At 73.4% G+C, this 56,621-nt stretch carries 49 protein-coding genes and 2 tRNA genes (1 of these 51 only partly in view); 18 read left to right on the forward strand and 33 right to left on the reverse strand.

Annotated features, from left to right (window positions below; genetic code table 11):
• Positions 1-99 precede the first annotated feature (99 nt).
• The 8 genes from ABT093_RS00245 to ABT093_RS00280 form a co-directional block, all read right to left on the reverse strand.
• Positions 100-173: transfer RNA gene (locus ABT093_RS00245), tRNA-Ala, on the reverse strand.
• 112 nt (positions 174-285) lie between these two features.
• The gene (gene sepX / locus ABT093_RS00250; protein WP_350557995.1) at positions 286-1,332 is read right to left on the reverse strand and encodes a divisome protein SepX/GlpR; all 1,047 of its coding nucleotides are present in this window, start codon (positions 1,330-1,332) and stop codon (positions 286-288) included.
• Positions 1,333-1,482: 150 nt separating this feature from the next.
• Positions 1,483-2,109 (reverse strand): GNAT family N-acetyltransferase, encoded by a 627-nt coding sequence (locus ABT093_RS00255; RefSeq protein WP_350559165.1) that lies wholly within the window; start codon positions 2,107-2,109, stop codon positions 1,483-1,485.
• Positions 2,106-2,609, reverse strand: a complete 504-nt coding sequence (locus tag ABT093_RS00260; RefSeq protein ID WP_350557998.1) for a MogA/MoaB family molybdenum cofactor biosynthesis protein — start codon at positions 2,607-2,609, stop codon at positions 2,106-2,108. Before ABT093_RS00260 ends, ABT093_RS00255 begins: the two co-directional genes overlap by 4 nt.
• Complete coding sequence (gene moaC / locus ABT093_RS00265) at positions 2,606-3,046, reverse strand: cyclic pyranopterin monophosphate synthase MoaC (RefSeq protein ID WP_350559168.1); 441 nt, start codon at positions 3,044-3,046, stop codon at positions 2,606-2,608. Before moaC ends, ABT093_RS00260 begins: the two co-directional genes overlap by 4 nt.
• Before the next feature lie 187 nt (positions 3,047-3,233).
• Positions 3,234-4,589 (reverse strand): molybdotransferase-like divisome protein Glp, encoded by a 1,356-nt coding sequence (gene glp / locus ABT093_RS00270; protein WP_350558001.1) that lies wholly within the window; start codon positions 4,587-4,589, stop codon positions 3,234-3,236.
• 26 nt (positions 4,590-4,615) lie between these two features.
• Entirely contained in the window at positions 4,616-5,536 is a 921-nt protein-coding gene (gene galU / locus ABT093_RS00275; RefSeq protein ID WP_350558004.1) for a UTP--glucose-1-phosphate uridylyltransferase GalU, read from the reverse strand.
• A gap of 12 nt (positions 5,537-5,548) precedes the next feature.
• The gene (locus ABT093_RS00280) at positions 5,549-6,520 is read right to left on the reverse strand and encodes a GGDEF domain-containing protein (protein WP_350558007.1); all 972 of its coding nucleotides are present in this window, start codon (positions 6,518-6,520) and stop codon (positions 5,549-5,551) included.
• A gap of 119 nt (positions 6,521-6,639) precedes the next feature.
• Here ABT093_RS00280 and ABT093_RS00285 point away from each other — a divergent pair, with 119 nt between their 5' ends.
• A complete protein-coding gene (locus ABT093_RS00285; RefSeq protein WP_350559171.1) occupies positions 6,640-7,215 on the forward strand; it encodes a 5-formyltetrahydrofolate cyclo-ligase in 576 nt (191 codons plus the stop codon).
• 75 nt (positions 7,216-7,290) lie between these two features.
• Here the strand turns inward: ABT093_RS00285 and ABT093_RS00290 are convergent, their stop codons facing one another.
• Positions 7,291-10,035, reverse strand: a complete 2,745-nt coding sequence (locus ABT093_RS00290; protein ID WP_350558011.1) for a penicillin acylase family protein — start codon at positions 10,033-10,035, stop codon at positions 7,291-7,293.
• A 286-nt stretch (positions 10,036-10,321) separates the two neighbouring features.
• Between ABT093_RS00290 and ABT093_RS00295 the strand changes: the two genes are divergently transcribed.
• The 5 genes from ABT093_RS00295 to mscL all read left to right on the forward strand — a co-directional run bounded on the left by ABT093_RS00295 (position 10,322) and on the right by mscL (position 14,956).
• The gene (locus tag ABT093_RS00295; RefSeq protein WP_350558014.1) at positions 10,322-11,812 is read left to right on the forward strand and encodes a potassium/proton antiporter; all 1,491 of its coding nucleotides are present in this window, start codon (positions 10,322-10,324) and stop codon (positions 11,810-11,812) included.
• 460 nt (positions 11,813-12,272) lie between these two features.
• Complete coding sequence (locus tag ABT093_RS00300) at positions 12,273-13,532, forward strand: MFS transporter (RefSeq protein ID WP_350559174.1); 1,260 nt, start codon at positions 12,273-12,275, stop codon at positions 13,530-13,532.
• Positions 13,533-13,671: 139 nt separating this feature from the next.
• On the forward strand, positions 13,672-13,974 hold the full coding sequence (locus ABT093_RS00305) for an FmdB family zinc ribbon protein (RefSeq protein ID WP_350558017.1): 303 nt from the start codon (positions 13,672-13,674) through the stop codon (positions 13,972-13,974).
• A 191-nt stretch (positions 13,975-14,165) separates the two neighbouring features.
• The gene (locus ABT093_RS00310; protein ID WP_350558020.1) at positions 14,166-14,507 is read left to right on the forward strand and encodes a hypothetical protein; all 342 of its coding nucleotides are present in this window, start codon (positions 14,166-14,168) and stop codon (positions 14,505-14,507) included.
• A gap of 29 nt (positions 14,508-14,536) precedes the next feature.
• Positions 14,537-14,956 (forward strand): large conductance mechanosensitive channel protein MscL, encoded by a 420-nt coding sequence (gene mscL, locus ABT093_RS00315; RefSeq protein ID WP_350558023.1) that lies wholly within the window; start codon positions 14,537-14,539, stop codon positions 14,954-14,956.
• 20 nt (positions 14,957-14,976) lie between these two features.
• On the opposite strand, the gene ABT093_RS00320 is transcribed toward mscL, so the two are convergent.
• Positions 14,977-15,213 (reverse strand): hypothetical protein, encoded by a 237-nt coding sequence (locus ABT093_RS00320; protein ID WP_350558026.1) that lies wholly within the window; start codon positions 15,211-15,213, stop codon positions 14,977-14,979.
• 151 nt (positions 15,214-15,364) lie between these two features.
• Positions 15,365-16,336, reverse strand: coding sequence for a sigma-70 family RNA polymerase sigma factor (locus tag ABT093_RS00325; protein WP_350558029.1), 972 nt, complete (start codon positions 16,334-16,336; stop codon positions 15,365-15,367).
• A 392-nt stretch (positions 16,337-16,728) separates the two neighbouring features.
• Here ABT093_RS00325 and ABT093_RS00330 point away from each other — a divergent pair, with 392 nt between their 5' ends.
• Positions 16,729-17,541 (forward strand): phosphatase PAP2 family protein, encoded by an 813-nt coding sequence (locus ABT093_RS00330; RefSeq protein WP_350558032.1) that lies wholly within the window; start codon positions 16,729-16,731, stop codon positions 17,539-17,541.
• Positions 17,542-17,639: 98 nt separating this feature from the next.
• On the opposite strand, the gene ABT093_RS00335 is transcribed toward ABT093_RS00330, so the two are convergent.
• Positions 17,640-17,712 (reverse strand) — tRNA-Arg (locus tag ABT093_RS00335).
• Positions 17,713-17,912: 200 nt separating this feature from the next.
• Here ABT093_RS00335 and ABT093_RS00340 point away from each other — a divergent pair.
• Positions 17,913-19,478: a glycosyltransferase family 39 protein gene (locus ABT093_RS00340; RefSeq protein WP_350558035.1), complete on the forward strand. Its 1,566-nt coding sequence runs from the start codon at positions 17,913-17,915 to the stop codon at positions 19,476-19,478.
• Between the two features lie 89 nt (positions 19,479-19,567).
• A complete protein-coding gene (locus tag ABT093_RS00345) occupies positions 19,568-20,536 on the forward strand; it encodes a YhjD/YihY/BrkB family envelope integrity protein (RefSeq protein ID WP_350558038.1) in 969 nt (322 codons plus the stop codon).
• Between the two features lie 35 nt (positions 20,537-20,571).
• On the opposite strand, the gene ABT093_RS00350 is transcribed toward ABT093_RS00345, so the two are convergent.
• Positions 20,572-22,908 (reverse strand): hypothetical protein, encoded by a 2,337-nt coding sequence (locus ABT093_RS00350; protein ID WP_350558041.1) that lies wholly within the window; start codon positions 22,906-22,908, stop codon positions 20,572-20,574.
• Positions 22,909-23,208: 300 nt separating this feature from the next.
• On the opposite strand from ABT093_RS00350, the gene ABT093_RS00355 reads away from it, so the two are divergent.
• From ABT093_RS00355 to ABT093_RS00365, 3 genes are all read left to right on the forward strand, one after another.
• A complete protein-coding gene (locus ABT093_RS00355; RefSeq protein WP_350558044.1) occupies positions 23,209-23,973 on the forward strand; it encodes a GOLPH3/VPS74 family protein in 765 nt (254 codons plus the stop codon).
• 571 nt (positions 23,974-24,544) lie between these two features.
• On the forward strand, positions 24,545-25,408 hold the full coding sequence (locus ABT093_RS00360) for a helix-turn-helix domain-containing protein (protein WP_350558047.1): 864 nt from the start codon (positions 24,545-24,547) through the stop codon (positions 25,406-25,408).
• On the forward strand, positions 25,405-25,614 hold the full coding sequence (locus ABT093_RS00365) for a DUF397 domain-containing protein (protein ID WP_350558050.1): 210 nt from the start codon (positions 25,405-25,407) through the stop codon (positions 25,612-25,614). The genes ABT093_RS00360 and ABT093_RS00365 overlap by 4 nt, the downstream gene beginning before the upstream one ends.
• 120 nt (positions 25,615-25,734) lie before the next feature.
• Here ABT093_RS00365 and ABT093_RS00370 read toward each other — a convergent pair whose 3' ends face one another.
• A complete protein-coding gene (locus ABT093_RS00370; protein ID WP_350558053.1) occupies positions 25,735-26,850 on the reverse strand; it encodes an ADP-ribosylglycohydrolase family protein in 1,116 nt (371 codons plus the stop codon).
• Between the two features lie 165 nt (positions 26,851-27,015).
• On the reverse strand, positions 27,016-29,604 hold the full coding sequence (locus tag ABT093_RS00375) for a bifunctional FO biosynthesis protein CofGH (protein ID WP_350558056.1): 2,589 nt from the start codon (positions 29,602-29,604) through the stop codon (positions 27,016-27,018).
• Between the two features lie 187 nt (positions 29,605-29,791).
• Here ABT093_RS00375 and ABT093_RS00380 point away from each other — a divergent pair, with 187 nt between their 5' ends.
• The 3 genes from ABT093_RS00380 to ABT093_RS00390 are packed head-to-tail and all read left to right on the forward strand — an operon-like array spanning position 29,792 to position 32,977.
• A complete protein-coding gene (locus ABT093_RS00380) occupies positions 29,792-31,066 on the forward strand; it encodes a LolA family protein (protein WP_350558059.1) in 1,275 nt (424 codons plus the stop codon).
• Positions 31,067-31,122: 56 nt separating this feature from the next.
• Positions 31,123-32,106 (forward strand): ABC transporter ATP-binding protein, encoded by a 984-nt coding sequence (locus ABT093_RS00385; protein ID WP_350558062.1) that lies wholly within the window; start codon positions 31,123-31,125, stop codon positions 32,104-32,106.
• Positions 32,093-32,977, forward strand: a complete 885-nt coding sequence (locus tag ABT093_RS00390; protein ID WP_350558065.1) for an ABC transporter permease — start codon at positions 32,093-32,095, stop codon at positions 32,975-32,977. The genes ABT093_RS00385 and ABT093_RS00390 overlap by 14 nt, the downstream gene beginning before the upstream one ends.
• On the opposite strand, the gene rarD is transcribed toward ABT093_RS00390, so the two are convergent.
• Positions 32,967-33,965 (reverse strand): EamA family transporter RarD, encoded by a 999-nt coding sequence (gene rarD, locus ABT093_RS00395; RefSeq protein WP_350558068.1) that lies wholly within the window; start codon positions 33,963-33,965, stop codon positions 32,967-32,969. The two genes, ABT093_RS00390 and rarD, sit on opposite strands and share 11 nt — an antisense overlap.
• Positions 33,966-34,126: 161 nt before the next feature.
• A complete protein-coding gene (locus ABT093_RS00400; protein ID WP_350558071.1) occupies positions 34,127-34,978 on the reverse strand; it encodes an SDR family oxidoreductase in 852 nt (283 codons plus the stop codon).
• A gap of 106 nt (positions 34,979-35,084) precedes the next feature.
• On the opposite strand from ABT093_RS00400, the gene ABT093_RS00405 reads away from it, so the two are divergent.
• The gene (locus ABT093_RS00405; protein ID WP_502884088.1) at positions 35,085-35,507 is read left to right on the forward strand and encodes a winged helix-turn-helix transcriptional regulator; all 423 of its coding nucleotides are present in this window, start codon (positions 35,085-35,087) and stop codon (positions 35,505-35,507) included.
• Positions 35,508-35,539: 32 nt separating this feature from the next.
• Here ABT093_RS00405 and ABT093_RS00410 read toward each other — a convergent pair whose 3' ends face one another.
• Positions 35,540-36,337 (reverse strand): TetR/AcrR family transcriptional regulator, encoded by a 798-nt coding sequence (locus tag ABT093_RS00410; RefSeq protein WP_350558074.1) that lies wholly within the window; start codon positions 36,335-36,337, stop codon positions 35,540-35,542.
• Positions 36,338-36,433: 96 nt separating this feature from the next.
• On the opposite strand from ABT093_RS00410, the gene ABT093_RS00415 reads away from it, so the two are divergent.
• A complete protein-coding gene (locus ABT093_RS00415; RefSeq protein ID WP_350558077.1) occupies positions 36,434-36,634 on the forward strand; it encodes a DUF6011 domain-containing protein in 201 nt (66 codons plus the stop codon).
• 116 nt (positions 36,635-36,750) lie between these two features.
• Positions 36,751-37,137 carry a VOC family protein gene (locus ABT093_RS00420; RefSeq protein ID WP_350558080.1) on the forward strand — a complete coding sequence of 129 codons (387 nt, stop codon included), beginning with the start codon at positions 36,751-36,753 and terminating at the stop codon, positions 37,135-37,137.
• A 69-nt stretch (positions 37,138-37,206) separates the two neighbouring features.
• On the opposite strand, the gene ABT093_RS00425 is transcribed toward ABT093_RS00420, so the two are convergent.
• The 15 genes from ABT093_RS00425 to ABT093_RS00495 all read right to left on the reverse strand — a co-directional run.
• On the reverse strand, positions 37,207-38,259 hold the full coding sequence (locus tag ABT093_RS00425; protein WP_350558083.1) for a 2-oxoacid:ferredoxin oxidoreductase subunit beta: 1,053 nt from the start codon (positions 38,257-38,259) through the stop codon (positions 37,207-37,209).
• Positions 38,256-40,235 carry a 2-oxoacid:acceptor oxidoreductase subunit alpha gene (locus tag ABT093_RS00430; protein ID WP_350558086.1) on the reverse strand — a complete coding sequence of 660 codons (1,980 nt, stop codon included), beginning with the start codon at positions 40,233-40,235 and terminating at the stop codon, positions 38,256-38,258. The genes ABT093_RS00425 and ABT093_RS00430 overlap by 4 nt, the downstream gene beginning before the upstream one ends.
• 234 nt (positions 40,236-40,469) lie before the next feature.
• Positions 40,470-41,132 carry a response regulator transcription factor gene (locus ABT093_RS00435; protein WP_350558089.1) on the reverse strand — a complete coding sequence of 221 codons (663 nt, stop codon included), beginning with the start codon at positions 41,130-41,132 and terminating at the stop codon, positions 40,470-40,472.
• Between the two features lie 128 nt (positions 41,133-41,260).
• On the reverse strand, positions 41,261-42,271 hold the full coding sequence (locus ABT093_RS00440) for a polyprenyl synthetase family protein (protein WP_350558092.1): 1,011 nt from the start codon (positions 42,269-42,271) through the stop codon (positions 41,261-41,263).
• A 257-nt stretch (positions 42,272-42,528) separates the two neighbouring features.
• On the reverse strand, positions 42,529-44,163 hold the full coding sequence (gene nuoN, locus ABT093_RS00445; protein WP_350558095.1) for an NADH-quinone oxidoreductase subunit NuoN: 1,635 nt from the start codon (positions 44,161-44,163) through the stop codon (positions 42,529-42,531).
• Positions 44,160-45,824 (reverse strand): NADH-quinone oxidoreductase subunit M, encoded by a 1,665-nt coding sequence (locus tag ABT093_RS00450; protein ID WP_350558098.1) that lies wholly within the window; start codon positions 45,822-45,824, stop codon positions 44,160-44,162. The genes nuoN and ABT093_RS00450 overlap by 4 nt, the downstream gene beginning before the upstream one ends.
• Before the next feature lie 37 nt (positions 45,825-45,861).
• Entirely contained in the window at positions 45,862-47,757 is a 1,896-nt protein-coding gene (gene nuoL / locus ABT093_RS00455) for an NADH-quinone oxidoreductase subunit L (RefSeq protein WP_350558101.1), read from the reverse strand.
• 13 nt (positions 47,758-47,770) lie between these two features.
• Entirely contained in the window at positions 47,771-48,070 is a 300-nt protein-coding gene (gene nuoK / locus ABT093_RS00460) for an NADH-quinone oxidoreductase subunit NuoK (protein ID WP_253793010.1), read from the reverse strand.
• On the reverse strand, positions 48,067-48,993 hold the full coding sequence (locus ABT093_RS00465) for an NADH-quinone oxidoreductase subunit J (RefSeq protein WP_350558105.1): 927 nt from the start codon (positions 48,991-48,993) through the stop codon (positions 48,067-48,069). The genes nuoK and ABT093_RS00465 overlap by 4 nt, the downstream gene beginning before the upstream one ends.
• On the reverse strand, positions 48,990-49,601 hold the full coding sequence (gene nuoI, locus ABT093_RS00470; RefSeq protein WP_350558108.1) for an NADH-quinone oxidoreductase subunit NuoI: 612 nt from the start codon (positions 49,599-49,601) through the stop codon (positions 48,990-48,992). Before nuoI ends, ABT093_RS00465 begins: the two co-directional genes overlap by 4 nt.
• A 6-nt stretch (positions 49,602-49,607) precedes the next feature.
• The gene (gene nuoH / locus ABT093_RS00475; RefSeq protein ID WP_350558111.1) at positions 49,608-50,966 is read right to left on the reverse strand and encodes an NADH-quinone oxidoreductase subunit NuoH; all 1,359 of its coding nucleotides are present in this window, start codon (positions 50,964-50,966) and stop codon (positions 49,608-49,610) included.
• Positions 50,963-53,476 carry an NADH-quinone oxidoreductase subunit G gene (locus ABT093_RS00480; RefSeq protein ID WP_350558114.1) on the reverse strand — a complete coding sequence of 838 codons (2,514 nt, stop codon included), beginning with the start codon at positions 53,474-53,476 and terminating at the stop codon, positions 50,963-50,965. Before ABT093_RS00480 ends, nuoH begins: the two co-directional genes overlap by 4 nt.
• Positions 53,473-54,834, reverse strand: a complete 1,362-nt coding sequence (nuoF, locus tag ABT093_RS00485) for an NADH-quinone oxidoreductase subunit NuoF (RefSeq protein WP_350558117.1) — start codon at positions 54,832-54,834, stop codon at positions 53,473-53,475. The genes ABT093_RS00480 and nuoF overlap by 4 nt, the downstream gene beginning before the upstream one ends.
• Positions 54,834-55,589, reverse strand: coding sequence for an NADH-quinone oxidoreductase subunit NuoE (gene nuoE, locus ABT093_RS00490; protein WP_350558120.1), 756 nt, complete (start codon positions 55,587-55,589; stop codon positions 54,834-54,836). The genes nuoF and nuoE overlap by 1 nt, the downstream gene beginning before the upstream one ends.
• On the reverse strand, positions 55,586-56,621 hold the 3' portion of the coding sequence (locus ABT093_RS00495; protein ID WP_350558123.1) for an NADH-quinone oxidoreductase subunit D. Its footprint extends 320 nt past the window's final position; 1,036 of the gene's 1,356 nt are visible here — the last part of the coding sequence; the start codon falls outside the window, past its right edge; its stop codon occupies positions 55,586-55,588. Before ABT093_RS00495 ends, nuoE begins: the two co-directional genes overlap by 4 nt.

Raw genomic sequence — 56,621 nt, forward strand, 5'->3', positions numbered from 1 at the left:
GCGCCCGTGCGGCACCCCGGCTGACCCCCCGTCGGCCGACGCACCCCCACAACGCGGAAGTCCCGCCCGATCAACCGATCGGGCGGGACTTCCGTTGGGTGGAGCTGAGGGGATTCGAACCCCTGACCCCCTCGATGCGAACGAGGTGCGCTACCGGACTGCGCCACAGCCCCAACGAGAAGAAACTCTAGCACCTTTCGGAGGGGGCCCGTGACCACCCCCCTGGTGGGGGCCGCGCAGGCGGCCCCGGGAAGCGAAGAGGCCCCCGGGGAGGGGGCCTCGGAGCTACTCGTTGGCGGCGCGCGGGCGGGGTTCCGCGGCGGGGGGCTCGGCGTACTGGTCGAACAGCGGGGTCTTCCGGGACTCCGCCGGGCGCCCGGCGGTCCAGGTGCCGGGGGCCGACAGGTCGAGCCCTCGGTTGACCCGGGGAGCCACCGGGGCCGTCACGTAGGTCGGCAGCGGGACGGGCACCGGCTCCCAGGAGTCCGGGCCGGCCGCGCCGCGCTCCCGCATGCCGTCGACCCACTCCTCGTGCTCGGTGGCCTCCGCCACGGCCGAGGCCGAGGCGGCGGCGCCCTCGGAGGCGGCCCGGGCGGCGTCGGCCTCGGTGGCGAGCCGCAGGTGCGGGCGTCCGCGCCCGGCGGGCGCCCCGGCCGCCGGCTCGGCGGCCGCGGGGGCGGGTGCGGGGTCGGCGGCGGGCTTCTCGCGGCCCGCCTCGGCACGCAGCTGCTCGCGCTTGCGCAGCCGCTCGGCGGCCTGGGCCGCCCGGACCCGGTCCAGCTTCACCGCGTACCGCTGGCGCTCCAGCCGGCGCAGATGGCCGATGTAGAGAGTGAGCAGGAGCGCCGGGAGCGCCGGCACCCAGAGGAAGGCCAGACCGGCCACCGCCGCGACCACCGCGCCCACCGCGAAGGCCAGGAAGAGGACGGTGACCATCCGGCGCCGGCGGGCCAGCAGCCGCGCCCGACGCTCGGAGCCACCGCCCCCGGGTCCGGACCGCGCCTCGGCCCGGACCGCCGGGCGGGGGGCCGCCGGGTCGACGCCCGGCCCCTGCGCGGGGGCGCCGGGGGCGGGCGCGGGGTCGTCGGAGGCGGCCGCGTCCCGCTCGGGGGGGCCGTCCTCGGTCTGCTCGTCGTCACGCGGTTCGTCACCCAGGGCCCGGGACGCCCGCCGCTCCAGCGCCGAACGCCCGGCCAGCAGGCGGATGGCGGTGCTGAAGCGTTCCGTCGGGCGCGCCTCGTTGAGCTCGTCCTGCCTGCGGAGCCACATCGGCACCAGATAGGCGGCCCAGGCCCCTACGATGACGGCGTAGATAAGGCCGCTACTGCTCACGATTCACACCGTACGGGCGTGGAGGAAGGGCCGGTAGCAATTTGGCACGGCGTGTCGTGTGATCAAGCTGATTCTCCGACTATTTTGCCGGTATTTGTGCCCCTCCGTCGCCACGCCGATGCCATATCGATATTTCATTCGAACATGTATTCAATTCCTGGGGCGGCGCCCCGCGCTGAGGGAACGCCAGCGTTCCAGCATCCCCTCGGGGACCTCCTCGGCGGTGAGCGCGAACACCAGGTGGTCCCGCCAGTCGCCGTCGATGTGCAGATAGCGCGGCCGCATTCCCTCCGAGCGGAACCCAAGCTTTTCCACCACCCGCCGGCTCGGACCGTTCTCCGGCCGGATGCACACCTCGATCCGGTGCAGGCCCAGGGTGCGGAAACAGTGGTCCACCGAAAGCGCCACCGCGGTCGGCATGATGCCCCGGCCGGCCACCCCCTCGTCGATCCAGTAGCCGACGTTGGCCGAGCACATCGAGCCCCAGGTGATCCCGCCGACGGTCAACTGCCCGACCAGCCGGCCCCGGTACAGCACCACGAAGGGCAGCATCCGGCCGGCCGAGGCCTCGCCGCGCAGGTAGCGCACCATCTGCCGGTAGGTCGGGCGCGGGCCCGCCGCGAGGCCCGCCGGACCGGGCGGCACGGTGGCCTCCCAGCGTCGCAGCCAGTCCCGGTTGCGACGGCTGACCTCCTGCCACTCGCGCTGGTCGCGGGCCCGGATCGGGCGCAGCACGACGTCCCCCTCGTGGAGTTCTACCGGCCAGCCGGCGTTCAGTGCGCGCTCCCGGAAGCTGGTGCGTCGGACCGGGGGTGGTCCCCGCCGCCGAGCTGGTCGACGGCGTGGCCGAGCAGCGGGGCCAGCACGGCCAGACCGTCCCGGACACCGCCGGTCGAGCCCGGCAGGTTGACGACCAGGGTACGTCCGGCGGTGCCGGCCAGCCCCCGGGAGAGCGCCGCGGCCGGCACCTTCTCCCGGCCGTACGCGCGGATCGCCTCGGGGATGCCGGGGATCTCGCGCTCCAGGACCCGCGCGGTCATCTCCGGGGTGAGGTCGGTCGGCGAGATGCCGGTCCCGCCGGTGGTCAGCACGACGTCGTAGCCGGCCGCCACGGCCTCGCGCAGCACCGCCTCGACCGGTGCGCCGTCCGGGACGACCCGGGGACCGTCGACGGTGAAGCCCATCGCGCGCAGGCCCTCGGCCAGCAGCGGGCCGCCCTTGTCGGCGTAGACGCCGGCCGCGGCGCGGTTGGAGACGGTGACCGCCAGCGCCTTCATGCGGAGGCCTCCGGGGCGGTCCAGTCGCCGCTCTTGCCACCGGTCTTGGCGAGCACCCGGACGGACTCGACGGTGGCGCCCTTGTCGACCGCCTTCACCATGTCGATCACGGTCAGCCCGGCCACCGCGACGGCGGTCAGCGCCTCCATCTCGACGCCGGTGCGGTCCGTGGTGCGCACCGTGGCGGTGATCTCCACCGCGTCGTCGGCGACGGTCAGCTCGACCTTGACGCCGGAGAGCGCGATCGGGTGGCAGAGCGGGATCAGCTCGGGGGTCTTCTTGGCGCCCATGATCCCGGCGATCCGGGCCACCGCGAGCGCGTCGCCCTTGGGCAGGCCCTCGCCGCGCAGCAGCTCCACCACGCGCGGGGCGACCCTGACCCGGCCGGCCGCGACGGCGGTCCTGGCGGTCACGGCCTTCTCGGAGACGTCGACCATCCGGGCCGCGCCCTGCTCGTCGACATGGGTGAGGCGGTCGCCGGGGGGTGAGGTGCTCACGGGTGCTCCAGGGGCGCGCAGGTCGAATACCGCGCTACCGTACCCCCCGTCGCGGCCCCCGCGTGGGACGGGCCGCACCCGTGGACGGCCCGCCCCGGACGGGAGTTCGCCCGGGTACCCCCGCGTCTCAGCCGCCGAGCAGCACCACGTCGACCTCGCTGCCGGCGGGCAGCTCGGTGACGTCCTCGGGCACGGTGATCAGGCAGTCGGCCCGGGCCAGCGCGCCGACGAGGTGCGAGCCCGCGCCGCCGACCGGCTCGACCAGGCCGTCGGCGGCCGCGTACCGGCCGCGCAGGAACTGCCGGCGCCCGGCCGGCGAGCGCAGCGCCACCGGGCAGCGCGCCCGGACGACGGGGCGGTGGACGTCCCCGGCGCCGAGCATCGCGCGGATCACCGGGCGGACGAACAGCTCGAAGGAGATGTACGCGCTGACCGGGTTGCCGGGCAGGGCCATCAGCGGCACGCCCGCCCCGGGGCCGATCCGGCCGAAGCCCTGCGGCTTGCCGGGCTGCATCCGCAGCCGCCGGAAGTCGACCCCGCCGTACTCGGCGAAGACCTCCTTGACCACGTCGTACGCGCCGACACTGACGCCGCCGCTGGTGACGATCAGGTCGGCCCGGCCGAGCTGGTCCTCCAGCACGGCGCGCAGCCGGGCCGCGTCGTCGGGCACGCCGCCGACCCGGTAGGCGATCGCGCCGGCGTCCCGGGCCGCGGCGGTGAGGGTGAAGCTGTTGGAGTCGGCGATCTGCCCCGGGCCGACCGGATCACCGGGCTGGACCAGCTCGCTGCCGGTGGAGAGCACCACGACCCGCGGCCGGGGGCGGACGGTGACGGTGGCCCGGCCGATCGCGGCGAGCAGGCCGAGCTGGGCGGGGCCGAGCCGGGTGCCGGTGGTCAGCACCAGGCTGCCGGCGGCGACGTCGCCGCCGCGGCGCCGGATGTGGGCGCCCTCGGCGACCGGGCGCAGCACCCGGACCTCCTCGCCCTCGACCGGAGCGGTCATCGCGTCGGCCGGGCGGCCGGTGCCGGTGCCGCCGTCGGTCCACTCGACCGGGGCGACGGCCTGGGCGCCGGGCGGGACGGGCGCGCCGGTCATGATCCGGGCGGCCTGGCCCGGGCCCACCGCGGGGAGCTCACCGGCGCCGGCGGCGATGTCGCCGACCACCGCGAGCACCGAGGGGTACGCGGCGCTCGCGCCGACGGTGTCGGCGGTGCGCAGGGCGTAGCCGTCCATCGAGCTGTTGTCGAAGGGCGGCAGGTCCCCCTCGGCGAGGACGTCCTCGGCCAGCCGGCAGCCCTGCGCGTCGAGCAGCCGGAGCTCGATCGCGGGCAGCGGGCCGACGGCGGCCAGGACGTCGGCGAGGTGCTCGTCCACGGTCCACAGACCGTCCGGACGGGCGGCGGGGCGGGCGGCCGGGGCCGGGTCCGCGGAGTCGTCGCAGCAGGCTGCGGGGGTGGTACCGCTCTCCGTGGACCCGGTCATCGGCGCGCTCGCTCTCTGTGGGGGTGTCAGTCCTGCAGCTCGGAGGCGACGAACTCGCGCAGCCAGCTGCGGAAGTCCGGGCCGAGGTCCTCGCGCTCGGAGGCCAGGCGGACGATGGCGCGCAGGTAGTCGGCGCGGTCGCCGGTGTCGTAGCGGCGGCCCTTGAAGAGCACACCGTGGACCTGGCCGCCGGTGTCGGCGGGGCGGTTGGTCAGCTCGCGCAGGGCGTCGGTGAGCTGGATCTCGCCGCCGCGGCCCGGCTCGGTCTCGCGCAGCACGTCGAAGACCGACGGGTCGAGCACGTAGCGGCCGATGACGGCGTAGTTCGACGGGGCGTCGGCGGTGTCGGGCTTCTCGACCAGGTCGGTCACCTGGAAGACGTCGTCGCCGAAGCCGTTCGGCTTGACGGCGGCGCAGCCGTACAGGTGGATCTGGGAGGGGTCGACCTCCATCAGCGCGACGACCGAGCCGCCGAGCTCCTGCTGGACCTCGATCATGCGGGCCAGCAGCGGGTCACGGGGGTCGATCAGGTCGTCGCCGAGGAGGACGGCGAAGGGCTGGCCGGCGACGTGCTGCTCGGCGACCGAGACGGCGTGGCCGAGGCCCTTGGGGTCGCCCTGGCGGACGTAGTGCATGTTGGCGAGCTCGACGGACTCGCGGACCCGGCGCAGGCGGTCCTCGTCGCCCTTGCGGGCGAGCAGCTCCTCCAGCTCGTAGGCCCGGTCGAAGTGGTCCTCCAGGGCCCGCTTGTTGCGGCCGGTGACCATCAGTATGTCGGACAGGCCGGCCGAGGCCGCCTCCTCGACGACGTACTGGATCGCCGGCTTGTCGACGACGGGCAGCATCTCCTTCGGAGTCGCCTTGGTGGCCGGCAGGAATCGGGTACCCAGACCGGCCGCGGGGACCACTGCCTTGGTGACCGGGGTACGGGAGTTCGTCGTCGTCATGCGTTTACCTTACTAAGGCACGTATTTCGCCTGACCGGGCGCAGTTGACCGATGCTCGGGCAGCACGTCGCCGGACCCGGCCGCGATGGCAGGCATAGGGGACGTGGCGGGCGGGGTGAGGGGGTCCCCTCCGACACAGGGCGACAGACTACCCGCCTTTTCCGAACGGTCACGTTCGGCTGCGAAGACTCCCTCCGTACACGGGGAGGCGGGCGTCCGCGCGGCCGCCGGGGCGCCCTGCGCAACGTCCGCCGCGGGGGGCCGGGGACCGGCCGGGCGCCAGCAGTCGCCGCCGGCCGCGCGGGCCGCCGCGAGCGCCCGGTCGGCGGCCCGCAGCAGCACCGCGGCGTGGGCGCCGTCCTCGGGCAGCACGGCCAGGCCGGCCGCGGCGGTGAGCCCGTTGCCGTACGGGCGCCGGCCCTCCCGGTCGCCGGAGGACCAGTCCAGCAGCAGGTGGCGGCGGACCGACCAGACCAGCCGGTCGGCGACCTGGGCCGCGCCCTCGGCGCCGGTGTCCGGCAGCACCACCAGGAACTCCTCGCCGCTGTAGCGGCCGAGGGTGTCCGAGCGGCGGATCTCCATGCCGAGCCGCTGGGCGAGGTCGCGCAGCACCGTCCCGGCCCGGGCCCGGCCGTGCTCGGCGACCACCGCGTCGAAGCCGCTGATCTCCAGCAGCAGGACGGCCAGCGGACGCGGCCCGTCCTGCTGCTCCTGCCGCTCGGCCCGGCGGGCCCGGTCGATCTCCCGCTCCAGGGTGAGCTGGAGGTGGCGGTAGTTCCAGACGCCGGTCACCGGGTCGCAGGAGGCGGTGCGCTCCAGCTCGGCGCAGCGGGACTCCAGGGCGGCGAGGCGTTCGCGCAGCGCGGCCTCGCGCTGCGCCGCACGGGCCGAGCCGCGCCGCAGGCGGCCGCCGAGCACGGCGGCGCCGGCCAGCGCGGGGGCGCTCAGCACGGCCAGGGCCTGGACCAGCACCGGGGTGGACATCGGGGGCTGCCTTCCGCGTGTCAGGCTCTGGGCGTCCCGGTCGCACGGGCGTCGGGGATCCGGAGCGGTCGTGGTCGAAGCGGTCGAGGTCGAGCGGTGGAGGAGCGGTGGACCATCCCATGCACAACGAGAAGAGCGCGCTGAGGACACGGCTGCTGTCCGAACGGCGGGAACTGCCGCCCGAGGCCCGGGAACGGGCCGCCGAGGCGCTGGCCGGGCACGCCGGGGAGCTGGCGGCCGCGGCGGCCACGGTGGCGGCGTACGTCTCGGTGGGCGCCGAGCCGGGCACCCGTCCGCTGCTGGACGCGCTGCGGGAGCGCGGGGTGCGGGTGCTGCTGCCGGTGCTGATGGCGGACAACGACCTCGACTGGGCCGCGTACGAGGGCCCGCAGGCGCTGGCCCCGGCCGGGCGCGGCCTGCTGGAGCCGGTCGGCGAACGGCTGGGGCCGCGGGCGGTGACCGAGGCGGGCCTGGTGCTGCTGCCGGGGCTGGCGGTGGACCGCCGGGGGCTGCGGCTGGGGCGCGGCGGCGGCTCGTACGACCGGGTGCTGGCCCGGCTGGAGCGGGCCGGGGCGCGGCCGGTGCTGGCGGTGCTGCTGTACGAGCACGAGCTGCTGGAGCGGGTGCCGGCGGAGCCGCACGACCGGCCGGTGGACCTCGCGCTGACCCCCTCGGGCACGCACCGGCTGGGCTGAGCGGGCGGACGGACGGACGCCGACGGCCCCGCGCCCGGGTGATCCGGGGGCGGGGCCGTCGGGGACCGGCCGGCGTCAGCCGTTGGTCAGCGTCAGTCTGTGCTTCGTCGCCTTCTCGACCGCGTCGGGCGAGTAGGACCAGGTCAGCAGCTTGCCCTTGAGCCAGAGGTCGGTCTGGTCGTTGTAGTTCTCGTGGAAGGCGTGCCCGGAGGCGCCGCCGACGTTGATCCAGCGGGAGGCGTCGAGGTCGTTCAGGTCGATCACCATGCGCATCGACGGGATCCAGTCCACCTGGTACCCGGCGGCCGCGTTCCAGCCCGCCGCGTCGACCGCCGCCGAGCCGCCGGAGAGGCGGTAGGGGCCGCGGTTGAGCAGCTTGTGGACGGCGCTCGACGCGATCGAGGAGTCGTCCGAGCCGAGGGTGCGCTCGCGCAGCTCCAGCTTGTGCAGCCGGCCCCAGCTCCAGGTGGTGATGTCCTTCGTGAGCAGCGAGGTCAGCTCCTGGCGGGCGTTGGTCATCGCCTCGCGCAGCAGGTTGTCCAGGCCCTTCTGCTCCTTGTGCTGGGAGTCGATGTACGTCCACCAGCTGCTGTCGGGCTTCTCCAGCTGCTGGCGCACCACCTCGGTCCAGCGGTCGCCGCCGTCCGGCTGGGCCTTGCCCGGGTCGCGGGTGCCGCACTCGGTGACGATCCGCGACTTGCTGTCCGGCTTGGTCGGGTCGGCCTGCTCGCGCACCAGCAGGCAATTGTCCTCGGCCCGCAGGTCGGCCGGGAACTTCTGGCCGAACGCGAGGGTGAGCAGCTGGCGCCAGACGCCGTTGTAGTAGGCGGCGGCGGCCGAGTCGGCGTCCTGGTGGTAGTTCCAGTCCTTCAGCAGGTCCTGGGCCTCGCGCACGTAGGGGTCGTCGATCTGGACCTTGAGCAGCATCGGGACCAGCGTCTTGGCCAGGATGCTGGTGTTGTCCAGCTGCATCTCCTGCATGTCGTCCGGCGAGATCTTGCCGTTGTTCTTCAGCCGGGCCTCGATCTGGTCGGTGATCTCCTTGGCCCGGGTGCCGTACTCCCAGTCGTGGGTCAGGTCGTACTTGTACGAGGACTCGACGACGGCCTGGTTGGCGGTGACGATGTAGCCGCTGCTCGGGTTGAGGCTCCACGGCAGGGCGCTGAACGGGACCGGGTCCTTCTTCCACTGGTAGGCGGAGTCCCAGCCCGGCGCCGGGTAGCGGCCGTCGCCCTTGCCGCGCACCGGGATGTACCCGGGGGCCTGGTAGCCGATGTTCCTGGCGTCGGCGTAGATGAGGTTCTGGGCCGGGACGGCGAAGTCCGCGGCGGCCTTCTGGAAGTCCTCCCAGCCCTTCGCGCGGTCGAGCGCGAAGACCGCGTCCATGGTCTTGCCCGGGATCAGCGCGGTCCACTGCAGGGCGACGCCGTAGCCGCCGGTGCCGCGGTCCGGGGCGGAGTCGCCGTTGGGCGCGTACTTGCCGACGTTCTGCTGCTCGGTGCTCGGGTCGGAGATCAGCGGGGCGCCGGTCCTCGTGGTGCGCACGGTGATGGTGCGGTCCTCGCCCCCGGCGACCTTGATGGTCTCCTTGCGGAGCTCGAACTTCTCCTCCTTGCCGTCCACCAGGTAGGTCTCCGGGCCGGTCACCTTCTCCAGGAAGAGGTCGGTGACGTCGGCGCCGAGGTTGGTGAGGCCCCAGGCGATGTCCTTGTTGTGGCCGATGACCACGCCGGGCATTCCGGCGAAGGTGAAGCCGGAGACGTCGTACTGGCAGGCCGGGGAGACGGACCGGCAGTGCAGGCCCATCTGGTACCAGACCGAGGGCAGGCCGGGACCGAGGTGCGGGTCGTTGGCCAGCAGCGGCTTGCCGGTGGTGGTGTGGCTGCCGGCGACCACCCAGGAGTTGGAGCCGATGCCCTGGCCGTTGCGGCCGAGCAGCTCGGGCAGCGCGTCGATCCGGTCGGTGACGTCCTTGAGCATCGCCTTGGTGGCGGCGGTGCCCTGCGCGGTGCCGGTGCCGGAGCCCGCGGCGGTGCCGGTGCCGGTGCCGCCGGCCGCCGGGGCGGAGCCGTCGGCCGGCTTGTAGCTGGTGCCGTTGACGGCGCCGGTCTTCACGATCGTGCCGTTGCGGGCGTACGGGTAGTCCGGGTAGAGCTCGTCGATCTTCTCCCGGCTGAAGTCCTGGGCGAGCAGCGAGCGGTCGATCTCCTCCTGGAGGTTCCCGGAGAGGTCCCAGGCCATCGCCTTGAGCCAGGCCACCGAGTCGACCGGGGTCCACTGCTCGGGCTTGTAGTCGCCGTTGACGACGCCGAGCAGGCCGTACTCCAGCGAGGCGGAGGAGCCGCCCGGGTGCTCGGCGAGCCAGGCGTTGACGCCGTCCGCGTACGCCTGGAGGTTCTTCTTGGTCTCCGCGCCCAGGACGGTGTCGAACTCCTTCTGAGCGGTCTGGCGCCAGCCCATGGTGCGGATCATGGTGTCGGTCTCGACCTGGCTGTCGCCGAACATCTCGGAGAGCCGGCCCGCGGTGATGTGCCGCCGGACGTCCATCTCCCAGAACCGGTCCTGGGCCTGGACGTAGCCCTGGGCGCGGAAGAGGTCCTCGGAGGTGTCGGCGTAGAGCTGCGGGATGCCGTTGGCGTCGCGCTTGACGTCGACCGGCGCGCTCAGGCCTGCCAGCTTGACGCTGCCGTCGACCTCCGGGAAGGACGCACGGACCGCGGCCACCCCCCGGTAACCGCCGTAGCCGGCGCCGGCCACCAGCAGCACGACCAGCACGATCACGATCAGACGGGCGCGCCGGAACTTCTTCGAGCGGGGCATCTGGGTCCTTGCGGTCCTCACTGGGGGGCGGGCGGACATGTCAAGAGCACGGAGCCGTGACAGGGCACCACATTAGGCCGCCCCGGCTGGCGGCCGTGCACGGGGGACGCTCACGGTGGGAAACAGAGGGGTGGAAGGAGGGCCGAGTGGAGCCGGTGACAAGCAAACTTAAAGATATGGCAAAATGTTAGACTGAGTAACGATCCGCAAGGGGAGTAATCGCCGCTTCCCGGCGCCGCCCCTGTCGGTACCCCGTCCGCCCCTGCCACGCCCGAGGTGCCCCTGCGTGAATGTCGACCACCTGAACCAGCTGCTCCTCGAGTTCTCCGTGATCCTGCTGGTCGCGGTGGTCGCCGTGCGGGTGTCCACGAAATCCGGCCTGCCGAGTCTGCTCATCTACCTGGGCATCGGCGTGGCGCTCGGCCAGAACGGCCTGGGCATCTCCTTCAACAACGCCGAGCTCACCCAGGTGCTCGGGTACGCGGCGCTGGTGGTGATCCTGGCCGAGGGCGGCCTCAAGACCAACTGGCGCGAGGCCAGACCGGTGATGCCGGCCGCCACGGTGCTGGCCACCGTCGGCGTCGGGATCAGCGTCGCCGTCACCGCGGCCGGCGCGCACTGGCTGGTCGGGCTGGACTGGCGGACCTCGCTGCTGCTCGGCGCGATCGTCTCCTCCACCGACGCCGCGGCCGTCTTCTCGGTGCTGCGGACGGTGCCGCTGCCCCGCCGGCTGACCGGCCTGCTGGAGGCCGAGTCCGGCTTCAACGACGCGCCCGTGGTCATCCTGGTCGTCTCCTTCGCCACCGTCGGCGCGCACGACTCCTGGTACGTCCTGCTCGCCACGATCGCCGCCGAACTGGCGGTCGGCCTGGCCATCGGACTGCTGGTCGGCAAGCTGGGCGCGTTCGGCGTCAAGCGCGTCGCGCTGCCGTCCTCCGGCCTCTACCCGATCGCCGTCATGGCGCTCACCGTGCTCGCGTACGCCGGCGGCGCGCTGCTGCACGGGTCCGGCTTCCTCGCCGTCTACGTCAGCGCGGTGGTCCTCGGCAACGCCAAGCTGCCGCACGGGCCCGCCGTGCGCGGCTTCGCCGACGGCCTGGCCTGGATCGGCCAGATCGGCATGTTCGTGCTGCTCGGCCTGCTCTGCACGCCCGAGTCGATGGGCTCGGCCGTGGTGCCCGCGCTGGTGATCGGCGCGGTGCTGGTCTTCCTCGCCAGGCCGCTCTCGGTGGTGCTGACGCTCACCCCGTTCCGGCTGCCGGCCCGCGAGCAGGCCCTGCTCAGCTGGGCCGGACTGCGCGGCGCGGTGCCCATCGTGCTGGCCACCATCCCGCTGGTCTCCGGCGCGCCGCTGGCCCAGGACGTCTTCAACATCGTCTTCATCCTGGTCGTGGTCTTCACCCTGCTCCAGGGGCCGACCCTGCCCTGGGTCGCCAAGGCCCTGCGGATCGGCGAGGGCTCGATGGGCCAGGACCTCGACATCGAGTCCGCGCCGCTGGAGAAGCTGCACGGGCACCTGCTGTCGGTCGCGCTGGCGCCGGGCTCGAAGATGTCCGGCGTGGAGATCGGCGAGCTGCGGCTGCCGGCCGGCGCGGCGGTGACCCTGGTGGTGCGCGAGGGGAGCAGCTTCGTGCCGGACAGGGCCACGGTGCTGCGCGGCGGGGACGAGCTGCTGGTGGTGACCACGGACGAGGTCGGCGAGGCCGCCGAGCGGCGGCTGCGGGCCGTCGACAAGGGCGGCAAGCTGGCCGACTGGCTGAACGGGCGCGGGGACTGAAGGGGCGCGGGACTGAACGGGCGCGGGGTTGAAGGGGCCGGGGGGCGCGGCGGCCCGAGGTCTCACCGGGCGTTCACCAGGACGTCACGGGACAAGCCGGGACCGCTCCTGTAGTCTCGGTAAGGCGCGCCTTCTACGCGCGTAAATCACGTGATGACCGATACACCAACCCGAGCATCTGCCTGATGCAGAGTTGGCGCGACCGCCCGGCGGCCGCGGCCCGGCCCCGGCCCACCGCCGGACCGGCCCGGTATCTACCCCGGTCGACGCGCGAGAGGACGACTCTCGGCGCCGTCGGGGCCCTCCCCTGCCCTGCCGCGCTACCAGGCAGCAGGAAGGACCGTCCGTGACGGCCCGCCGAACGGACGAGAGCGTCGAGGACGCCCGGAACACCAGCACCACCGCACCCGCCCAGGACGCCGCGCCCGCCGCCGCGCCCGCCCGCGTCGGCTACGGGACGCTGCTGCGCACACCCGGCGCCTGGACGTTCCTGGCTCCCGCGTTCGTCGCGCGACTGCCCTACGCGATGCTCAGCATGGGCATCCTGCTGCTCGTCAAGGACACCCACGGCTCGTACGGCACCGCCAGCACCGTCGCGGCGGTGGCCGCCGTCGCCCAGGCGCTGGTCGGCCCGCAGACCGGTCGGCTCGCCGACCGGTACGGCCAGGCCCCGGTGCTCGTCCCGACCGTCGTGGTGCACGCGCTCTCGGTCGGCGCGCTGATCGCGCTCGCGCTCGGGCACGCGCCCGCCTGGAGCCTGTTCCTGGCCGCCGCGCCCGCCGGGGCGAGCGTGCCGCAGATCGGCGCCATGGTCCGAGCCCGCTGGATCGCCACCTTCTCCGCCGAGGGCGCCTCCGCCGGCTCCGCCGCCAAGGTGAGCACCGCCTTCGCCTTCGAGTCCGTGACGGACGAGTTCACCTTCGTGATCGGCCCGATCCTGGCCGCCGCCGTCGCCACCTCGGTCAGCCCCTCGGCCGGGCTGGTCGCCGAGGCCGCGCTGACCCTGGCCGGCGGTCTGGCCTTCGCCGCCCAGCGGCGCACCGCGCCCGCCCGGGTGGTGCGCGAGCCGGGCACCCGGCAGGCCTCCGCGCTCGCCTCGCCCGGCGTCCGGCTGCTGGCCGGCGCCTTCCTCGGCGTGGGCGCCGTCTTCGGCGGCATGCAGGTCTCGGTGAACGCCTTCGCCGACTCGGTCGGGCAGCACGGCGCGGCCGGCACCGTCTACGGCATCTTCGCCGGCGGCTCGATGGTGGCCGGTGTGCTGTACGGCGTGATCGCCTGGCGGCGGTCCGTCCAGCAGCGGATGATCATGAGCTACGGCCTGCTGGTGCTGGGCTGCTCGACCCTGTGGGCGATGCCCGACCTGGTCTCGCTCTCGGCCGCCGGGCTGGTCTGCGGCCTGGCCATCGCCCCCACCCTGATCAGCGGCTACACCCTGGTGGAGACGCTGGTCGAGGACGGCGCCAAGACCGAGGCCTTCACCTGGCTGACCGGCGCGATCGGCCTGGGCCTGGCGACCGGCGCGACGGCGGCCGGGCGGCTGATCGACGCGCACGGGCCCTCGGTCGGGTTCCTGGTGCCGGTGGCCGGGGCCGGGCTGGGCCTGATCGCGCTGGTGACGCTGCGCGGGCTGCTGGTCCCGCGCGGCGCCCGAGGCACGGTGGCCGCGGCCCCCGCGGAGCGCGGCGTGCCGGCCCGGCTGGTGGGCGCGGCCGAGGGCTGAGCGCGGTGGCCGGATCGGACCGGGACCGGGCACGGCACCGGACTCATCTCACATTCGAGTCGCTGGACTGATCCACCGGAATGCCGCATCATTGACCATCGTTAGCACTCATCAGGCGAGAGTGCCAGGAGGAAGACAAGTGCCCACGTACCAGTACCAGTGCACCGAGTGCGGCAACGGCCTGGAGGCGGTGCAGAAGTTCACCGACGAGCCGCTGACCACGTGCCCCGACTGCCAGGGACGGCTCCGCAAGATCTTCTCCGCGGTGGGCGTCGTCTTCAAGGGCTCCGGTTTCTACCGGACCGACAGCCGATCCTCCTCCAGCAGCTCGGTGGGCGGGGGTTCGTCCTCGTCCTCCTCCTCGTCGACGTCGGCTTCCTCGTCCTCGTCCTCGTCGAGCACGCCGGCCCCCGCCGCGAGCCCCGCTCCGGCGGCCGGCTGATCCCCGGCCGGGCACACCGGCACCGGTTTTCCGGACGGCCCGTCGCTCCCGCTTCCCTGCGGGCGCGACGGGCCTTTCGCCGTTTCCGGGGGTGTTCGCCTCACTCGTCCGGGTGAGGCGGTTTTTCCACAGCCCCGGGTTTTCCACAGGCGGGGGAAAGCGGCTTCCGGCCAGGGCGCGGGCGGCCCAGAGTGGCGGTCACCGGAACCCCGAAGCCGATCCTGGAGGTGCCCGTGCGCACCGGTTCGCCCGCCCTGTCCCCCCGTCCGCTGCCGATCCCGCCGCTGCCCGCGCCGAGCGTCCCGCCCCGGCAGCCGGTGCCGCCGTTCGCGCCGATCGGCGGCCGGGCGGGCCCGCGCTGCCGGCTCCGGCAGGTGCTGCGCTACCGCGCGCCGGTTCCGGCCGTGCTGCTGTTCGCGGCGGCCGCGCTCACCCTCGGACCGGCCTGGGCGGGCCCGCCCGCGACCGGGGCCGCACCGCCCGCGGTGGGCCGAACGGGTTGTCCGTCGGAGGGGGGAGAAAATCACCCGTGACCGGGGGGCGACTTCGTCGTTCACGCGGCATGAAAGGCTTCAAGGAATTCCTGCTGCGCGGAAACGTGGTCGAACTCGCCGTCGCCGTGGTCATCGGCGCGGCCTTCACCAACATCGTCAACGCCTTCGTCAAGGGCGTGATCAACCCGGTCGTCGGCGCGTTCGGAGCCAAGGACCTGGCGTCCTACCGCTCCTGCCTCAAGGGGCCCTGCGAGGTGACGCCCACCGGCGAGGTCGCGTCCGGCATCCCCATCCTCTGGGGCAGCGTGCTGAGCGCCGTCCTCCAGTTCCTGATCACCGCGGCCGTCGTCTACTTCTGCCTGATCCTGCCGATGAACAAGTTCACCGCCCGGCGCAAGACGCTGGCCGAGGTCCAGGCGGAGGCCGAGGCCAAGGAGGTGCTGCTGCTCGCCGAGATCCGCGACGCCCTGGTCACCCGGGCCGGCTGAGGCCCGGCCGGGGCCGCCGGTCAGTCCCCGTGGTGCGGCGGGCGCTGGCTCAGGTACCAGTCCAGCCCCCGCCCACCGGACTCCCCCGCGCCGGGGCGGTCGCCCCAGCCCGCGTCGGTGTCGTCGCTGGACTGCCGCTCCAGCGGGTCCCCGAAGACCAGCCGGGCCTTCGCCGCCTTCCCCGCTCCGTCCACCGCCGTCTCCCCGGCCGCCTCCGGCCGGTCCGGCCTCTCCTCGCCCGACTTCTCTTCCGACACCTTCGCCTCCACCGTTCTCGCCCCCGCCGCCGTTCCCGCCCGCTCCCACCAGCCTAGAAGGCCGCCCGGCACGACGGCGGGCCCGGTGCGGAGTGCTCCGCGCCGGGCCCGTCCACCGCCGTCACCCCTGCCGTCGTCCCGCAGGCCCGCGTCACGCGGCCTCGAAGCCCGCGTGGTCGGCGATCTTCTTCAGCTCGGCCAGCGCGTGCTTCTCGATCTGGCGGATCCGCTCGCGGGTCAGCCCGTGCTGCTTGCCCACCTCGGTCAGGGTGCGCTCGCGGCCGTCCTCCATGCCGTACCGCGACCGGATGATCGAGGCCGTCCGGTCGTCCAGCCGCCCGATCAGGCCGTCCAGCTCCTCCCGGCGGAGCATCACCATCACGGCGTCCTCCGGGGAGGTCGCCCCGGTGTCCTCGACCAGGTCGCCGAACTGGGTCTCGCCCTCGTCGTCGACCGACATGTTCAGGCTGACCGGGTCGCGTGCCCAGTCCAGCACGTCCTTGATCCGGGCCTCGGTGGTGTCCAGCTCGGCCGCGATCTCGGCGGGCTCGGCCTCCCGGCCCAGCTCCTTGGACTTCTCCCGCTGCACCCGGCGGATCCGGCCGAGCTCCTCGACCAGGTGGACGGGCAGCCGGATGGTGCGGGACTGGTCGGCGATCGACCGGGTGATCGCCTGGCGGATCCACCAGGTGGCGTAGGTGGAGAACTTGAAACCCTTGGCGTAGTCGAACTTCTCCACCGCCCGGACCAGGCCCGCGTTGCCCTCCTGGATCAGGTCGAGCAGCGGCAGGCCGCTGCGCGGGTAGCGCCGGGCGACGGCGACCACGAGGCGGAGGTTCGAGCGGATGAAGACGTCCTTGGCGCGTTCGGCGTCCTCGGCTATCGCCTCCAGCTCCTCGCGCCGCACGCCCTCGGGAAGCCCGTCCTCGTCCAGCAGGTGCTGGGCGTAGACACCGGCCTCGATCCGCAGCGAGAGCTCGACCTCCTCGGCGGCATCGAGCAGGGGCGTCCTGGCGATCTCGTCGAGGTACATGCCGACCAGGTCACGGTCGGCCTCGAGGTTGGTCGGGCGGGCCGCGCGAGTCCGGTCGGCCCTGTCGCGAACGACGGCACGGGTGGCCATGCTTGCTCCCTTTGCTGGTGTTGCCGCGGTCTGGCTGCCTGCCCGCAACGGGCAAGAAGTGCGGGCCCTCCGGGGCTCACACGTAACGATCCAACGAACAGAATCCGGACAACATTCCCAAGTCGCTCAGATTCTTCGGGCGATGCAGTATCCTGCCCGATCCCGCCCCCGATCCGGACGCAGGGTGACCCGAGCGACACCCGACGTGTCCTTCCGGGCCACCGGGCGCACCCCCGCGCGCATCCCTCATCGGCTCAACCCCGCGGGACCCGGGCGCGTTCCCGCGCAGGGCGCGCCCACACCCCGGCGCACGCAGGTCCTCCGCACAAAAGATGCCAAATCGCTATCGCCGCGGCGCACGATCGGCGGGGGCGGCTGGGAAGGTGTCAGCCATGCACCTGACCAACAGCTCGCCCTCCATCACCCCGCGTGACCGCCACCTGCTCCGGCACGCGGCACTCGCGGTCTGCTGCGCCGTGCTGTTCGCCGTCCTGGCAGCCATGGTGCAGACCGGCTGGAGGCCGCTCTCCCGGATCGACCACAGGCTGATCGACGATCTGCACGACTTCGCGGCCGGTCACACCGTGTGGACCGCCTCGGTGCAGTTGTTCTCCGACATCGGCGGAACGGTCACCATGCGCTCCGTGCTCGGCGCGGCCGCCCTCTGGCTCTGGCTGATCGGCGCCCGGACGCTCGGCGGCTGGGTCGCGGCCCAGGCCCTGATCGGCTGGGGCGGCCAGTGGGTGCTGAAGCTCTCCGTCGGCCGCCAGCGCCCCACCTTCTCCGACCCCGTCTCGCACGCCGGGGGCCCGGCCTTCCCCTCCGGCCACGCGATGGCCTCCGCGATCACCTGTGCCGTCCTGGTCGGCCTGATCTGGCCCCGGGTCGGCCGGGCGGGCCGGATCACCGCCTGTTCGATCGCCGCGCTGACCGTCCTGGGGATCGGCGCCTCCCGGGTCTTCCTGGGCGTCCACTGGCCCAGCGACGTGGTGGCCGGCTGGCTCGCCGCCGGCATCGTCCTCGGCAGCGTCACCGTGCTCGTCGAACTCGCCCGGCCCGGCGCGCTCGCCCGCGACTTCCGCCGGGTGAACTGGCGCACCCGCCCCCGGGTCCAACGCGTCCTGGTGTCGGCCCACCCGCCCCGGGACACCGCCGGCCCCACCCCGGGCCCCGCCGCCGACCACCCCGACGGCCTGCTGCGCTGACTCCCCCTCACCCCGGTCGCCCGGGGGAAAGGACCGCGGGCCCCCTCGATCGCAACCGAGGGGGCCCGCACTCACGTCATCCGCCGTGACCGGCGCTGTGCCCCAGGCAGGATTCGAACCTGCGACACCGGCTTTAGGAGAGCCGTGCTCTATCCCCTGAGCTACTGAGGCGGGGACGACCGCAGACAGCCTAGCGGATCGGGGCGCGGCGGTGGGCGGGGCGGGCTGCGCGGGCGGGCCGCCCGACGGGGGGTCAGGTGGGACGGGGGCGACCCGCGCGGCCGGAGGCGGCGCGGATAGCCTGGGAGGACGGACTCCCGGAGCGACGGGCCCGGACCCCTCCGGCAGGGGGAAGAGAACGGGGGCGGCAGATGGCGTCGGGTGACCGGTGGGACCGGGGCCCCGTCCGCCTCGCGCGGATGGCGGCCGGGCCGGTGGTGTGGCTCGCGCCGGCGCTGGTCATGCTGGCGGTCGGCGCGTACCGGCTGGGGACGCCCGCGCTGTGGCGGGACGAGGTGGCGAGCTGGGCCTCGGCCACCCGGCCGCTCGGCGACCTGCTGCGGATGCTGCAGCACGTCGACGCCAGCAACGGCGCCTACTACGTCCTGCTGCACGTCTGGACGGCGCTGTTCGGCGACTCGGAGATCGCGCTGCGGCTGCCCTCCGTCCTGGCGATGGCCGGAGCGGCCGCGTTCACCGCGCTGACCGCCGAGCGGCTGTTCGGCGGGCGGGTCGCGGGCGTCTGCGCCGGCCTGCTGTTCGCGATGGTGCCGCTGATCTCCCGCTACGCCCAGGAGGCCCGCTCCTACGCGCTGGTGACCTGCGCCGTCGCGGCGGCGACCTGGTTCCTGCTGCGCGCGCTGGAACGGCCGACGCTGCTCCGGTGGGCGCCGTACGGTCTGGCGATGGCGGTGGCGGGCGCGGCCCACCTGGTCTCGCTGAGCGCCCTGGCCGGCCAGGCGGCGCTGGTCGCGCCGTACCTGTGGCGGACCGGCGGCCGGGAGCGCCGCCGGCTGCTCGGCGGCCTCGCCCTGGTGCTCGCCGCCCTGGTCGCGGCGGTGCTGCCGGTGGCGCTGCTGGGCCGGCGGCAGTCCGAGCGGCAGCTGGGCTGGCTCGGCAAGCCGACCCTGGACCAGCTGTGGCACTTCGGCGAGCCGCTGTTCGGCTCGGCCCGGGTGTTCCACGTCTTCCTGGTGCTGGGGCTGCTGGCCCTGGTGCTGCCCGGGCGGCGCGGCCCGGCGCTGCGGCTGCTGCTGCTCGCGGTGCTGCCGGTGCTGGCGGTCTGGGCGTTCTCGTTCGGCCCGACCTCCTACTTCCTCGACCGGTACCTGCTGTTCACGGTGCCCGCCTGGGCGGCGCTGGGCGGCTGCGGGATCGGCGCGGGCTACGCGGCGGTGACCGCGGCGGCCCGGCCCGGCCGGACCCCGCCGGAAGTGCGGGCGGCCGGCCTGCTGCTGGCGGTCGGCGTGGTGGCGGTGGCCGGGGTGACGGCCCTGCCGAAGCAGTCCCTGGTGCGCTACGCCGGCTCGCACGCGCAGTCGAAGGAGCCGTACCGGGAGGTGGCCCGGCTGATCGCGGCCGGTTACCGGCCGGGGGACGGGCTGGCGGTGCCGCTCGGCGACCAGGCCTGGTCGATGATCGGCCCGGGTGTCTCCTACTACCTGCCGGCCGGCGTGCGGCCGTACCCGCTGTTCGAGGCGACCGGAGCGGTCCAGGCCGAGGACCTCTTCCCGGTGCCGTGCGCGCACCCCGCCGAGTGCACCGGCCCGGGCAGCCGCGCCTGGCTGGTCGTGCTGGGCAACACCTCCGACCCGCTGGCCGCGCTGCCCGCCGACCAGGCGGACGCGCTGCGGGCCCGGTTCGGGACGCCGCAGCAGGTGACGCCGCTGGGCGGGATGACGCTCTCGCTGCTGGACGGGACCCGCCCCGGGCGCTGAGGCCCCTCGCCGGGCGAGCGGCCCGGGTGCGCCGGGTCCGGAGCCGGGTGACCATGGAGCACGACGACCATGGTCCGGGAGGACGGCGGGTGAGCGAGCAGCCGAGCGGGCAGCCGGCCGGCCGGGGCGGCCCCGACGACCGGGACGACCAGGGCGACCGCGGTGATCGGGGCGACCGGGAGGGCCGGCGGACCACCCGGTGGCGGCACCGGTCGGCGGCCCTGGCCGGGTCCGCCCGCGGGCTGCCCGAACAGGTCCCGCTGGTGGGCCGGGCGCTGCACCAGCTGCTCCGGGTCAACCTGCTGGACTGCGCGACCCGGCTGGCCGCGCAGGCCTTCCTGAGCGCGCTGCCCGCGCTGTTCGTGGTGGCGGTCTTCACCCCCGCGGCGGTCCGCGACGGCGTGGTGCACTCGCTCCGCAAGGAGCTGGGCCTGCAGGGCCAGGCGGCGCAGTCCGTGCAGCAGATGCTGGGGACCGGACACGGGCAGGAGACCGGCATCGGGGTGGTCGGCGCGCTGGTGACCCTGCTGTCGGCGACGGCGCTGAGCCGGGCGATGCAACGGGTCTGCGAGCGCTGCTGGGAACTGCCCAAGGCGGGGACCAGGGTGGCGGCCTGGCGCTGGCTGGTCTGGCTGCTGGTCTGGCTGGTCTGCCTGGTGTTCCAGACCCCGGTCAAGGACGGCTTCGGCCTGGGCGCCTGGCTGGGCCTGCCACTGACCTTCCTGCTCGCGACGGCGATGTGGTGGTGGACCCAGCACCTGCTGCTGGGCGCCCGGATCCGCTGGCTGCCGCTGCTGCCGGGCGCGCTGCTCAGCGGCGTGGCGGTGGTGGGGATCGGGGTGGCCTCGCGGGTCTACCTGCCGGGCGCGATGACCCGCAGCATCGGCCAGTTCGGCCCGTTCGGCGTGGTGTTCACCGCGCTCTCCTGGCTGATCGTGGTGTTCACCGCGCTCACCCTGGCGATCGCGCTGGGCCGGGTGGTGGCCGAGGAGGAGGCGATGGCCCGGCTGCTGGGCTCGCGCACCGCGCCGGGACAGTGGGGCGGCCCGCGGTTCTGACCGCGGGCCGCCCGGAGCGGTTCAGCCGGCGCGCCTCACAGGGCGCGGGTCAGCCGGGAGAGGACGGACGGCGGGGCGAGGTCGGACTGGAGCACGACCGGCACCTCCACCCGGTTGTCGCCCTCCCCGGTGCGCAGCACGCCGACCTTGGTGCCGGCCGCCACCCGGTGGCCGAGCTTCAGCGGGTCCAGCACCACGGTGCCGGTGACGCCGGGGAAGCCGGCCACCGTGAGGTCCTGGGCGGCGATCACCGGGACGGAGCCGCCGAGGCCGTCCTGGACCCGGCCGACCACGTCGCCCTGCTTGGCCAGGGTCTGCCCGGTGATCCCGTTCTGCGCGGCCTGGATCTGCTTGGCGCTGACGTTCTGCACCATCTTGAGGATGCTCGGCTCGGCGGTGGTGGCCGGCTGGCCCAGGGTGACGCCGAGGATCAGCCGCCGCACCCCGGCGATCTCCTTGTAGGCGGCCCACATCAGACAGCCGCCGGCCGGGGTGCTGGAGCCGGTCTTGACGCCGATGATGCCGTTCTTCGGGGAGATCAGGGTGTTGGTGTTGGAGATCTTCTGGTTGTTGAAGGTGGTGTCCGGGGTGGAGACGATCTGCCGGAAGATCTCGTCCTGCATCACCTGCTCGGCCAGCTTCAGCTGGTCCTTGGCGGTGCTCTTGGTCTCCGGGCTGAAGCCCGCCGGGTCGGTGTAGGTGGTGTTGGTCATGCCGAACCGGGCGGCGGTGTCGTTCATCTTCTTGACGAACGCCTCCTCCGATCCGGAGTCCCACCGGGCCAGCAGCCGGGCGACGTTGTTGGCGGAGGGCAGCATCAGCAGCTCCAGTGCCTGGTACTGGCTGATCTGCTGGCCCTCGGTCAGGGTGACCCGGGACTCGTCGACGTTGCCGGACTCCTGGGCGGCCTGCTTGTCGACGGTGATCTTCGGACCGGCCTCGCCCTTCTTCAGCGGGTGCGCCTGCAGGATGAGGTGGGCGTTCATGACCTTGGTGACGCTGGCGATCGAGGCCGGCGTCTCCGGGCCGGAGCTGCCCAGGCTGCCGATGCCGACCACCTCGGCGGCGGACTGCCCCTTGGCGGGCCACGCCAGGTCGAGCGGGTCGCCGGCGAAGCCGTAGCCGCCGGCGGCGGTCATCGACACCTTGGTGCCCGGCAGCGGGCGCAGCAGCTGGGCGGTGACCACGGCGCCGAGCACGACGGCGAGGAAGAGCGTCCAGATGGTGATCCGCTTGAGGGCGCGGCGCAGCGGCGAGACGGGCCGGCCGTTGAGCGCGGCCAGCACCTCCATCGCCTCGGAGGTGGATTCCGGGAAGGGCGCCGGCGCCGGCAGCGGCTGCGGCTCGGGCACCGGCAGCGGCGGCGGGGCCGGGGCGGGCTCGGGCTTCGGAGCCGGGGCGGGCGTCGGCCGCGGCTCCGGCTCCGGGACGGGGGCCGGCTCGGGCTCCGGCAGCGGCTTCGGCTCGGGGTGCGGCTCGGGAGTCGGCTCCGGGACGGGGGCCGGCTCGGGCAGCGGGCGCGGGGCGGGCGGCTCCGGGACGGTGTCCGTGTCGGAGTCGGCGTCGGTGTCCGTGCCGGCGTCCGTCCCGGGAACGGCCGCGGCGGCGGACGCGGCGGACGCCGCCGCGACGACGGGAACGCGCAGGACCTGGGTCCGTTCGGCGTTCTCCCGCTTCTCGAACTTCTCGGCACGCGCGGACGGTTCGGTCTCCGTGGTGGGGGCGTCGGGGCCGCCCGGGCCGTCCTCGCGCTCGGCCGGCCGCCCCGTCCGCATGGCGAGACGGGGGTCGGCGCCGACCGGGCGCTCCGGCGTGCCGGCCGCGGCACCGGCGGGCTTGCGCAGCTCTCCGGGCAGGCGAAGCGCGGTGGTCGCGTCGTCGGCGGGCAGCCGCAGCGCGGTGGTCGCCTGGTCGGTCGGCAGCCGCAGCGCGGTCGTCCGGTTGTCCGCATCCCGGACACGCAGCTCCACCGTGGGCCCGGGCCGGACCACCCGCGCCGCCTCGCCGGGGTCGTCGGAGTCGGCCTCGTCGGAGTCGGCCTCGTCAGGGCCGTCGGGGGCATCGACGTCCGCGACCGCGTCGGTGCCGCCGTCGGCCGCGGCGGCGGAGTCCTCGCCGGCGATCGCGGCGGGCCCGGCCGAGTCCGCGCCCGTGGCACCGGCGTCGGCGGCGGGCCGCTCGGCAGCGGCGTCCGAGTCGGCATCAGCGGCGCCCGCCCCGGCGGCCGTCCCGGCCTGCCCGGACTCCCCCGCCGCCGGGTCCACCGCCGACGCGGCCGACTCCTCGACCGCCGCGGCTGCACCGGCCCGTTCGCCGTCCCGCTCCCGCGCCCGCTCGCCGTCCCGCAGCACCCTGTCGGGGGACTCGCCCACGTAACCCAGCCTCCTCAACGCCCGGAGGGGTACCGGCGAACCCCTATTTCGGGAAGCCGGCACCCCGCCCCATGTACCTGTACAGTCTCCGCCACCGGCGACCGATTCGGGTCGCCCACACCCCGCCCGACCGGCGGTTATTGGCGCGGCACGGCCGCACCGCGGCCTGTTCAACGGTCAGACGCCGGGCCCGCCACGGCCGGTTCCCCCGCTCGATCGCAAGGTCACGATTCGGAGGCGTACTCGACAAGCCCGTGTGAGAGGCGTCACGCTGTTTCCCATCCACGCGGGGAGGCTTGGATGGGCAAGAGCCGCAGAACTGTTCCCGAGGAGCTCTTGCTGCTCGCCCTGGACCCGGCCACGGGTACCACGGCGCAGCCGCAGACCCTCGACCTCGGACTCGCCGGGGCGCAGCTCGTCGAGCTGTCCCTGGCCGGACGGATCGTTCCGGAGGGCGACCGGATCGCCGTGGTGCTGCCACGGCCCACCGGCGACCCCACACTCGACCACGCGCTGGAACTGCTGCGACGACGCGGCAGCCCGGTCCGCGCGGCGCACTGGATCGGCGGGCCCCGGCTGGGGCTACGGCAGACCTACCTGGCGCACCTGGAGCGCTGCGGCATGGTCACCGCCGTGCCCGGCCAGGTGTGCGGGGTGCTGCCGACGACGCGCTACCAGGCGTCGGACGACTGCACCAACGCCGCGATCAAGCAGCGGCTGGACACCGCGATCCGCACCGGCGTGCCGCCGGACCCGCGGACGGCGGCGCTCGCCGCGCTGGCGCACTCGGTCGGGCTGGGCAAGCACCTCTACCCGGGCAACGAGGGGCGTTCCTCGCGCTCCCGGCTGCGCGATCTGATCCGGTACGACCCGCTGGGCGGCATGGTCGCGCACGCCGTGATGGACGTGCAGAACGGCTTGCCGGGCCAGCAGAACCGTTCCGCCCAGGCCGGACCGGCCTCCGCGGCCTCGGGCCCGGGCGGCGGTCGCGGCGGCCAGCGCGCGGCGGCCGGACGCGGCAGCGGCGGCGGACGGGTCGCGGCCTCCCGCGTCGGAGTCCGCTGACGGCTCCGCGCACGAGCCTGCGCACCGGGTCGGCCGCCGGGCCCGCCGTCGGCCCCCGGACCGTGTCCGGGGCCGGCCGCAGCACCCGCGCCCGCCGGGCGCGGACCGGCGCGCACAGCGGCGCACACCGCACCGCTCGCGCCCCACGGCGGCGATGAGCAACCGGCACCACCCGGCAGGGCCACAGGGGCGGTCGCCCGCGACGGAAGTCGCGGGCGACCGCCCCTCCGCCGTCCCCCCGGCCGGTCCGGCCCCACGCGGCCCCCGGCCGCAGAGCGTTTCCGCACGTGCCACCAGCACGTGCGCGGCCCCTGGGCCGCACCCCGCACCACGTCCGCCACACCGCCGCACCACCACCGGACCGGGCCGTGGCACCCCTACCACTCGGGAGTGCCCGCTGTCTCGCCGAAGCGCTTTTCCGATGATCTGTTCTACTGCGCTCCCGTGATTTTCCGGCGCCGACCTGATCCGGGGTGACATGCTGCTCACCGTCAGGGGGTTGATCCAGATTTCCACCGTGTTCCGAGGACTTCCGTTCCAACGATCACCTGAGGTCCGACCGGAGGCCGACGTGTCCGCGAACATCAATCCCACGGTGCGCCGCCGGCGCCTCGGCGCCGAGCTTCGCAAGCTCCGGGACCAGGCCGGGATGACGGCGGAGGAGGTGGCCGGGCGGCTGATGGTCTCCCAGTCGAAGATCAGCCGACTGGAGAACGGCCGCCGCAGCATCAGCCAGCGGGACGTCCGCGATCTCTGCGACGTCTACGACGTCACCGACGAGGCGATGCGGGCCAGCCTGATGGAGATGGCCCGGGAGTCCCGGCAGCGCGGCTGGTGGCACGACTTCAACGACATGCCCACGCCCTACAGCGTGTACATCGGCCTGGAGGCCGAGGCCTCCTCGATCCGCGCGTACGAGTCCTCCTTCGTGCCCGGGCTGCTGCAGACCGAGCAGTACGCGCAGGCCGTGGTCGAGGGCACCCAGCCGGACACCGACGCCCTGGCCGTCCAGCGCCGCGTCCAGGTCCGGATGAAGCGTCAGGACCGGATCAACGGCGACAGCCAGCTGGGCAGCCTGTGGACCGTGATAGACGAGGCGGTGCTCCGCCGGGAGGTCGGCAGCAGGGAGGTGATGGCCCACCAGCTGAAGCACATGCTGGAGCTGAGCCAGCGCCCCAACATCACCATCCAGGTCATCCCGTTCTCGCACGGCGCCCACCCCGGCATGACCGGGACATTCTCCCTGCTGGAGTTCCCGGAGTCAGCCGATTCCACAGTTGTCTACTTCGAAGGGGTGACGAGCGATCTCTACCTCGAGAAGGAGGCCGACGTGCGCCGCTATACCAGTCTCTACGACCACCTGCGGGCGGCCGCGCTCGGGGTGGCCGAGACCCGGACACTGATAGCCGACATTGAAGAGGGATACCACCGATGAGCACCACCTTCGAGAACGGGACGAGCTGGCGCAAGAGCAGTCACAGCGGCGGCAACGGCGCCTGTGTGGAGATCCGCGTACCGGCCGCCGACCTGGTGGCGGTCCGTGACTCCAAGGACCCGATGGGCCCGCAACTGCGCTTCTCCGCCGAGGCCTGGAACGCGTTCGCCGCCGACGCGGGCGCCGGGGTGTTCGGCGGGTTCTGACCCGCTCCGTACCGCTTCTCGGCCAGGTGCCCGTAGCGGTGTCCACCGCCCTCCCGGCGGCGGACACCGCTACGGGCATCTTCGCGTCCGGGGGCATGCCCCCGTCAAAGGGCCCCGGGATCAGCCGAGCACCGGGTAGCGGGCCGCCCAGGCCGCGCCCTCCGGGGTGTCCGCGCTGTGCAGCTCGGGCCCGTGCATCAGCTCCAGCACGAAGTCGTCCGCCAGTTCCAGCAGCGCCCCGCGCCCTTCGAGGCCCGCCACCAGGCCGGGCGGCAGCGCGGTGTCTCCGTGCAGCACCCCGAGCAGGTTGCCGCAGATCGCGCCGGTGGAGTCGCTGTCCCCGGAGTGGTTCACCGCCAGCAGCAGCCCGGACCGGACGTCGTGCGCCACCAGCGCGCAGTACACCCCGATCGCCAGCGCCTCCTCGGCGACCCAGCCCTCCCCCAGCGCCTCGACCCGCTCGGCGGACGGCTCCCCCGCCCGCACCGCGTCCAGCGCCGCCCGCAGCGCCGCCGTGGTCTCCTCGTGCGCCGGCCGCTCGGAGAGCAGCGCCAGCGCCAGGTGCACCCCCTCCTCCAGGGTCCCGCCGCGGGCCGCGGTCTGCACGATCACCGCCAGCGCGCCGGCCGAGAGGTAGCCGGTGGGGTGACCGTGGGTCAGCACCGAGCACTCCACGGCCAGCTGGAACACCAGACCGGGCTCCCAGGTGGTCAGCAGCCCGAACGGCGCCGCCCGCATCACCGTGCCGCAGCCCTTGGAGTGCGGGTTCTTCGGCACCTCCAGGGTGCCCAGCCGCTCGGCGTCCGGGCCGGAGAGGCCGGACAGACAGGCCTGGCCCGGCGCGCGCTGCGCGTACAGCCACTCCTCGCGGCCCAGCCAGCCGAGGTCGGCGCGCCGCTCGTCCGGGCCCCAGTCCCGCTGGGTGACGGCCCAGCGCAGATAGGCGCGGTGGACGTCGGTGGGCGGGTGCCAGCTGCCGGTGTCCCGGCGGATGTGCGCGCGGATCAGCCCGTCGAGGGTGAACATCACCATCTGGGTGTCGTCGGTGACGGCGCCGAGCCGCCCGTACGCCGGGATGTACCCGGTGACGCCGAGCGGGCCGTGCGCCGCGCGGATCTTCTCCAGCGACTCGAACTCGATGCCCGCGCCGAGGGCGTCCCCGACGGCCCCGCCCAGCAGGCACCCCCGCACCCGGCTGCGGAATTCCTGCTGCTGGGCGCGTGACCACAGTGGCATCACGACGGGCGCCTTTCGTCCGGGTTCGGGCGGGGACGCGCGACGCACGGCCGGTCGCGCGCCCTCGCACTGTATTCGAATGCCCGAACGGGACGGCAGGGTTTCCCCGCTCCACCGGGCGGCGGGGAGCGCCCGGAGGGACGCGGCGCGCACCGGCCCGGGGACTCAGTCCACCAGTGGCAGCAGCTCCGGCAGATGGCCGTCCGAGGCCTGTGCGGCGGCCAGCCGCTCGGCCGGCACCTCGCCGTAGGTGGTGGTGCGCTGCCGGTGCGGACGCCCGGCCGCCTCGGCGATCGCCCGCAGGTCCCGGACCGACTTGTAGCTCCCGTACGCCGACCCGGCCATCCGCGAGATGGTCTCCTCCATCAGCGTGCCGCCCAGGTCGTTGGCGCCCGAGCGGAGCATCTCGGCGGCGCCCTCGGCCCCCAGCTTCACCCAGCTGGTCTGGATGTTGCGGATGTGCGGGTGGAGCAGCAGCCGGGCCATCGCGACCACCGCCCGGTTGTCCCGCGCGGTCGGACCCGGCCGGGCGATCCCGGCCAGGTACACCGGGGCGTTGGTGTGGATGAACGGCAGCGTCACGAACTCGGTGAAGCCGCCGGTGCGCTGCTGGATCCCGGCGAGCAGCCGCAGGTGGCCCACCCAGTGCTTCGGGGTGTCCACGTGCCCGTACATCATCGTGGACGAGGAGCGGATGCCCAGCTCGTGCGCGGTGCTGACGACCTCCACCCAGGTCGCGGCCGGCAGCTTGCCCTTGGTGAGCACCCAGCGGACCTCGTCGTCGAGGATCTCGGCGGCGGTGCCCGGGATGGTGTCCAGGCCGGACTCCTGGGCGCGCTGCAGCCACTCCCGGATCGACAGGCCGGTCCGGGTGGCGCCGTTGACCACCTCCATCGGCGAGAAGGCGTGCACGTGGATGCCGGGCACCCGCTCCTTCACCGCCCGCGCGATGTCGAAGTAGGCGGTGCCGGGCAGGTCGGGGTGGATGCCGCCCTGCATGCAGACCTCGGTGGCCCCGACCTCCCAGGCCTGCGCGGCCCGGTCGGCGACCTGCTCCAGCGACAGGCTGTAGGCGTCCGCGTCGGTGCGGCGCTGGGCGAAGGCGCAGAACCGGCAGCCGGTGTAGCAGACGTTGGTGAAGTTGATGTTCCGGGTGACGCAGTAGGTGACCTCGTCGCCGACCGCGTCGCGGCGCACCGCGTCGGCGATCCGGCAGAGCGCGTCCAGCGCCGGGCCGTCCGCCTGGAACAGCGCCAGCGCCTGGTCGTCGGTCAGCCGGGTCGGGTCGTCGGCGGCCACCGCCAGGGCGGCCCGGACCTCGGCGTCCAGCCGCTCCGGCGCGCCGGCCGGGCCGGGGGCGGCCGAGGCCGCCTGCTCGCGCAGCACCTCCCAGTCGCCGTAGACGTCCTCGAAGTCGGCCCGCCGGTCGCCGGTGCGGCCCTCGGTGTCGATGGTGCTGTGCAGGTCGGTGCGGCCGTACGCGTCCGGCAGGTCCTCCGGCTCCTGCCAGGGCCGCCCGGTGACCACCGCGTCGGGCCGGGCCAGGCCGGTCCGCGGGTCGGCCAGCGCCCGGACGTGCGGCAGCACCCGCGGGTCCAGCCAGGGCTCGCCGTGCAGGACGTACTCGGGGTAGACGGCGAGGCGCTCGCGCAGCTCGAAGCCGGCCGCGGCCGAGCGCTCGGCCAGCTTCTCGATCTGCGGCCAGGGCCGCTCGGGGTTGACGTGGTCGGGGGTCAGCGGGGAGACGCCGCCCCAGTCGTCGATGCCGGCCGCGATCAGCCGCTCGTACTCGCCGTCCACCAGGTTCGGCGGCGCCTGGAGGCAGGCGGACGGGCCCATGATGTGCCGGGCCACCGCGACGGTGGCGACCAGCTCGTCCAGCTCCGCGTCCGGCATGCCGCGCATCGCGGTGTCCGGCTTGGCGCGGAAGTTCTGCAGGATCAGCTCCTGGACGCCGTGGTAGGCGCGGGAGACCCGGCGCAGCGCGAACAGCGACTCGGCGCGCTCCTCGTAGGTCTCGCCGATGCCGATCAGCAGGCCGCTGGTGAACGGCACCGAGCTGCGGCCGGCGTCCTCCAGCACCCGCAGCCGGACGGCGGGCTCCTTGTCGGGCGAGCCGAAGTGCGGGCCGCCGGGCTCGCTCCACAGCCGGGTGGCGGTGGTCTCCAGCATCATGCCCATCGAGGCGGAGACCGGCTTGAGCCGCTGGAAGTCCGTCCAGCTCAGCACCCCGGGGTTGAGGTGCGGGAGCAGCCCGGTCTCCTCCAGGATGCGGATCGACATGGCGCGCACGTACGCGATCGTGTCGTCGTAACCGTGCGCGTCCAGCCACTCGCGGGCCTCCGGCCAGCGGTCCTCGGGCTTGTCCCCGAGCGTGATGAGCGCTTCCTTGCAGCCCAGCTCGGCGCCCCGGCGGGCGACCTCCAGCACCTCGTCCGGGGACATGAACATCCCGTGTCCCTCCCGGCGCAGCCTGCCGGGCACGGTGACGAAGGTGCAGTAGTGGCACTTGTCCCGGCAGAGCCGGGTGAGCGGGATGAACACGCTCTTGGAGTAGGTGATGACGCCGGGCCGGCCGGCCGCGTCCAGGCCGGCGTCGCGGACCCGGGCGGCGCTCGCGCAGAGGTCGCGCAGGTCGTCCCCTCTGGCCCGGAGCAGTACCGCCGCCTCGGTCGCGTCCAGCGCGACGCCGTCCCGGGCCCGGCGCAGGGCGCGCCGCATCGCGTTGGCGGTCGGGATGTTGGTTGCGTCCATGCCGCGACCCTACGCCAGTTCACGTACGTTCCTCGTGCGTTCGGAGGAGCCGACCCTGAGGAGGCCTCAGGGTCGGCTGCGACGCGAGGTCGACCGGGAACCCACCCTGCAGGGCGATGACGCGAAGGCTCCGGCACCGTCTAATGGAGAGCCAGGGACAGTCGGTCACTGACGGAGGGGTTGGACGATGACGGACGACAGGGCGACCGCGGGCGGGGGCCCGGCGGACGCGTGGCAGGGCGAGGCTCCCTACCGGTCGCGTCGGCGCACCCTGGTGCGCGTGGCGGTGCCGCTGGCGGTCACCGCCACGATCGCCGCCGGGGTGGGGCTGGTACCGGCGCTGGCGGACTCCTCGCCGCCGGAGCTGCCCGCGCTGACGGCGGAGCAGGTGGTGGCGAAGGTGCTCGGCTCGCAGGCCGAGACGCTCTCCGGCACGGTGTCGGTCTCCACCGACCTCGGGGTGCCGAGCCAGCTGCTCGGCGCCGCGGGCGGCGGGTTCGCGGCCGGCGGCGGCGAGCGCGGCGAGGGGGACAAGCCGTCGGGCGCCGCGCCCACCTCGAAGCTGATGGGCCTGCTCGGCGGCGAGCACACCGTGCGGGTCGCGGTGGACGGGCCGGACCGGCAGCGGATCGGCCTGCTGGAGCAGCTGTCCGGCTACGAGCTGGTCCGCAACGGCGACCAGGTCTGGGCCTGGGACAGCAGCACCAACGAGGCCGTGCACGTGACCGGGGCCCGTCCGGACGCGACGGCGGACGGCCGCCCGGGCAAGGCGCCGCTGACCGGTGTGCCGACCACCCCGCAGGAGGCGGCCCGGCAGTTCCTGGCGGCGGGCGCGGACACCACCTCCGTCACCGTGGACGGCACCGCGACGGTGGCCGGCCAGAAGGCCTACCGGCTGAGCGTGAAGCCCAGCCGGCCCGGCTCGACGATCGGCGAGGTGCGGATCGCGGTGGCCGCCGACAACGGGGTGCCGCTGTCCGTCGTGGTCAAGGGCACCGACGGGGACACGGTGCTGGACGTCCACTTCACCCAGGTCTCGTTCGCCCGGCCGGCCGCGAAGAACTTCGAGTTCACCGTGCCCAAGGGCGCCAAGGTGACCGAGCAGAAGGCCTCCGGGGCGCCGCGCGGCGAGGTGACGCCCGAGGAGGCCGCGGCCGCCGCCGAGGGCCTGAACGTGATCGGCGAGGGCTGGACGGCCGTGCTCTCCGCGAAGCTGCCCACCGGCGACGTGTTCGTCCCGGCCGAGGGCAAGGGCCCGCGCGGCCGGGGCGGTCACGGCCCGGGCGGCGGCTCCGGCACGGCGCAGAACCCGCTGGCGCTGGCCAAGTCGCTGGGCAAGCCGGTCGCCGGCGGCTCGCTGATCAGCACCAAGGTCCTCAACGTGCTGGTCACCGACGACGGCCGGGTCTTCGCGGGCGCGGTGACCCCGTCGGTGCTGCAGAGTGCGGCCGGGGCGAAGTAGTGACCCAGGCTCCCGTAACGGGGGACGTTACGGAGCCGGCCGGGGGGCCGGGCGCGGTGGCGCGTCCGGCCCCCGGTGCCGCTTCGCCCTCCCGTCCGTCCGACGACGTGATCAGGACCAGAGGTCTGACCAAGCGGTTCCGCGGTGGACAGGTCGCCGTGGACGGTCTGGACCTGAGCGTCCCCCGGGGTTCGGTCTTCGGCTTCCTCGGTCCCAACGGCTCCGGCAAGACCACCACGATCCGGATGCTGATGGGCCTGATCGCCCCCAGCGCCGGGGTGGCCACGGTGCTCGGCGAGCCGATGCCGCAGTCGGTGGCCTCGGTGCTGCCCCGGGTCGGCGCCCTGATCGAGGGACCGGCGCTGTACGGCTTCCTCTCCGGCCGGGACAACCTGGCCCGGTTCGACGCCGCCGACCCGACGTCCGATCCGCGCACCCGGCAGCGCCGGGTCACCGAGGCGCTGGAACGGGTGGGCCTGGCCGCCGCGGCCGGCAAGAAGGCCCGGGCCTACTCGCTGGGCATGAAGCAGCGGCTCGGCCTGGCCTCGGCGCTGCTCCAGCCGCGCGAGCTGCTCGTCCTGGACGAGCCCACCAACGGCCTGGACCCGCAGGGCATGCGGGAGATCCGGGCGCTGGTCCGGGAGGTCGCGGCCGAGGGCACCACGGTCTTCCTCTCCTCGCACCTGCTGGACGAGATCGAGCAGGTCTGCAGCCACGCGGCGGTGATGTCGCGCGGCCGGCTGGTGGTGCAGGGCACCGTCGCCGAGCTGGCCGCCCGGGCCCGGGGCCGGCTGGTGGTGCGCACCCCGGACACCCACCGGGCGGGCGAGGTGCTGCTCGCCCACGAGGTCACCGAGGTCCGGATCGGCGAGGGCCGGGTGGACGGCGAGGCCGGCGCGCTGGCCGAGGACGCGCTGCCCGGGCTCGTCGCGGCCCTGGTCGCGGCGCAGGTGCGGGTGCACGGCTTCGGCGTGGAGCGGGGCACATTGGAGGACGCCTTCGTGGCGCTGACCGGGGAGGGCTTCGATGTCGCGGGCTGAGGCGGTGCCGGCGGTCGCCGCCGCGGCGCGCGGACGGCGGCCGCAGACCGCGTCCGGGTTCCTGGCGCTGTTCCGCAGCGAGCTGCTGCTGACCTTCCGCCGGATGCGGACGATCGTGCTGCTGGGGATCCTCGCGGTGCTGCCGGTGCTGATCGGCGTGGTCGTCCGGATCGAGACGGACGGGCCGCGCGGCGGCGAGGGCCCGGCGTTCATCGCCCAGGTCACCCAGAACGGCCTGTTCCTGGTGTTCACGGCGCTCGCGGTGGCACTGCCGGTCTTCCTGCCGATGACGGTCGGCGTGGTCGCCGGGGACTCGGTGGCGGGCGAGGCGGCCACCGGCACCCTGCGCTACCTGCTGGTGGCGCCGGCCGGGCGGACCAGGCTGCTGGCCGCCAAGTTCACCGCCGGGCTGGCGTTCTGCCTGGCGGCGACGGTGACCGTGGCGCTGTCGGCGGTGATCACCGGGACGGCGCTGTTCCCGGTCGGCGACGTCACGCTGATCTCCGGCGAGACCATCGGCCTGGGCCCGGCCCTGCTGCGGGCGGTACTGGTGGCCGCCGTGGTGGCCGCCTCGCTGGCCGGGCTGGTGGCGATCGGGCTGTTCGTCTCGACGCTCACCGGCAGCGGCATCGCGGCGATGGCCGCCACCGTCGGCCTGGTGATCACGGTGCAGATCCTGGACAGCTTCCCGCAGCTGCACGCGATCCAGCCGTTCCTCTTCACCCACCACTGGCTGACCTTCGGCGACCTGCTGCGGGAGCCGATGTACTGGGACGGGGTGCTGAAGAACCTCGGGCTGCAGGCCGCCTACGTGGCGGTGTTCGGCTCGGCGGCCTGGTCCCGGTTCACCGCGCGGGACATCACGGCCTGACCGCCACCGCGTCGTCGGTGGCGGGGGCGGTCGCGGCAGCGGCGCCCGCGGCGGCGGCCGTCCGGGCCCGGGCGGCCGCCCGGTCGGTCCGGACCCGCCGCAGCGCGTCCCAGGTGAGCACCGCGAGCGCCGCCCACACCAGGGCGAAACCGGCCCAGCGGGCGGGCGGCATCGACTCGTGGAAGACCGCGATGCCGATCAGGAACTGGAACACCGGCGCCAGGTACTGGAGCAGGCCGAGCATGCTCAGCGGCACCCGGACGGCTGCGGCGCCGAAGAAGAGCAGCGGGACGGCGGTGATCACCCCGCTGAGCACCAGCAGCCCGGTGTGCCCCCAGCCGTACTCGCCGGCCACGGTGTGCCCGAAGGTGCCGCGGCCGGTGACCTCCAGGTAGACCAGGTAACCGAGGGCGAAGGGGAACATGAAGGCGCTCTCGGCGGCCAGGCTCTCCAGCCCGCTCAGCCCGACCGTCTTCTTCAGCAGGCCGTAGGTGGCGAAGGAGAACGCCAGCGTCAGCGCGATCCACGGCAGCCGCCCGTAGCCGATGGTCAGCACCGCCACCGCGAGGGCGCCGATGCCCACCGCCACCCACTGGGCCACCCGCAGCCGCTCCTTGAGCACCAGCACGCCGAAGGCGATGGTGACCAGCGGGTTGATGAAGTAGCCGAGGCTGGTCTCCACCACGTGCCCGGCGTTGACGCCCCAGATGTAGACGCCCCAGTTGACCGAGATCACGGCGGCGGCGGCGCCCAGCATGGCGAGCCGGCGCGGCTGGCGCAGCAGCGGGCGGATCCAGCCCCAGTGCCGCTGGACGACCAGCAGCAAGACGACCGCGACCAGCGACCAGACCATCCGGTTGGCCAGGATGTCGTCGGCGGCGCCGGGCTCCAGCAGCGGCCAGAAGAGCGGGAACAGGCCCCATATGCCGTAGGCGGCGAAGCCGTACCAGAGGCCGCGTCCGGCCTCGTGCTGGGGTGTCTCTGGCATGGACCGTCTGCCCTCCGCGCGCGCGAGTGTCGAGCCGACGGTAGCGGGCACGGACTCGGCTGTCATCTCCGTATTCGGTTTTTGGTCATGACATTACGGTCGGGCACGGACGCGGCACCGCCCGCGGCGGGTGCCGCGGGCGGTGCGCCGCCGGACCGGGCTCAGGCGCCCAGCGCGGCCCGCACGCTCTGCGCCAGCGGGACGGTCGGACGGCCGATCAGCCGGGCCAGGTCGCCCGGCGTGCCGGCCAGCTCGCCGCGCGCGATGCCGGCGTCGACGTCGACCAGGATCTGCGCGAAGCCCTCCGGCAGGCCGGCGCCGACCAGGATCCGCAGGTGCTCGTCCGGCGCAACCCGGTGGAAGGCGACCGGCTTGCCCGAGGCCAGGGCCAGCTCGGCGGCCAGCTCCGGCAGGCTCCAGGCGACGTCGCCGCTCAGCTCGTACACCGCGTTCTCGTGGCCCTCGCCGGTCAGCACGGCCACCGCCGCGTCGGCGTAGTCCCGGCGCGGGGCGGTGGCGATCCGGTCGCCCTCACCGGCGCTGCCGACCACCGCGCCGCGCTCGGCCGTGCCGGCCGCGTCGCCCAGGTAGTTCTCGGTGTACCAGCCGTTGCGCAGCAGGGCGAAGGGCAGCCCGGACTCCCGGATCACGGCCTCGGTGGCCTTGTGCTCGTCGGCCAGCCGGAAGGTGGCCACGCCCGGCGCACTGGTGTACGCGAGCAGCGCGACCCCGGCGGCGCGCGCCGCCTCGACGACGGCGGTGTGCTGCGGCACCCGGCTGCCGATCTCGCTGCCCGAGATGAGCAGCACCCGGTCGCCGGCGGCGAAGGCGCCGGCCAGGGTCTCCGGGCGGCTGTAGTCGGCCACCCGGACGGTCACGCCGCGCTCGGCGAGGTCGGCGGCCTTCTCCGCGGAGCGGACGACCACCGCCACCTCGCTCGCGGGGACCTTGGCCAGCAGGCCCTCGACGACGAGGCGGCCGAGCTGTCCGGTGGCTCCGGTGACGACGTACATGGTGCTGCTCCCTGGGATGGTTGTCCGTTGAACTTCCTGCTTCGGAACTCACCCTAGAGGTGGCACTAACCTTTCGAAAGTACGCACTTCAAAGTAGGGTACTGACATGCAGGTAATGAACACCGCGTCCCCGGCGCCCGCGACGGGCCCCGGCGCCCCGGCCGGCCCGCTGCCCCCGCCCGACGTCTTCGACCGGATGTGCCCCTCCCGGGGCGTGCTGGAACACGTCACCAGCCGCTGGGGCGTGCTGGTGCTGGGCGCGCTGCACGAGCGCGGCTACCGGTTCAGCGAGCTGCGCCGCCGGATCACCGGGGTGAGCGAGAAGATGCTCGCCCAGACGCTGCAGACGCTGGAGCGCGACGGCTTCGTGCTGCGCGAGGCCCACCCGGTCATCCCGCCCCGGGTCGACTACAGCCTGACCCCGCTCGGCCGGGAGGCCGCCCGCCTGGTCGCCGAGCTGGCGCACTGGACCGAGAAGCGCATCCCCGCCGTCCTGGCCGCCCGCGACGAGTACGACGCCCGGCGGTAGCGGCCCTCCCGCCCGGCGGTGGCACCCCCGGGCTAGCGCTCCTCCCGCGCCTCCCGCTCGGCGCGGCGGCGCTCGACCAGGGCCGCCAGGCCGTCCAGCACCCGGGCGAGGCCGAAGGCGTAGGCGTGGTCCGGGTCGTACGCGCCACCGTGCGCCTCGCCGGCGGCGGCGCCGACCCGGGCCGCGACGGGGTGGCGCTCGGCGTCGAAGACCCGGGTGAGCAGCTCGGCGTTGGCGGCCCACCACTGGGCGTCGGTCAGCGCGCTCTCCCGGCGCGCGGCCCGTTCGTCCGCCGCCATCCGGGCGCAGGTCTCCACGAAGCCCAGCAGGTGGGTGAGCGCGGCGTCCAGCTCGACGTCCGGCAGGCCGGTGCCCTCCAGGGCGCGCAGCTCGTACTCGTACTTCGCCATCAGGCCGGGCCCGAGCGGCGGGCGGCTGGTGGCGACCGCCACCGTCCACGGGTGGGCGCGGTGCAGGGCGCGGTTGTCCTCGGCGACGGCGGCGGCCCGGGCCCGCCAGTCCTCGCCCTCGGGCTCGGTGCGGGGCATGGCCGCGTAGACGGTGTCCAGCATCAGGTCGAGCAGTTCGGACTTGCCGGGCACGTAGGTGTAGAGCGCCATCGGCGAGACGCCGAGCGCCTGGGCGACCCGCCGCATGGTCACGGCGTCCACCCCCTCGGCGTCCGCGATCGCGATCGCGGCGGCGGCGATCTCCGCCGGGGACTTCGCCTGCCTGGGCCCGCGCCGGCCGGGCTTCTCCTGCGCCGACAGGCCCCAGAGCAGCGCGAGCGTGCGCGCCGGGTCCCCGGCACTGCTGCGGTCACTGGCCATGGACCCGATCCTTTCACGTCGGCCGCCCACATCGACCTCCCGCGTCGACCCTCTTCCGCCGGGCCTTCCGAGTCGGCCCGCCGGTACGGTCGGGCCATGACCGCCGCCGACCCCGACCCGCTGCCGGGCACCGACACCCCCGAGGCCGTCCGCCCCCGGGTGACCTGCCGCCGCTGCCACCGCCCGCTGCACGACCCGGAGTCGCGCATCCTGCGCCTCGGCTCCGAATGCCGCGACCCGTCCGAGCGGGTGCCCCGCCACGAGGTCGACCAGGACCCGCTGCCCGGCCTGGACTGACACCCGGTCACGCCATGTGACCGGGATCACTGTTTCCGCATTCTCCGTACTGTGTATAGTGTACTGCGTACGGGATAAATGCGTACGGGATCGCCGTCGACGAAAGGTCATCGGGCATGCAGATCACTTCCTCCGCCGTTTCGCTCACCGTCGAGGACGTCGAGGCGTCCGCGTCGTTCCTGCGGCAGCACCTCGGGTTCACCGAGGAGATGTCGTCGGACGGGTTCGTCTCCCTCGGGCACGCCAGTGCCGGGATGAACGTCGTCTTCCTGAAGCGCGGGATCGAGGTCCTCCCGGAGGGCTTCCGCGACGAGGTCGCCGCCGGGCTGATCCTGGCCTTCGTGGTCGGCGACGTCGTCGCCGAGGAGGCGCGGCTGCGGGCCGCCGGCGTGGAGATCACCATGGCCCTGCGCCAGGAGCCGTGGGGCGAGAAGCTCTTCCAGGTCACCGACCCGAACGGGGTCGTGGTCCAGCTGGTGGAGTGGGCCGGGCAGCAGCGGTAACGACACAGCGGCGGCGCCCCCGGCCGGAGAGGGCCGGGGGCGCCGCCGTGCTCGTCGGACCGGCCGGACTCAGTCGACCGTCCAGGTGTCGCCGCCCACGAGCAGCGCGGCCAGGTCGCCCTCGCCCCGGTCGGCGGCCGCGGTGGCCAGCTGGCCGGCCATCAGCTCGTCGTAGACCGGGCGGCGGACGTCACGCAGCACGCCGATCGGGGTGTGGTGCAGGGTGTCCGCGTCGGCGATCCGGGAGAGCGCGAAGGCCGTGGACGGTCCGGCCGCGTGGGCGTCGTGGACCAGCACCGCCGACTCGTTCTCCGCCGTGACGGCGTCGACGAACAGCTCGCCGTCGGCACCCCGGAAGACGCCCCGGGCGCGGTCCGCCCCGAAGCGGACCGGCTGCCCGTGCTCCAGCCGGATCAGCGCCTCGTCCCGGGTGCCGGCCTCCTTCAGCACCTCGAACGCGCCGTCGTTGAAGATGTTGCAGTTCTGGTAGATCTCGACCAGCGCGGTGCCCTCGTGCTCGGCCGCCGCCCGCAGCACCGACTGGAGGTGCTGGCGGTCGGAGTCGATGGTCCGGGCCACGAAGGTCGCCTCCGCGCCGATGGCCAGCGAGAGCGGGTTGAACGGGGCGTCCAGCGAGCCCATCGGCGTGGACTTGGTGATCTTCCCCAGCTCACTGGTCGGCGAGTACTGCCCCTTGGTCAGGCCGTAGATACGGTTGTTGAACAGCAGGATCTTCAGATTCACATTGCGGCGCAGCGCGTGGATCAGATGGTTGCCGCCGATCGACAGCGCGTCGCCGTCACCGGTCACCACCCACACGCTGAGGTCCTGCCGGGAGGTCGCCAGCCCGGTGGCGATCGCCGGGGCGCGGCCGTGGATCGAGTGCACCCCGTAGGTGTTCATGTAGTAGGGGAACCGCGACGAGCAGCCGATACCGGAAACGAAGACGGTGTTCTCCCGTCTGATCCCCAGCTCCGGCATGAACGCCTGTACCGCCGCCAGGATCGCGTAGTCACCGCAGCCGGGGCACCAGCGCACCTCCTGGTCGGTCTTGAACTCCTTGGCGCTCTGCGGCGCCTCGGCCTTCGGGACCAGCCGCAACGAGGGGAACTGCTCGCTCATCGGTTGTCCTCCTCGTCCAGGGTGCCGATCGCGGCCCACAGCACGTCCGCCAACTGCGCCGCCTTGAAGGGAAGTCCGCGCACCTGGTTGTAGGACTCCGCGTCCACCAGGTACCTGGCGCGCAGCAGCAGCGCCAGCTGGCCGAGGTTCATCTCGGGCACGATGACCTTGTCGTAACTCCGCAGCACCGTCCCGAGGTTGGCCGGGAAGGGGTTGAGGTTGCGCAGGTGCGTCTGGGCGATCCGGCCGCCGTCCGCCCGGACCCGGCGGACCGCCGCGGTGATCGGGCCGTAGGTCGAGCCCCAGCCGAGCACCAGGACGCGGGCCTCGCCGGAGGGGTCGTCGACCTCCACCGGCTCGACCGTGATGCCGTCCACCTTGGCCTGCCGGGTGCGGACCATGAAGTCGTGGTTGGCCGGGTCGTAGGAGATGTTGCCGGTGCCGTCCTGCTTCTCGATGCCGCCGATCCGGTGTTCGAGGCCGGGCGTGCCGGGCAGCGCCCACGGCCTGGCGAGCGTCCTCGGGTCGCGCAGGTAGGGCCAGAACGCGCCGTCCTCGCGGTTCGGGCCGGTGGCGAAGTCCGGCTCGATCGCCGGAAGTTCGTCGACCTCCGGGATCCGCCAGGGCTCCGAGCCGTTGGCCAGGTAGCCGTCCGAGAGCAGGAAGACCGGGGTGCGGTAGGTGACCGCGATGCGGGCCGCCTCCAGCGCCGCGTCGAAGCACTCGGCCGGCGTGGCGGGGGCCACGATCGGCACCGGGGCCTCGCCGTTGCGGCCGAACATCGCCTGCAGCAGGTCGGCCTGCTCGGTCTTGGTCGGCAGACCGGTGGACGGGCCGCCGCGCTGGATGTCCACCACCAGCAGCGGGAGTTCGAGCGAGACGGCCAGGCCGATCGTCTCGCTCTTGAGCGCCACGCCGGGGCCGGAGGTGGTGGTCACGCCGAGCGCGCCGCCGAAGGCCGCGCCGAGCGCCGCGCCGATGCCGGCGATCTCGTCCTCGGCCTGGAAGGTGCGCACGCCGAAGTTCTTGTGCCGGCTGAGCTCGTGCAGGATGTCCGAGGCCGGGGTGATCGGGTACGAGCCCAGGTAGAGCGGCAGCCCGGAGCGCCGGGCGGCGGCGATCAGGCCGTAGGACAGCGCCAGGTTGCCGGAGATGTTGCGGTAGCGGCCCGGCGGCAGCTTGGCCGGCGGCACCTCGTAGGAGACCGCGAAGGACTCGGTGGTCTCGCCGAAGTTCCAGCCGGCCCGGAAGGCGCTGATGTTGGCCTCGGCGATCTGCGGCTTCTTGGCGAACTTGGTGCGCAGGAAGGATTCGGTGCCCTCGGTCGGGCGGTGGTACATCCAGGAGAGCAGGCCCAGCGCGAACATGTTCTTGGCCCGCTCGGCGTCCTTGCGGGCGAGTCCGCTGTCCTTGAGCGCCTCCAGGGTGAGCGTGGTCAGCGGCACCTTGTGGAGGTGGTACCCCTGCAGCGAACCGTCCCCCAGCGGGTCCGCGGCGTATCCGACCTTGGCCAGCGCGCGCTTGGTGAACTCGTCGGTGTTGACGATGATCTCCGCGCCGCGCGGCAGGTCGGGCAGGTTGGCCTTGAGGGCGGCCGGGTTCATCGCCACCAGGACGTTGGGCGCGTCCCCCGGGGTCAGGATGTCGTGGTCGGCGAAGTGGAGCTGGAAGGACGAGACGCCCGGCAGGGTTCCGGCGGGAGCGCGGATCTCGGCCGGGAAGTTGGGCAGGGTGGAGAGGTCGTTGCCGAAGGACGCCGTCTCCGAGGTGAAGCGGTCACCGGTGAGCTGCATGCCGTCACCGGAGTCCCCGGCGAACCTGATGATCACCCGGTCCAGCTTGCGGATCGGCTTGGCGCCCCGGTGCTGCGGACCGACCGGCACGGCAGGGCCGGAGCTGCCCCCGCCGGGCCCGGAGCGGCCCTCGTCGCCGTCCGAGCCGTCCACCGCTTCTGACTGATCGACCTGACTGGTCACTGCCGCGGACCTCCTCGTGGGCACCAGCCGCGGGCGTGAGCCGTGTGCCCCGTCCGCCTGGTGCACCTCTCGCATCCTATGCGGGTAAGGATTGCCTTGGACGGAACTCCCCGATGCGGCGGAAAATCACCGCCGCACCCCGGAAAAAGGGCGTGGACGACCGGTTTGGATCGCTGGATCGGCGGTTCGGTTCGGACGCGAACACCGCCTTCGAACGATCCCGCGGCAGGCCGGTCAGGAATTCAGATAAGTGAGCACCGCGAGGACCCGGCGGTGGTCCCCGGGGCTCTGTGCGAGGCCCAGCTTCAGGAAGATGTTGCTGACGTGCTTCTCCACCGCGCCCTCCGAGACCACCAGCTGCTTGGCCACCGCGGTGTTGGTCCGGCCCTCCGCCATCAGCCCCAGCACCTCGCGCTCGCGCGGGGTCAGCCCGGCCAGCACGTCACCCTTGCGGCTGCGGCTCAGCAGCTGCTGGACCACCTCCGGGTCCAGCGCCGTGCCGCCCTCGGCGACCCGGACCACCGCGTCCACGAACTCGCGGACCTCGGCGACCCGGTCCTTCAGCAGGTAGCCGACGCCACGGGTGGAACCGGCCAGTAGTTCGGAGGCGTAGCGCTCCTCGACGAACTGCGAGAGCACCAGCACGCCGAGCTCCGGGTAGCGGCCGCGCAGGGTGACGCAGGCGCGCAGTCCCTCGTCGGTGTGGGAGGGGGGCATCCGCACGTCGGAGACCACCACGTCGGGCAGCGCGTCGGCGGCGGCCAGGTCGTGGATGGTCTTGATCAGCGCGTCGCCGTCCCCGACGCCGGCCACGACCTCCAGGCCGCGGTCGGTGAGCAGCCGGGTCAGGCCCTCCCGCAGCAGTACGGAGTCCTCGGCGATGACGACGCGAAGCATGGCGGCCTTCCGGATGGGCGGAGGTGCGGACACGGTGCTGACGGGTGTCAGTCTCCCCCATCCGGGCGACCGCCGGAGCCGCGGGCGGCGAGATTGGCCCCGCCCGCCCGGGCGGGGCTGCCCGTCCGTCACATGGTGCGGATGGCCACCGAGTCGCAGAGCGCCTGCAGCGCGTCCTTGGCCGGGCCGTCCGGCAGCGGGTCCAGCAGCGCGCGGGCCTCCTCGGCGTGCCGCAGGGTCTCCCGGCGGGCGTGCTCCAGCGCCGGGTGGCGGCGCAGCAGCCGCAGCGCCTCGGCGTGCAGCTCGTCGTCGGAGAGGTCCTTGCGCAGCAGCTCGCGCAGCCGGGCGTCCTCCGGATCGGCCGGGTCGGCGGGCATCTGGCGCAGCAGCAGGGTCGGCAGGGTCTCCACGCCCTCACGCAGGTCGGTGCCGGGGGTCTTGCCGGACTCGTGGCCGTCGCTGGCGATGTCCAGCACGTCGTCGGCCAGCTGGAAGGCGATGCCGATCCGCTCGCCGAAGGCGCTCAGGATGTCGATCACCCACGGCTCGGCGCCGGCCGCCAGCGCTCCTATCCGGCAGGAGACGGCGATCAGCGAGCCGGTCTTGCCGGCCAGCACGTTCAGGTAGTGGTCCAGCGGGTCGTCGTCCGGGCCGGGACCGGCGGTCTCCAGGATCTGGCCGGTGACCAGCCGCTCGAACGCGTCGGCCTGCAGCCGGACGGCCTCCGGGCCGAGGTCGGCGAGCACCTGGGAGGCGCGGGAGAAGAGGAAGTCGCCGGTCAGGATGGCGACCGAGTTGTCCCACCGGGAGTTGGCGCTGGGGGCCCCGCGTCTCACCGGGGCCTCGTCCATGACGTCGTCGTGGTACAGCGTGGCGAGGTGGGTGAGCTCGACGACGACGGCGGCCGGGATCACGCCGGCCGCGCTGGCGTCGCCGAACCGGGCGGCGAGCAGGACCAGCAGCGGGCGGAAGCGCTTGCCGCCGGCCTCGATCAGGTGGCTGGCGGTGACGGTGATGAACGGGACGTCACTCTTCACGGCGTCGGTGAGCGCGATCTCCACCGCTTCCATCCCGGCCTGGACGTCGCGGGTCAGATCGCGGTCCTGCACGCTGAGCCCAAAGGGTCCCACGACGGTCACGAAGACCACTCCTCTGTCCCTGGTCGATCTAGCGGCCCGGTCCCTGAGTGCCGCCGCTGGCCATACAGGCAGGGTATCCGGTCGCGAGTGGATCACTGCACGGGCGTGCGGCTCTGTCATGACCGGAGCGTCCCCGCTGGCCAGCACGGATACCCGGACGACGGGTCCGGGCCGCGCGCGCGGGCGCGACCCGGACGGTCGTGGGAGCGGTCGGCCCGGCCTCCGCCGGGGCGGTCGGCCGGGCCGTCGGCGGGCGGTCAGCCGGCGAAGAACACCGCCTTGGAGGCGAGGTCCAGGAAGTACTGCGGCAGCAGTCCGAGACCCACCGTCACCAGGACGCCGACGCCGATCGCGGTCGCCGTGAAGGCGCTCGGGATGGCGACGGTCGGGCCGCCCGGCTGCGGGTCGGAGAAGAACATCAGCACGATGACGCGGATGTAGAAGAACGCCGCCACCGCCGAGCTGAGCACACCGACGATCACCAGCGGGGTGGCCCCGCCGGCCGCCGCGGCCTGGAAGACCGCGAACTTCCCGGTGAACCCGGAGGTCAGCGGGATGCCCGCGAAGGCCAGCAGGAAGAGCGCGAACACCGCCGCGACCAGCGGGGAGCGCCGGCCCAGGCCGGCCCAGCTGGACAGGTGGGTCGCCTCGCCCTTGGAGTCGCGCACCAGGGTGACCACGGCGAACGCGCCGAGCGTCACGAAGGAGTACGCCAGCAGGTAGAACAGCACCGAGCCGACGCCCTGCCGGTTGCTGGCGATGACCCCGGTGAGGATGAAGCCGGCGTGCGCGATCGAGGAGTAGGCGAGCAGCCGCTTGACGTCCTGCTGGGTGACGGCCAGGACCGCGCCGACCACCATGGTGAGGATCGCCACACCCCAGAGCACCGGGCGCCAGTCCAGCCGCAGCGCGGGGAAGGCCACGTAGAACAGCCGCAGCACCGCGCCGAACGCGGCCACCTTGGTCGCCGCCGCCATGAAGCCGGTGACCGGGGTCGGCGCGCCCTGGTAGACGTCCGGGGTCCAGGCGTGGAACGGCACCGCGCCGACCTTGAAGAGCAGGCCGACCGCCAGCATCGCCAGGCCCACCAGCAGCAGGGCGTCGTTCTGGGTCGAGGAGACCAGCGCCGGGGTGAGCAGCGCGTTGCCGGAGATGACGTCGGCGATCTCGCCCAGCCGCACGCTGCCCGCGAAGCCGTACAGCAGCGCGGTGCCGAACAGGAAGAACGCCGAGGCGAAGGCGCCGAGCAGGAAGTACTTGACCGCCGCCTCCTGGGAGAGCAGCCGGCGGCGCCGGGCCAGCGCGCAGAGCAGGTAGAGCGGGAGGGAGAAGACCTCCAGCGCGACGAACATGGTCAGCAGGTCGTTGGCGGCCGGGAACAGCAGCATGCCGCCGACCGCGAACATGGTGAGCGGGAAGACCTCGCTGGTGGTGAAGCCGGCCCGGATCGCGCCGCGCTCCTGCTCGCCGCCGGGGGTGGCGGCGGCCTGGGCGGTGAACGCGTCGGCCGGCGCTCCCCCGGCCTTCGGCTCCAGCTTGCGCTCGGCGTAGGTCAGCACCGCGACCACCGCGACCAGCAGGATGACGCCCTGGAGGAACAGCGTCGGGCCGTCCAGGGCGACCGAGCCCATCGCGACCGCGCCGACCTTGGTGGTGCCGTAGCCCTGGGCGGCGAGCACCAGGACGGCGACGAAGGCGCCGGCCAGGCCGGTCAGCGCGGTCACCACCTGGGCCCAGTGCCGCAGCTGCCGGGGCAGGAAGGCCTCCAGCAGGATGCCGGTCACGGCGGCGCCGAACACCACCAGCATCGGGGACAACTGGCCGTACTCGATGTGCGGCGCGGGGATGCTCTGGGTGCCGCCGGCGGCGGCGAGCCAGCCGGTGCTGCTCACTTGTGCTCACCTCCTGAGCGGGCGGTCCCGTCCTGGGCGGTCCCGTGGTCGGCGGCGACCGGGTGGGCCGGTGCCGGATCGGTCTGGTGGACCTGCGAGAGGGTCGCGTTCACCGAGGGGTTGACCAGGTCGGTGAGCGGCTTCGGGTAGACGCCGAGCAGCACGGTGAGCGCCACCAGCGGGGTCACCACGGCGAGTTCGCGGACCTTGAGGTCGCTGATGCCGCCGACGCCCTCCTTGACCGGGCCGGTCATGGTGCGCTGGTAGAGCAGCAGGGCGTACAGCGCGGCGAGCACGATGCCGAAGGTGGCGACGATGCCGATCGCCGGGTACCGGGTGAAGGTGCCGACCAGGACGAGGAACTCGCTGACGAAGGGCGCCAGTCCGGGCAGCGAGAGGGTGGCCAGGCCACCGATCAGGAAGGTGCCGGCGAGCACCGGGGCGACCTTCTGCACGCCGCCGTAGTCGGCGATCAGCCGCGAGCCGCGGCGGGAGATCAGGAACCCGGCCACCAGCATCCACGCGGCGGTGGAGATGCCGTGGTTGACCATGTAGAGGGTGGCTCCGCTCTGGCCCTGGCTGGTCAGCGCGAAGATGCCCATGATGATGAAGCCGAAGTGCGAGATCGAGGCGTAGGCGACCAGCCGCTTGATGTCCTTCTGGCCGATGGCCAGCAGCGCGCCGTAGATGATCCCGATGACCGAGAGGACCAGGATCGCCGGGGCGAAGGTCTTCGAGGCCTCCGGGAACAGCCCGACGCAGAAGCGGAGCATCGCGAAGGTACCGACCTTGTCGACCACGGCGGTGATCAGGACGGCGGTGCCGGCGGTGGCCTCGCCCATCGCGTTCGGCAGCCAGGTGTGCAGCGGCCAGAGCGGGGCCTTCACCGCGAAGGCGAAGAAGAAGCCGAGGAACAGCGCGTTCTCGGCGGCGCCGCTGAGCTCCAGCCGGCCGTCGGCGACCGCGCCGGTGAGCGTCGGCAGGTCGAAGGTGGCCAGGCCCTGGTCCTGCGCGATCACGTACAGGCCGATCACCGCGGCCAGCATGACCAGGCCGCCGAGCAGGTTGTACAGCAGGAACTTGACCGCCGCGTAGGAGCGCTGACGGGCCGACTCGGGGCCGCCGGCCCGGTCGCCGAAGCCTCCGATGAGGAAGTACATCGGGATCAGCATGGCTTCGAAGAAGACGTAGAAGACGAAGACGTCGGTGGCGTAGAAGGAGACGATCACCATCGCCTCCACCGCCAGGACCAGGGCGAAGAAGCCCTGGGTGCGGCGCCGCGCCTCGAAGGTGTCGGGGTCGGCGGTCCCCTCCCGCGCGGGGACGGCCGGGTCGGCGTCGTGCCAGGAGGCGAGCAGCACGATCGGCACCAGGACGGCGGTGAGCAGGGCGAGGACGGCGCCGATGCCGTCCACGCCGAGCGAGAAGGTGATGCCGAAGGAGCGGATCCAGTTGTAGGACTCGGTCAGCTGGTAGCGCGCGCCGTCCGGGTCGAACCGCGCGGCGGCCGCGCCGGCCAGGGCCAGGGTGACGGCGGAGAAGACCAGCGCCACCGTCTTGGCGGTCCGCCGCCGGCCCTCGGTGCTCCCGGCCGGCAGGGCGGCGGTGACCACCGCACCGGCCGCCGGGACCGCGCAGGTCGCGGTGAGGAGGACGCTCATGCCCCGGCCTCCTGACGCTGTGTGTCATCCGGGTACATCAGACGGACCTCATCAGGAGAGTCGTGGCGACCAGCACCAGCGTGCCGCCGAACATGGAGAGCGCGTACGAGCGGACGTAGCCGTTCTGGATCCGCCGCAGCCGGCTGGAGACGCCGCCGATGGTGGCGGCCAGGCCGTTGACGAAGCCGTCCAGACCTCGGCTGTCGAAGTACACCAGGGCGGCGGTGAGCGCCGAGCCGGGGCGGACCAGGACGGCGTGGTTGAAGTCGTCCTGGAGCAGGTCCCGGCGGGCGGCCCGGGTGAGCGGGGAGCCGTAGGGCGGCACCACCGGGACGGCGGAGCGGCCGTACACCAGGTACGAGAGCGCGACGCCGGCCACCATGCAGGCGCTGGTGAGCAGGGTGACGGTGAGTTCGCCGAGCGGCGAGTGGCCGTGCTCGTACCCGGTGACCGGTTCCAGCCAGGTGAGGAAGGACTCGTTGAACGCGAACAGCCCGCCGGCGAACACCGAGCCGACCGCCAGCAGGATCATCGGGACGGTCATGGTGCTCGGCGACTCGTGCGGGTGCGGGTCGTTGCCCTGGGCGTCCGGCTGCCAGCGCTTCTCGCCGAAGAAGGTCAGGATCATCACCCGGGTCATGTAGAACGCGGTGACCGCGGCGCCGGTCAGGGCGCACAGGCCGAGGATCCAGCCCTCGGTGCCGCCCTTGGCGAAGGCCGCCTCGATGATCTTGTCCTTGGAGAAGAAGCCGGACAGGCCCGGGAATCCGATGATGGCCAGGTAGCCGAGGCCGAAGGTGACGAAGGTGACCGGCATGTACTTGCGCAGACCGCCGTAGTGACGCATGTTCACCTCGTCGTTCATGCCGTGCATGACCGACCCGGCGCCGAGGAAGAGCCCGGCCTTGAAGAAGCCGTGGGTCACCAGGTGCATGATCGCGAAGGCGTAGCCGATCGGGCCGAGGCCGGCCGCCAGGATCATGTAGCCGATCTGCGACATGGTCGAGCCGGCCAGCGCCTTCTTGATGTCGTCCTTGGCGCAACCGACGATCGCACCGAAGAGCAGGGTGACCGCGCCGACCACCACGACGGCGGTCTGGGCGTCCGGCGCCAGGTTGAAGATCGCCCCGGAGCGGGTGATCAGGTAGACGCCGGCGGTGACCATGGTGGCCGCGTGGATCAGCGCGGAGACCGGGGTCGGGCCCTCCATCGCGTCCCCGAGCCAGGACTGCAGCGGCACCTGCGCGGACTTGCCGCAGGCGGCGAGCAGCAGCATCAGGCCGATCGCGGTCAGCTTGCCCTCGCTCGCGCTGTCGGCGGTGGCGAAGACCGGCTCGAAGGCGAAGGAGCCGAACTCGACGAACATCAGCATGATCGCGATCGACAGGCCCATGTCGCCGACGCGGTTGACGATGAACGCCTTCTTGGCGGCCGTCGCGGCGCTCGGCTTGTGCTGCCAGAAGCCGATCAGCAGGTACGAGGCGAGGCCCACGCCCTCCCAGCCGAAGTACAGCAGCAGGTAGTTGTCGGCGACCACCAGCAGCAGCATGGCCGCCAGGAACAGGTTCAGATAGGCGAAGAAGCGGCGCCGGCGCTCGTCGTGCGCCATGTAGCCCACCGAGTAGAGGTGGATCAGCGTGCCGACGCCGGTGATCAGCAGGACGAAGGTCATCGAGAGCTGGTCGAGCCGGAAGGAGATGTCGGCCTGGAAGCCGTTCACCGGGATCCAGCTGAACAGGTACTTGGTGACGGCGCGGTCCTCGGCGTCCCGTCCCAGCATGGACGAGAACAGCGCGAGGCCGAAGCCGAAGGACAGCGCGGCGAGCGCGGTGGCCAGCCAGTGGCCGAACCGGTCGAAGGCCCGGCCGCCGAGCAGCAGCAGGGCGGCGCCGGCCAGCGGGGCCGCGACCAGCAGCGGAATGAGAGAGTTCACCGAGGCCCTCCGCCTACAGCTTCATCAGGTTGCTGTCGTCGACCGAAGCGGAGTGCCTGGTCCGGAAGATCGTGACGATGATCGCGAGGCCGACCACGACCTCGGCCGCCGCGACCACCATGGTGAAGAACGCGATGATCTGGCCGTCCAGGTTGCCGTGCATCCGGGAGAAGGTGACCAGCGCCAGGTTGGAGGCGTTGAGCATCAGCTCGACGCACATGAACAGGACGATCGCGTTCCGCCGGATCAGCACGCCGGAGGCGCCGATGGTGAACAACAGGGCGGAGAGATAGAGGTAGTTGACCGGATTCACTCCGCCCCCTCCTCGTCGTGGTCGGACGCCGGGCGGTTCGCCGGCGCCGTGTGGTTGGCGGCCACCGGCTCCAGCGCCTGGCGCGGGCCGGTCACCGGCGGGCGCTCGGACCGCGGGCGGCCCAGCCAGTCGGCGGTGGTGGACTCCAGCTCGGCCATCCGGGCCAGCATCTCCTGGCTGACGTCGCGGATCTGGCCGCGCTCGCGCAGGGTCTGCATGACCGAGTCCTCGGCGATCGAGCCGTCCGGCAGCAGACCCGGGATGTCCACCGCGTTGTGCCGGGCGTAGACGCCGGGCGCGGGCAGCGGCGGGACCTGCAGGTTGTCCGCGACCCGCTGGGCGGCCAGTTCGCGCTGGGTCTTCGGGGCCTTCACGTGCTCGCGGTGGGTGAGCACCATGGCGCCGATCGCGGCGGTGATCAGCAGCGCGCCGGTGACCTCGAAGGCCCAGACGTACTTGGTGAAGATCAGCCGGGCCAGGCCCTGGACGTTGCCCTCGGCGTTGGCCTCGGCGAGGCCGGAGAAGGTGTCCAGCTTCGCGTTGGCGATCCCGGCGACCAGCAGCACGCCGAAGCCGAGCCCGCAGAGCACGGCGGCGAACCGCTGGCCCTTCAGCTGTTCCTTCAGCGAGTCCGCGCTGGTCACGCCGACCAGCATCACCACGAACAGGAAGAGCATCATGATCGCGCCGGTGTAGACGACGATCTGCACCACGCCCAGGAACACCGCGCCCTGGGCCATGTAACAGACCGCCAGGGCGAGCATGGTGGCGGCCAGGCAGAGCGCGCTGTGCACCGCCTTCTTCATCAGCAGCATGCCGAGGGCGCCGCCGACGGCGATCACCGCGAGCCCCCAGAACTGGACGGCCTCGCCGGTGGAGGTCGCGCCGGTGACGGCGGCGAGGGTGGCGGGGGCGGCGGTCACGACTGCGCCTCCTTCTCCCGCGCGGTGCGCTCCTGGAGCTCGGTGCCCGGCGCCGCCGCGGTGATCTCGCCCCGGTAGTACGCGCCCTCGTCGGCGCCCGGGAAGATCGCGTGCGGGGTGTCGACCATGCCCTCGGAGAGGCCGACCAGCAGCTGCTCCTTGGTGAAGATGAGGTCCTTGCGGGAGGAGTCCGCGAGCTCGTACTCGTTGGTCATGGTGAGCGCCCTGGTCGGGCAGGCCTCGATGCACAGACCGCACAGGATGCAGCGGGCGTAGTTGATCTGGTACACCGCGCCGTACCGCTCACCGGGCGAGTAGCGCTCCTCCTCCTGGTTGTCCGCGCCCTCGACGTAGATCGCGTCGGCCGGGCAGGCCCAGGCGCACAGCTCGCAGCCGACGCACTTCTCCAGGCCGTCCGGGTGCCGGTTGAGCTGGTGGCGTCCGTGGAAGCGCGGGGCGGTGGGCTTCTTCTGCTCCGGATACTGCTCGGTGAGCCGCTTCTTGAACATGGCCTTGAAGGTCACGCCGAAGCCGGCGGCCGGTCCGAGGATGGACGGCTTCTCGGCCGGCTCGGGCCGGTCGGTCCGGCGGTTCTGGTCGGACGACATCTCGGTTCAGCTCCCTTCGGAATGGTCGGCCCCGTTGAGGGCGTCCTGGAGTTGCTTCGGGGCACGGCTGCGCCGGCGCGGAACCGGCGGGAGCTGCTGGCCGGGCATCGGCGGCACCGGGTAGCCGCCGGCCATCGGGTCGAACTCCCCGCGCGGCGCGCCGTCCTCGGTCTCGGGCCGGCGCTTCACGACGTCCCGCAGCAGGCCGAGCAGCAGCAGCGCGCCGACCGGGGCGCCGACGTAGAGCACCACCTCGCCGAACCCGTAGCCCTCGTTGCGCAGCGCCCGGACGGCCGCCACCATCACCAGCCAGACCAGCGAGACCGGGATGAGCACCTTCCAGCCGAGCTTCATGAACTGGTCGTAGCGGAACCGGGGCAGGGTGCCGCGCAGCCAGATGAAGAAGAACAGCAGCAGCTGGATCTTGAGGGTGATCCACAGCAGCGGCCACCAGCCGTGGTTGGCGCCCTCCCAGAAGGTGGAGACCGGCCAGGGGGCGCGCCAGCCGCCCAGGAACAGGGTGGAGGCGACGGCCGAGACGGTGACCATGTTGACGTACTCGGCGAGCATGAACATCGCGAACTTCAGCGAGGAGTACTCGGTGTTGAAGCCGCCGACCAGCTCGCCCTCGGCCTCCGGGAGGTCGAACGGCGCGCGGTTGGTCTCGCCGACCATCGCCACGATGTAGACGATGAACGACACCGGCAGCAGCACCGCGAACCAGGTCGGCTGCTGCGAGGAGACGATCTCCGAGGTGGACATCGAGCCGGAGTAGATGAACACCGCCGCGAAGGACAGGCCCATCGCGATCTCGTAGCTGATCATCTGGGCCGAGGAGCGCAGACCGCCGAGCAGCGGGTAGGTCGAGCCGGAGGACCAGCCGGCCAGCACGATGCCGTAGATGCCGACCGAGGCGGTGGCCAGGATGTACAGCAGCGCCACCGGGAAGTCGGTCAGCTGCATCGGCGTCCGGGTACCGAAGATCGAGATCTCGTCACCGGCCGGGCCGAACGGGATCACCGCGAAGGCCATGAACGCCGGGATGGCGCAGACGATCGGGGCCAGGATGTAGACCGCCTTGTCGGCGCCCTTGACCACCAGGTCTTCCTTGAGCGCCAGCTTCACGCCGTCGGCGAGCGACTGCAGCAGGCCCCACGGGCCGTGCCGGTTGGGCCCGATGCGCAGCTGCATCCAGGCCACCACCTTGCGCTCCCAGACGATCGCCACGAGCACCGTGCCGACCAGGAAGGCGAAGCAGAACACCGCCTTGAGCAGGACCAGCCACCAGGGGTCGCGGCCGAAGAAGCCGAGCGTCTCGTACGCGGCGAGGTCGTACCCGGCGAGCGGGTGCGAGGTGGGGTTCACTTCTCCTCCTCGTCGGGCTCGACGCCCTGCGCCTCGCCGTCCCGGGCCTCGTCGTCCTGCGCCGGGGCGATGGTGACCAGGTGACCGATGGTGGTGCCGAGCGTGCGGCAGGCGCCGCCCGGGGTGGAGTTGAGCGGGATCCAGACCGTGCGGTCGGGCATCTCCTTGCCGATCTCCAGCGGCAGGGTGACCGAGCCGGCCGGGCCGGTCAGCCGCAGCGCGGTCGCGTCGACGGCGCCGATCTCCTCGGCGGTGGTCGGCGAGATCCGGGCCACGGCGCGGTGCCGGGTGCCGGCCAGGTGCGGGTCGCCCTCCTGGAGCGAGCCCCGGTCGAGCAGCAGCCGCCAGCCGGCCAGCACCGCCTGGCCGGTGGCCGGCCGGGGCAGCAGGCCCGGGTGGGCGGCGGGGGCGGCCGGGCGCTCGCCCTCCCAGGGCGCGAACCGGTCCAGCTCCAGCCGGGCGGCGCGCACGTCGGGCAGGCCGAGCCGGTGGCCCAGCGCGTCGGCGAGCATGCTCAGCACCCGCAGGTCCGGGTGCAGGTGCCGGCCCACTTGCTGGTCCGGCTTGAGCGCGGCCTCGAACATCCGCACCCGGCCCTCCCAGTCCAGGAAGGTGCCGGCCTTCTCGGCGACCGCGGCCACCGGCAGCACCACGTCGGCGTGCGCGGTGACGGCGGACGGGCGCAGCTCCAGCGAGACCACGAACGGGACGGCGGCCAGCGCCAGTTCGGCCTGCGCCGGATCGGCGAGGTCCTCCGGGTCGAGGCCGCCGACCAACAGCGCGCCGAGTTCGCCGCCGACGGCCGCGGCGAGGATCTCCTCGGTGTCCCGGCCCGGCCGGGCCGGGATCGCGGCCACGTCCCAGAGGGCGGCGGCCTCGGCCCGGGCGCCCGGGGAGTTGACCGGGCGGCCGCCCGGCAGCAGGCCGGGCAGCGCGCCCGCCTCGACCGCGCCGCGCTCCCCGGCCCGCCGGGGGATCCAGGCGAGCCGGGCGCCGGTGGCGTGCGCCAGCCGCAGTACGGCGGAGAGCGCGCCGGGGGCGGCGGCGGCCCGCTCGCCGACCAGGATCACCGCGCCGGGGGTGCGCAGCAGTTCGGCGGCGCGCCCGGCGTCGTCGCTGAGCGGCTCGTCGGCGGCGAGCGCGGCCAGCCACTCGGCCTCGGTGCCGGGTGCGGCGGGCAGCAGCGCCCCGCGCAGCTTGGCCAGGCCCCGGGAGGCGTGCGCGGCGATCGAGAAGACCACCGGCCCTCCGGCGCGGCTCGCCTTGCGCAGCCGCAGGAAGACGATCGGCGACTCCTCCTCGGGCTCCAGGGCCACCAGCAGCGCGACCGGCGCGGCCTCCAGGTCCTGGTAGGTCACGCCCTCGCCGGTGATGTCCACGCCCTGCCCCGCGACCGCGGCGGCCAGGAACTCCGCCTCCTCGGCGCTGTGCGGGCGGGCCCGGAAGTCCACGTCGTTGGTGCCGAGCACCACCCGGGCGAACTTGGCGTAGGCGTAGGCGTCCTCGACGGTGACCCGGCCTCCGGTGAGCACCCCGGTGCGGGCCTCGCGCAGCCCCTCGGCGGCGGCGGCCAGCGCCTCCGGCCAGGAGGCGGGGACGAGCTCGCCGTCCCGGCGGACCAGCGGGGTGGTGATCCGGTCACGCTGCTGGGCGTAGCGGAAGGCGAACCGGCCCTTGTCGCAGTTCCACTCCTCGTTGACCGCCGGGTCCTCGCCGGCCAGCCGGCGCAGCACCTTGCCGCGCCGGTGGTCGGTGCGCTGGGCGCAGCCGGACGAGCAGTGCTCGCAGACGCTCGGCGAGGAGACCAGGTCGAACGGGCGGGAGCGGAACCGGTAGGCCGCCGAGGTGAGGGCACCGACCGGGCAGATCTGGATGGTGTTGCCGGAGAAGTACGACTCGAAGTCGTCGCCCTCGCCGGTGCCGACCTGCTGCAGGGCGCCGCGCTCGACCAGGTCGATGAACGGGTCGCCGGCGATCTGCTGGGAGAACCGCGTGCAGCGGGCGCAGAGCACGCAGCGCTCCCGGTCCAGCAGCACCTGGCTGCTGATCGGCAGCGGCTTCTCGTAGGTGCGCTTGACCCCCTCGAAGCGGGACTCCGCGTCGCCGGTGGACATCGCCTGGTTCTGCAGCGGGCACTCGCCGCCCTTGTCGCAGACCGGGCAGTCCAGCGGGTGGTTGATCAGCAGCAGTTCCATCACGCCGCGCTGGGCCTTCTCGGCGACCGGCGAGCTGACCTGGGTGCGGACCACCATGCCCTCGGCGACCGGGATGGTGCAGGAGGCGACCGGCTTGCGCTGGCCCTCGATCTCCACGATGCACTGCCGGCAGGCGCCGGCCGGGTCGAGCAGCGGGTGGTCGCAGAAGCGCGGGATCTGGGTGCCGATCTGCTCGGCGGCCCGGATCACCAGCGTCCCCTTGGGGACCTGCACTTCTACGCCGTCGATGGTGAGCGTGACCAGCTCGACCGGGGCCTGTCCGCCCGTGGAGGTGGAGGGTTCTGTGATCGTCACGCGTGCACCTCCCTTTCGGTGGCGGACTGGTGGCCGGGGCGGGGGCCGTCGGCCCAGACGGTGGAGGCGGCCGGGTCGAGCGGGCAGCGGCGCTCCACGAGGTGCTGCTCGTACTCGGCCCGGAAGTGCTGGAGCGAGGAGACGATCGGGCTGGCGGCGCCGTCGCCCAGCGCGCAGAAGGACTTGCCGTTGATGTTGTCGGCGATGTCCAGGAGCTTCTCGAGGTCGCCCTCGGTGCCCTGGCCGGCCTCGATCCGCTTGAGCAGCTGGACCAGCCAGTAGGTGCCCTCGCGGCAGGGGGTGCACTTGCCGCAGGACTCGTGGGCGTAGAACTCCGTCCAGCGGGTGACCGCGCGGACCACGCAGGTCGTCTCGTCGAAGATCTGCAGGGCCTTGGTGCCGAGCATGGAGCCGGCCGCGCCGACTCCCTCGTAGTCGAGCGGGACGTCGAGGTGCTCGTCGGTGAACATCGGGGTGGAGGAGCCGCCCGGGGTCCAGAACTTGAGCCGGTGGCCGGCGCGGATGCCGCCGCTGATGTCGAGCAGCTGGCGCAGCGTGATGCCGAGCGGGGCCTCGTACTGGCCGGGGTTGGTGACGTGGCCGGAGAGCGAGTAGAGCGTGAAGCCGGGGGACTTCTCGGTGCCCAGGCCCTTGAACCACTCCTTGCCCCGGGCCAGGATCGGCGGCACCGAGGCGATCGACTCGACGTTGTTGACCACGGTCGGGCAGGCGTAGAGGCCGGCGATGGCCGGGAACGGCGGGCGCAGCCTCGGCTGGCCGCGGCGCCCCTCCAGCGAGTCGAGCAGGGCCGTCTCCTCGCCGCAGATGTACGCGCCGGCGCCGGCGTGGACGGTGATGTCCAGGTCGAGGCCGGAGCCGAGGATGTCCTGGCCGAGCAGCCCGGCCGCGTACGCCTCGGCGACGGCGGCCTGGAGCCGGCGCAGCACCGGGACGACCTCGCCGCGCAGGTAGATGAAGGCGTGGTCGCAGCGGATCGCGTAGGACGCGATGATCATGCCCTCGATCAGCGAGTGCGGGTTGGCGAACAGCAGCGGGATGTCCTTGCAGGTGCCCGGCTCGGACTCGTCCGCGTTGACCACCAGGTAGTGCGGCTTGCCGTCGTTCTGCGGGATGAACTGCCACTTCATGCCGGTGGGGAAGCCGGCGCCGCCGCGGCCGCGCAGGCCGGAGTCCTTGACCAGGGCGATCACGTCGTCCGGGGGCATGGCGAGGGCGGCCCGCAGGCCCTCGTACCCGGCGTGGCGGCGGTAGGTGGCGAGGCTCCAGGGGCGGGAGTCGTCCCAGGAGGCGGACAGGACGGGGGTGAGCAGCTTCTCGGCCGGCTCGGCGGAGGTCATCACGCTTCGTTCCCTTCCTGGCCGGTGCCCTCGTGGCGGGGGGAGACGACGCGGGTGCCGCCGGTGCCGGGCAGGGCCTCGCCGCGGGCCAGCCGCAGGCCGGCCAGCGAGGGGGCGCCGCCGGCGCCGGACTCGTCGACGGCGCCGGGGCGCTCGTCGGGGAAGCCGGCCAGGATCCGGGCGGTCTCCTTGAAGGAGCAGAGCCGGGCGCCGCGGGTGGGTGCGGCCTCGCGGCCCGCGCGCAGGTCGTCGACCAGCCGCTTGGCGCTCTCCGGCGTCTGGTTGTCGAAGAACTCCCAGTTGACCATCACCACGGGCGCGTAGTCGCAGGCCGCGTTGCACTCGATGTGCTCGATCGAGATCCGGCCGTCCTCGGTCGTCTCGTTGTTGGCGATCCCGAGGTGCTCCTGGAGTTCGGCGAAGATCTGGTCGCCGCCGAGCACCGCGCACAGGGTGTTGGTGCAGACCCCGACGTGGTACTCGCCGGCCGGCCGGCGCCGGTACATGGTGTAGAAGGTGGCGACGGCGGTGACCTCGGCGGTGGTGAGGTCCAGCTGCTCCGCGCAGAACCGGATGCCGGTCGGGCTGACGAAGCCCTCCTCGGCCTGCACCAGGTGCAGCAGCGGCAGCAGGGCGGACCGGGCCACCGGGTAGCGGCCGATCAGCTCCGCGGCGTCGGCGGCCAGCCGGGCGTGCACCTCCTCGGGGTACGGCCTGGCCGGCAGCGCCGGCATCCCCAGTCGGACGTCTGTCACCGGTCCACGCCTCCCATCACCGGGTCGATCCCGGCCACCGCGACGATGACGTCGGCCACCTGGCCGCCCTCGCACATCGCCGCCATCGTCTGCAGATTGGTGAACGACGGGTCCCGGAAGTGGACCCGGTACGGGCGGGTGCCGCCGTCGCTGACCACGTGCACGCCCAGCTCGCCCTTGGGCGACTCGACCGCCACGTAGGCCTGGCCGACCGGGACCCGGAAGCCCTCGGTGACCAGCTTGAAGTGGTGGATCAGGGCCTCCATGGAGGTGCCCATGATCTTCCGGATGTGGTCGAGGGAGTTGCCCATCCCGTCCGGCCCGACGGCGAGCTGGGCCGGCCAGGCGATCTTCTTGTCGGCCACCATGACCGGGCCGGGGCGCAGCCGGTCCAGGCACTGCTCGACGATCCGCAGCGACTGCTTCATCTCCTCCAGGCGGATCAGGAAGCGGCCGTAGGAGTCGGCGCTGTCGGCGATCGCGACCTCGAAGTCGTAGTTCTCGTAGCCGCAGTACGGGTCGGACTTGCGCAGGTCGTGCGGCAGGCCGGTGGCGCGCAGGATCGGGCCGGTGGCGCCGAGGGCGAGGCAGCCGGGCAGGTCGAGGAAGCCGACGTCGACCAGGCGGGCCTTGAACACCGGGTTGCCGGTGGCGAGTTTGTCGTACTCGTGCATCCGGGAGCGGAAGGTCTTCACGGCCTCGCGGATCTGGTCGACCGCGCCGGGCGGGAGGTCCTGGGCGAGGCCGCCGGGGCGGACGTACGCGTGGTTCATCCGCAGGCCGGTGACCAGTTCGAAGATGTCCAGGATCAGCTCGCGGTCGCGGAAGCCGTAGATCATCAGCGTGGTGGAGCCGATCTCCATGCCACCGGTGGCCAGGCAGACCAGGTGGGAGGCGATCCGGTTAAGCTCCATCATCAGCACCCGGATGACGCTGGCCCGCTCGGGGATGTCGTCGGTGATGCCGAGCAGCTTCTCGACCGCCAGGCAGTAGGCGGTCTCGTTGAACAGCGGGGTCAGGTAGTCCATCCGG

Source organism: Kitasatospora sp. NPDC002551 (assembly GCF_040296005.1).
Classification (GTDB): domain Bacteria; phylum Actinomycetota; class Actinomycetes; order Streptomycetales; family Streptomycetaceae; genus Kitasatospora.

Bases quoted from the DNA above. Each gene is read 5' to 3' on its own strand.
- galU (WP_350558004.1), bottom strand. From the start codon at position 5,536: ATGACGACGACGAACTCCCGTACCCCGGTCACCAAGGCAGTGGTCCCC.
- nuoI (WP_350558108.1), bottom strand. From the start codon at position 49,601: ATGTCGTCCGACCAGAACCGCCGGACCGACCGGCCCGAGCCGGCCGAG.
- ABT093_RS00415 (WP_350558077.1), top strand. From the start codon at position 36,434: ATGACCGCCGCCGACCCCGACCCGCTGCCGGGCACCGACACCCCCGAG.
- ABT093_RS00340 (WP_350558035.1), top strand. From the start codon at position 17,913: ATGGCGTCGGGTGACCGGTGGGACCGGGGCCCCGTCCGCCTCGCGCGG.
- ABT093_RS00330 (WP_350558032.1), top strand. From the start codon at position 16,729: ATGCACCTGACCAACAGCTCGCCCTCCATCACCCCGCGTGACCGCCAC.
- ABT093_RS00425 (WP_350558083.1), bottom strand. From the start codon at position 38,259: ATGAGCGAGCAGTTCCCCTCGTTGCGGCTGGTCCCGAAGGCCGAGGCG.
- nuoF (WP_350558117.1), bottom strand. From the start codon at position 54,834: ATGACCTCCGCCGAGCCGGCCGAGAAGCTGCTCACCCCCGTCCTGTCC.
- ABT093_RS00375 (WP_350558056.1), bottom strand. From the start codon at position 29,604: ATGGACGCAACCAACATCCCGACCGCCAACGCGATGCGGCGCGCCCTG.
- glp (WP_350558001.1), bottom strand. From the start codon at position 4,589: ATGACCGGGTCCACGGAGAGCGGTACCACCCCCGCAGCCTGCTGCGAC.
- ABT093_RS00370 (WP_350558053.1), bottom strand. From the start codon at position 26,850: ATGCCACTGTGGTCACGCGCCCAGCAGCAGGAATTCCGCAGCCGGGTG.
- ABT093_RS00400 (WP_350558071.1), bottom strand. From the start codon at position 34,978: ATGTACGTCGTCACCGGAGCCACCGGACAGCTCGGCCGCCTCGTCGTC.
- ABT093_RS00365 (WP_350558050.1), top strand. From the start codon at position 25,405: ATGAGCACCACCTTCGAGAACGGGACGAGCTGGCGCAAGAGCAGTCAC.
- ABT093_RS00420 (WP_350558080.1), top strand. From the start codon at position 36,751: ATGCAGATCACTTCCTCCGCCGTTTCGCTCACCGTCGAGGACGTCGAG.
- ABT093_RS00325 (WP_350558029.1), bottom strand. From the start codon at position 16,336: ATGGCCACCCGTGCCGTCGTTCGCGACAGGGCCGACCGGACTCGCGCG.
- ABT093_RS00380 (WP_350558059.1), top strand. From the start codon at position 29,792: ATGACGGACGACAGGGCGACCGCGGGCGGGGGCCCGGCGGACGCGTGG.
- ABT093_RS00390 (WP_350558065.1), top strand. From the start codon at position 32,093: ATGTCGCGGGCTGAGGCGGTGCCGGCGGTCGCCGCCGCGGCGCGCGGA.
- rarD (WP_350558068.1), bottom strand. From the start codon at position 33,965: ATGCCAGAGACACCCCAGCACGAGGCCGGACGCGGCCTCTGGTACGGC.
- ABT093_RS00290 (WP_350558011.1), bottom strand. From the start codon at position 10,035: ATGCCCCGCTCGAAGAAGTTCCGGCGCGCCCGTCTGATCGTGATCGTG.
- ABT093_RS00285 (WP_350559171.1), top strand. From the start codon at position 6,640: ATGCACAACGAGAAGAGCGCGCTGAGGACACGGCTGCTGTCCGAACGG.
- ABT093_RS00260 (WP_350557998.1), bottom strand. From the start codon at position 2,609: ATGAAGGCGCTGGCGGTCACCGTCTCCAACCGCGCCGCGGCCGGCGTC.
- ABT093_RS00355 (WP_350558044.1), top strand. From the start codon at position 23,209: ATGGGCAAGAGCCGCAGAACTGTTCCCGAGGAGCTCTTGCTGCTCGCC.
- ABT093_RS00280 (WP_350558007.1), bottom strand. From the start codon at position 6,520: ATGTCCACCCCGGTGCTGGTCCAGGCCCTGGCCGTGCTGAGCGCCCCC.
- mscL (WP_350558023.1), top strand. From the start codon at position 14,537: ATGAAAGGCTTCAAGGAATTCCTGCTGCGCGGAAACGTGGTCGAACTC.
- ABT093_RS00435 (WP_350558089.1), bottom strand. From the start codon at position 41,132: ATGCTTCGCGTCGTCATCGCCGAGGACTCCGTACTGCTGCGGGAGGGC.
- moaC (WP_350559168.1), bottom strand. From the start codon at position 3,046: ATGGTCGACGTCTCCGAGAAGGCCGTGACCGCCAGGACCGCCGTCGCG.
- ABT093_RS00450 (WP_350558098.1), bottom strand. From the start codon at position 45,824: ATGAGCGTCCTCCTCACCGCGACCTGCGCGGTCCCGGCGGCCGGTGCG.
- ABT093_RS00405 (WP_502884088.1), top strand. From the start codon at position 35,085: ATGCAGGTAATGAACACCGCGTCCCCGGCGCCCGCGACGGGCCCCGGC.
- ABT093_RS00410 (WP_350558074.1), bottom strand. From the start codon at position 36,337: ATGGCCAGTGACCGCAGCAGTGCCGGGGACCCGGCGCGCACGCTCGCG.